Raw genomic sequence first — 57,671 nt, 5'->3', positions numbered from 1 at the left:
CTCGTGGTCACGTTGCGGCTGCTGAAAATCGGCTGCGGGATGTTGAAGGCGTAGATCAGCGGATCGCCGCTTTCCAGGAGCCCCGTGATGGGGTTGACCCGGTTCTGGGGCAGCGTGATGCGCGACCCGTACTGGATCCAGTCCACCAGCTCGGCCACCTCGGGCACGAGGGTCAGGTCGATCGTCCACCCGTCCGGCCCGACCGTCGGGGTGACGTTCAGGATCACGCCGACTTCGCGGGTCTGGAAGGCGCCCGGGGTCACCACCGGCGGCGTCACCAGGTCGCCCTGGCTCTGCACCGTGGGCTGGGTCACCTCGAACTCCGTCGGGTAAATGATCTCCTTCACGACCTGGATCTGCGCGTTCGCGCCGCTGCGCGTGGTGATGCGCGGGGCCGACAGCAGGTCCGAGTGCCCGCTCTGCGAGAGCGCCTGCAGGATCACCGTCAACTCGGGGTTCGTCAGCACGCTGGCCGCCGTCAGGATGCCGCCCATGGCGGTCTGCTGGTCGGCGCGGATCGTCGTGGGGCTGACCGGGCTGACGGCGAGGGTGGTGTTGTCGAACGCGAAGAAGCGGTTCCCCTTGGTGAAGCCGGCCTCGTCGGCGTTGATCTGGAAGCGCTCGGTGCCGGCCAGGGCGGCATTCGCCGTATTCTGGGCGATTTCCCAGTCGTCCGTCAGGATCCACTGCAGGCCCAGTTCCTCCAGGTCATCCTGGTTGACCTCGACAAAACGCGCCTCGATCTCGACCTGGGTCGGGATCACGTTCAACTGGGAGAGGATACGCTCGAAGGTGTCCAGGTTTTCCGCCGTGTTCGCCACGATCAACTGGCTGATGGTGGGGTTGTACGTGATGGACGTTCCCGCGGGGAACGGCACGCCGGCCTTTTCGAAGAACTCCTTCACGTCGCCGCGCTTCATCGACTGCGTGCCGCCGCCCATGGCGATGAAGTCGCCGGTGCGCTCGGCCGGCTCCGTCTCTTGTTTTTCCACGATCACGTCGAGGATGGAGGGCTGCACCGGATACAGGCGGGTGATCACGCGGCCCACCGCCACGTTGGCGGGCGTGATGATGACCACGTTGTCCTCGATGCGGTACTTCAGGTTGGCCACGTCGGTGATGTACTTGATGGCGTCGAGCAGGGACACGCGGCGCAGGCTCAACGTGATCGTGCGGACGCCGGGCGTCGGCGCGGCCACGGGGGCGGCCATGGCCGGCTCCGCGAAGAAATCGTCGAATTCATCCCCGCCGCCCATCGGGGCGACCGGGGCGGCCATCGGCACCGGGGCGGGCGCGGCGCTCTCCGCGCCGGGGACATTGAGGTTCAGCAGGATGTTGACGCCGAAGCCCTCGGGGTCGTTGGCTCGGGCCATTTCATCCAGGTTGCGGACCACGTCATGGATGTTCCCGTCGCGCACTTCAAACGAGGGGATGATGATCTTGGTGAGCTTTTCCTGCAACTTCTGGGTCGCGGTCTTGTCGACCGTCGTTTCCCCGCCCAGCAGGCGCTCCGGGGTCTCGGCCTCGTCGCGGACGGGCGGGTTCCACGCGTCGCGCACCTGCTGCATCATGTCGGCGATGGTGGCGTTGCGCTCGGTCGTGCGCCGCTTGTAACGGCGCTCGTCGATGCGGCGCAGGTAGCGCATGGCCTCGACGTTGTACTCGTCCTGCAGCAGCACCTGCTCGTACAGCCGCTCGGCCGCATTGTAGTCTTCGAGGTCGAAGAACTGACGCCCCTCCACGAGCAGTTCGGAGACGGTCTTCTGCTTCTTGAGGGTCTCGGGCCGGTCCGCCGGGGGCTTCGGCCGGGCGGCGATATCCTCCGCCTTGGCGATCCGCTTGAGCAGGGCATCGGCCGGCCGGTGCTCCGGCACCGCGCGCAAGGCCTTCTCCACGTTTTCGCGGGCGGACTTGAGATCGTCCTTCTGAAGCTGGCTGCTGGCCACCTGGTAATACGATTCCGCCAGCCCCCACTTGGCGCGCTCGATCAGCGCGACGTTCTGGGGCCGCTCGGGCAGGTTTTTCACGGCCTCTTCGAAGGCGGCGGCGGCCGCCACGTAGTCCTGCCCCTGCAGGGCCGCGTAGCCGGCGTCCAGTTTCTTCTCGCCGTCGACCTGCATCGCCTGGCGCTTCACTTCCTCCTGCATGGCGATCTGGCGCGCTTCCTTGGCGCTGACCTTTTTCTTGGCCGGCTTCTCCGGTTCGGCTTCGGCGGCTTCCTCGGGAGCGGCCTCTTCGGCCGCGGCTTCCAGGGCGGCGGGCGCCTCCATAACAGGCTCGACGGCGGGTTCGGCGAAGAGGGACTCTTCCGCCGGCGCGGCCGCGGGGGTTTCTTCCCAGATGCTGGCCGGCGCTTCTTCCACCACTTCCGCCGGGGGCTCTTCCACGACCGGGGCCTCGATGACCGCGGGCTCTTCCAGAACGGACGGTTCTTCGGCCACGGCGGGCTCTTCCAGGACCGCGGGCTCTTCCGCGACGACAGGCTCCTCGACGGGCGCGGCCTCCAGCAGCGGCTCCTCCGCCGGCGCGGCTTCCAGGCTTTCCTCGGCGACCGCGGGCTCTTCCATCGGGGCCGCTTCTTCCAGCAACGCGGGCGCGGGCTCCTCCATCAGCGGCTCGGCCGGCGCCTCCGCGGCAGCCTCCTCCATCACGGGGGCCTCGATCGCGACGTCCTCGGCGACCGCTTCGACGGGTTCCAGCGCCGCGGGCGCGGCTTCTTCCGTCACGGCCTCTTCCAACACCGCCTCCACCGGGGCGGCTTCTTCCATCGGCGCTTCGGCCGCGGGCGCTTCAACGGCCGGCACTTCGGCCGCGGGCGCGGCCGTTTCGGCCGGGGCGGATTCGATATCCTTGAGCAAGTCCTCCAGCGAGCCGGCCTCCTGCGCCGCCGCCGGTGTGACCATCATCCCGCCGCACACCCCCGCCAGTATCAACGCCGTGATGCCGAGTCTCATGGAGTACTCCTCCTTGCGTCGTTTCCGATTATCGCTTTTCAATGGTACTGTTTCCAAATGCCGGGCGCTGCCCGCGCTAAAAAAATCATTCACCGCCCAGGGGATTCGCGGCCCCGGGCAAGCCCGAGCCGCCCGGGGCTCCACCGGCCGCCATGTCCGCGGCGGTCAACATCGGGACCACGGTGTCCTTGTCCGTCTTCACGTCGCGTATTACAACGCTATTCCGTTTGATGTCAACGACTTTGTACTCCTGCCCCTTGAGTGTGATCATGTCCCCGACCCGCGCCCGCATGGGCGTCCGGTCCAGGAGGAACACCAACTGGGCGATCAGTTCCTCCTGCTGCACGGCCTGGCCCTTGATCAGGTTGATCTTCTTCTCGCCCTGCTGCATGACCAGCGTCGGGCCTGCGGAGGCGCCGGGGAGATACTCGATCGCCGTGAAGCCTTCCACCGCTTCGCCGATCTTGACAAAATACGTCCGCTCCAGCGTCCGCAGGTTCAACTGGAACTGGAACACGCCGTCGGAGATTTCGTTGACGCCCTGGAACCGCAGGAAGAATGGCTCGGTGACCACCTTCCGGAGGCGGAGCTTGGCCGGGAGTTCCGGGAAATCCTTGGAGTCGGTGGGATCCGTCTGCGCCAGGAACTCCTCGAGATTCAAGAATCCGTCCCCGTCCAGGTCGCCCTGGGCGTCCGCCTTGTCGGAGGGATTCAGGCCGTACTTGGTTTCCCACCAGTCCTTGATGCCGTCCGCGTCGAGATCGATCTTCAGGGGATCAATGGCCTGGGGCTGCTCCTTCCCGCAGAAAGGGCACTGCGCGGCGTTGAACGCGATGGGCTTGGAACATTTCACGCAACTGACGCGCACCTCGCTGACCATCAGGCGCTGGTTGCGGGTTTCCGCCTGGAACGGCCTCGCGAGCTGCTCCAGGCTGGGCTTGAAGGCCTCGAGGTCCGCGGGTTTGGCCGGCCGCGGGGCGGTCGGCGCCTGGTCCCACTGGCCCAGCGCCAGCTGCCGGCGGATGCTTCCGATCTGGAAGATCAGGATCACGGCGGAGAAGAGCAGCGCCAGCAGCATGACGACGACCAGCACCTTGTCGTACATCTGGCTCAACCAGCTTGATTTCTGGCGCGGATCGGTGCTCACGATGAAGCCTCCCCGTCCTGCGGCGAATGGAAGCGGTACACCTCCACCTCGACGATCACCTTGACGGGCTCCCGGCCGGCCGAGACGCGTTTCTCCCGCGCCAGCGGCGCGGCGGGCGCCGTTCCCGGCGCGGCCGTGGCCGGAAGCGGGGCCGTCACTTTCGGCACGCCCGTTTCGTTCTCCAACTGCAGCCGGGTCACCACGAGGAACCGCTTGCTGGAAGCGACCCGGTTGAGGAAATCCTCCACGGCGGCATCGCGGCCGCGGAAGGTTACCGTGTACCGCTGCCGGCTGAAGAGGCCCGAGGCGTCCTTGTAGGTATCCGCCGTCGCGGCCGCCGTCGCCGCCGGCGCCCCGCCGCCGTACCGCGCCATGCGCGGATCCACGAAGGTCTCCGTCGCGACCGTCGGGCGGGCCGAGGCTTCAAACACCGCCCGCTCGATGGACGAGATCTCGCCGATCTTCGAGGCGTAGAGCAGGCCGCACAGGAACTCGACTTCCTTCATCTGGGCCACCAGCCTCGGCACGTCCACCGCATCGGGCAGCGTGCCGGCCGCGTAGCGGTCGAACCCGAAGGAAAACCCCGGGGGCAGCGCCACCTTCACCTTGGCCGCCGCGCCGAACAGGCGCCGGCGCGTCTGGTCTAACAGCAGGTTGAACTCGGCCGGCTCCATCTCCGCGATCTCGGGTTGGCCCTCCTGCAGGGATTTCATCAGCGTGCCGAAGAAATCCTGGAGCACCGCCAGGTTGGTCCGGACCACGGCCACGTTCTCCTCGGAGGGGAACGGGTCGCGGCCGTTCAGGATGGTCAGGCGCTGCTGGGCCGACTGCAGTTCCCGGTTCACCTTCTGGTAGGAAGAGTTGAACCTAAACAGGAGGACCAGCAGGATGACGAGCAGCACCCCGGCGATCGCGCCGCCCACGATCAACGTCATGTTCTTCTTGAGGTTCATACGTTCAACGGGGTTTTAAGCACGAGCAGGATCTTGAACTGGCGGACGAAATCGTCCTGGCCCGGCGAGGGCGCCCAGATGATCTCGGTGTCGGGCCCGAACAGGGGCATCTGCCGCAGCTTGTCGCGGAACTCGCGGATCGTGCCGCCGGCGCCCGCCTTGTCCTCGTAGGCCAGGCCCGAAATCTCCAGCGTCCTGACCGGCCCCGAATCCTTCCGCGCGGCCGACTCGTCCGGCGGCGGGAGGTTGGGATCGGCCGGCGCCGCGGACGCGTCGGACGCCGGCTTGAGGGAGATCAGCCAGACGCCCTCCGGCAGGCTGCCGTGGACCTGGTCCACGACCTCCAGCCACTGCGTGCGCTTGGCGGACAGCCCGAGCAGGCTGCCGATGGTCTTCTGCACGCCGGCCACCTGGGTCTCGCTTTCGCGGAGCCGGCCCTCGACCTGCTCCAGGGCTTGGACCCGGGCCTTCACCTTGACCATCCGCTCCTCGGCCAGGCCGCTCATCTTGACGAAGTAGGCGCACCAGACGCCCAGGGTGAGCAGCAGGGCGACGGCGGCCGCGAGGAAGAGCGGCTGCTTGCGGCGGAAGGCCTTCTCGGCCTGGATCTTCGGGGGCAGCAGGTTGATCTCGATCGGGCAGGTCAGGAAGCGGCGGAGGGCCAGGCCGACCACCTGCCCCATCTGGCCCGCGTAGCGCGCGATCTCGTCGGTCTCGATGCCCTCGCTGACGGCGACGTTGAGGAAGGGGTTCAGGTAATCCACGTTCACCTTCATCTTGTCCTTGAGGAACGAGTCGGTGTACGGGATGGCCGCGGTGCCGCCGGAGAGCAGGATGAGGGACGGCTGCTGCCCGCTCTGCTGGCTGCGGTAGAAATTGACCGAGCGGTTGATCTCGGCGTGGAGGCGGGTCATGACGCTGCGCACGCTCTTGGAGACCTTGTCCACGACCTCGCTCTTGGGCCCCTCGTAGGCGCCGCCGAAGGCGACGAAGGCGTGGGCCTTCTTCAGGGCCTCGGCGTCGGCAAAGGACATGCCGAACTCCGTCATGATCTGCTGGGTGATCGCGTTGCCGGCGACGGGGATGCTGCGGCTGAAGACGCGGCCCTTCTCGATGAAGATCAGGTCCGTCGAGCGCGCGCCCATGTCCACGACGAGCGTGCACTCGGGGAGGTCGTTGTAGTTGTAGCGGACGGCGTTGTAGAGCGCCATCGGCGCCACGTCCACCAGGTCCGTCACCAGGCCGGCCTGCTCGACGCAGCCGGTGAGTTCCTCGATGATGTCCGCCTTGATCGCGGCCAGCATCACGTCCAGTTCGCCCGTCGCGCCGCCGATGAGCTGGTAGTCCCAGACCACCTCCTCGATCGGGAACGGGACGTTCTGCTGCGCCTCGTAGAGGATGATCTGGTAGACCTTGTCGCGGTCGACGGGGGGCAGCTTGACGAAGCGGGAGAACACCGCCTGGCCGGACACGGAAAGGAGCACGCGGCCGGGCCGGATGCCCCGGTCCTGCATGATTTCGCGCAGGGTGGTGCTGATGTAGGCCGACCGCTCGCCTTCCGCCTGGGGATCGAGGTCGAGGGACGCGACCCCGAAGTTCACCAGCTCGACGCCGCCGGATTTCAGGGCGGCGAACGCGGCCATCTTCAGGCTGCTGGCGCCGATGTCCAGGGCCAGTATGTGATCGCCTTTGAACATGGGTCAGCGTCCGCCGGGCGCCCCGGTCTTGATGGCTTCGTACGTGTCGAAATCGATCATGGCGAACGGCGTCTGCATGCGGTTCAGGATGAAGCCGTCCACCGGCGCCAGCTGTTCCCACCAGCGCTGCTGGGAGGATGGCTGGCTCTCCATGGCGACCAGCTGCCCCCGGAAGGTCACCAGGACCGCCACCGCCTCCACGTCGCCGTACCGGGCCAGCGTGCTCGGGTGGAGGTACATGTCGCTCATGTGCTTGCCCTTCTGGATCGTGACGTAGGTCACGTCGCCGCGGAACAGGACGGGCCCCTTCTGCGGCCCGACCTTGTCGCGGACGAGGACGTAGTAGGTGAAGGTCAGCTCATCCATCCACTCGGGCTCGGTCTCGTACTGGGTCAGGATCTGGAACCATTCGCGCGTGCGGGCCATGGTCTGGCCTTTGAGCAGCTGGTACTGGGGGGTGATGGCCTTGCTGCCCTTCATGGCCCGGATCTTGACGGGCCGGGAAGCGGTCGCGGGTTGCTGCGCCGCGACCTCGCTCGCCACGCCTGCCGCCAGCAGGATCATCACCACGATCAGGCCGCATGACCATTTTCTCATCCTGGCTCCTCCCGCTGTAATACCCGATCCGAAAAAAACCCGCGCGGCGCGAACCATCCCCGTGGAACAGCCCCGCGAAATACACGCCGCCGACCGGAGCGGCTGCTTGCCGCCTGTACGTCTCCGAACACCCCGCAGCTTCAGTGGAATATATGAAAAGCCCGAAGATAGAGTCAACAAAGGAATGCGCGGCCGGACCGCTTTTTTTGCGCCCGACGCCCTCGCGGCCTCATGGCGCCGGCGGGCTGCAGCGGGGACAGGGCACCCGGCCGGTCCCGCGGCATGTCGGGCACGGGTTGAAATGCGTGTCGGCGAGGTACCCCGCCCCCTGGCAGAAGGGGCAGCGCGACTTGCCCGTGCCGATCCGGGGCGCGTATTGGCCCGTCCCCTTGCACTGGGGACAGGGCTTCCGCGCCGCTTCGGAAACGGAACCCCGCCCGCCGCAGCCCGGACAGGCTACCTGGCGGGTATTCTGGCAGAAGGCGCAGTGCCGGGTGGCCGCGTGCCGCTCGGCCAGGACGGTATCGAAACGCCACGGCGGCGGCATCAGCAGCATCCACAGGCGCTCCCACCAGTGCTCCGGCCAGACCACCTGCAGGCGGACCACCTCCTCCCGCAGCCGGTCGTCAAAGCGCAGCAGGGTCCCGGGCTCGAGGAGGTAGAAGGGAAACGAGGCCACCCTCCCCTTGACCGACTGCAGCACCACCCCGTCCGGCCCCACCCCGACGAGGACGCCGGTCGCCGCCTGCCCACTGGCCCGACGCAGCGTCACTGTCTCGCCGATGGCGCATTTCGGATACTGGTCATTGACGGCCGTCACGGCCTGCCCGATGCGCTCGCGCTGGAACTTCTTCCACGCTCCCGGGTACCAGCGCCACCCCAGGAACGCCGCGACGCCCAAGCCTGCCGCCAAAAGGAGCCCCGCGAGCGGCAGGAGCCTCCCCGCCCAACGCCGGGAAGAATGACCGCGGACCGTCCGCAACCGCGTGCCCGTAGCCCGGTTGAAGCCGCACTGCAGGCAGACGGTCACGTGCGAAGGCATGATCGCCCCGCACGACGGGCAGGGTTCGCCGGGGTCGTTGAGATGACTTCCGGAAGGACGCAAACGCAGACCTGAAGACGGTTCCTGTTCCGACGTCATTGGATCGCCCCGAAAGACGCTTTACTTCCTACACCGCCCGCAAGGGCGCGCGCTCCAACGGATTGCACTGCCGGTGTCCCTGGCATAGAGGCCCATCTCCTCGACCGTAACGGTCCCATAGTCCGGGTGATAAAGGCAAAATCCCATCCCGCCGCAGTCCTTGCAAACAGGGCCGGATGATTCGATCGAACGGAACCCGCTCCCGCGGCATACGGGACACATGTAGGAACTATCCGCCCCCCTTCGCCGGCCTTCCTTCCGCAACATCAATCGGCCTTCTCCCTTGCAGGCATAGCAGGTCAGCCTTGCCGGAGCCGACGGGCTCGATGCCACCGAAGACTTGGCCGGCGCGGAGGCCCCGGGTGAAGAAGAAGGCCTGGATGGGGACTCCGGTTGGGGCTGGGACCCCGCAGGGGTGACGGCCGCCTTGTGCTCTTGCCAAAGATAATAGGCCCCCCCGCCCAGCGCCGCCACCAACACCACCTCGGTGATACGCATCCCCCCCCTCCTTCGCTCCCGCTTCCGGCGCGGGAGCCGGCCCCGTCAGATCCGGGATCCCGCCGGGATCACCGCATTTTTCGGGATGACGATGATGCCGTCGCGGATCGTATAGCGGTCGGTCACGCCGTCCGGCTTGCCGTCCGGCGTGATGTAGGCGCCGTCGCCGATGCGCGCGTTCTTATCCACGATCGCATTGCGGATAAAGCAGTCGCGGCCGATGCCGATGGGCGGCCGGCCCGGCTCGGGCTCCTTCTCGTAGTAGTCCGCACCCATGATCACCGAGTGCTCGATCACGCTGCCCTGCCCCACGATCGCGCGGATGCCGACGATCGAGTGCAGGATGCGGTGCCCCGAGATGATGCAGCCCTCCGAGAGCAGGCACCGGTTCAGGTCGCAGCAGTTGATCTTGGACGGCGGCAGGTAGCGCATGCGCGTGTGGATGGGCGCCTTGGCGTCGTAGAAGTTGAACTCCGGCACCACCTCGGTCAGCGCGACGTTGGCCTCCCAGAAGGAACGGATCGTCCCGATGTCCTTCCAGTAGCCCTCGAAAATGAAACTGAACACCTTGTGCTTCTCGATGCACGAGGGGATCACGTGCTTGCCGAAGTCCGTGAGGTCGTTGTCCAGCAGCTTGTGCAGCACCGCCGTGTTGAACACGTAGATGCCCATGCTGGCGAGGTAGCGCTCTTCGCGGTACATCGGCGCGCGCAGGACGTCGAGCTCGGGGGAATTCCCGGGCTTCTCCACGAACCGGACGATGCGCTTCCGGTCGTCCACCTGCATGATACCCAACGAGCCGGCCTCGCCGCGGGGCACGGGCTTGGTGGCGATGGTCACCTCCGCGCCCGTCTCGATATGCTGCTTGAGGACTTCGGCGAAATTCATCCGGAAGAGCTGGTCGCCGGAAAGCACGACGATGTAGTCCGGGTTCTCGTCCATGAAGTAGCGGAAGTTCTGGCGGACGGCGTCCGCGGTGCCCTGGTACCACTCCTCGGAGCCGGGCGTCTGCTGGGCCGCCAGGATCTGGACGTAGCCCTGCGAGAATTGGTCGAACCGGTACGTCGTTTGCACGTGCCGGTGCAGGGACACGCTGTTGAACTGGGTCAGCAGGAAGATGTGCCGGATGCCGCTGTTGATGCAGTTGCTGATGGGGATGTCCACCAGCCGGTACTTGCCGGCGATGGGCACCGCTGGCTTGGCCCGGTCGCGGGTGAGCGGCTGCAGCCGGCTCCCCTCGCCCCCGCCCATGATGACACCGACGACGTTCATGATGGCTCACTGTCCTGCTTCATGACTCACTATACCCCGGCCGCCGCGGTAAAGGCAAGGAGGGGGAAGAAGGAGTCAGGGGGCGATCTCAACGTTCAACAACCAACATTCAACGTTCAATTGTTGAGCGTTGGGCGTTGATTGTTGAGCGTTGAAACCCAACCAGGACAACGGGCTCTCGCTGTCGCGGCCCCTCGCTTGCCGTCTCTCGTCCTCTCCGCTATAGTGCGGGCCTGTTTGACAACCAACGGCGGGGGAGATCAATTCATGAAACTCGGCATCATCGGCGGGACGGGCTTGTACGACCTGGTCGGGCTCCGGGATGTGGAGCACCGGGCCGTCGAGACCCCTTTCGGCAAGCCCTCGGAGCCGTACATCCACGGCAAGCTGGGCGCCGTGGACGTCTACTTCCTCCCCCGTCACGGGCACGGGCACCACATCATGCCGTCGGAACTGAACCACCGGGCCAACATCTTCGGGTTCAAGACCCTGGGCGTGGAGCGCGTCATCGGGATCAGCGCCGTCGGCAGCCTGCGCGAGGACCTGCGCCCCCGGGACGTCTGCCTGCCGGACCAGTACTTCGACCGGACCAAGCACGCCGCCGAGCACACGTTCTTCGGGAAGGGCCTGGTCGCCCACGTCGCCTTCGCCGAGCCCGTCTGCCCGGACCTGCGGCACCACCTGCACGCCGTCGCGCAGGAGATCGTTTCCGGCGACGCGCGGCACCAGGGCCAGCGCGTCCAGAACGGCGGCACCTACGTCAACATGGAGGGCCCCGCGTTTTCCACGAAGGCCGAGTCGCTCTACTACCGGCGGTTCGGGTTCGACGTGATCGGCATGACCAGCCTGGCGGAGGCCAAGCTGTGCCGCGAGGCGGAACTCTGCTACGCCTCGGCCTGCATGGTGACGGACTACGACTGCTGGCACGAGTCCGAGGAGACCGTGTCGCTGGAGATGATCATCAGCAACCTCAAGGCCAACGCGGGGTTCGCCGGGGAGTTGATCCGGCGCCTCGCGGCCCGCCTGACGGACCAGCGGCCCTGCTCCTGCGGCCGCGCGCTGGAAAACGCCATCCTGACGAGCCCGGACAAGATTCCGCCCGCCCGGCGCAAGGAACTGGAGCCGATCGTCGGGAAGTATCTGAAGTAACCACGGCCGGGACGGCCGCGTCACTTGCCAAAACAGAACGCCCCCCGCCGGGAGGCGAGGGGCGCGCGCTTAACGTGACCGGCCGCTACAGGGAGGTCGAAGTCGACGTGGCCGTGCTATCCGTGGTTCCCTCCGTGCCGCCGCCCTCCGTGCCGCCCGGCGCGCCGCTCGGGGTCACCTCGGTGATCACCCCTGCCGTGCCAGCGGAAAGTGCGTCCACACCGGAAGATACGCCCGCCTCCTCCACCCAGGTCCCCTGCATGCGGTACTGGGTATTGGCCTCGGTGATGTAGTACTTGGTGTACTCGACCGTCTCGTTCTTCTGATTGTAATCCTGCACCTGGTCGCGGCTGCGCGTGCGGCCGTTGGAGCGGTTGTCGGTGATGCTCTGGCTCACGAGGTTGCTGCTCCCGGAGGGCGTGACCGTGTACGTCTGCTCCGAGCGATAGACCTCGTTGCCGAACTCGTCGTAGGCCACGATGGTCAGCTTGGTCGTGATATTGGTGCCGTCCGTGGTGATCGTGGTCGAGTTGGTGGTCCAGGAGAAATTCTCCGTGTACGAAACCGAACTGGTCGCGCTGTCCCGCTGCACATCGCTCTGGGTGATGGTCGTGGTCTCGGTTTCCGTCTGGCCCTGGACATCGTCCACGGCCACGCCGTGGATGATGCCGGCGAAGTTGACGTTCCGGGCCGCCACGTTGTCATGGCCGGAGAAATTGATCTGCGCCTGCGCCAGGAGGGCCCCCGCCGGGTACACGCCGCTCGACGAAGGCGGCGCGATCACGCCGGGCGAGCCGATCGTGCCGGAGTATTCCGAACCGTTGTTGTCGAGCACCTTGACGGCATTGCCCGCGTGCTGGACCACCAGCCGGGTGATCGTGCTGCCGGACGTGCCGGCCACGGCCCGCCCGCCCGAAAGATTGCCGTAATACACGCCGGAGAAATTAATGGAGATCCCGGCGCCCTTCGAGGTGTTGAACGAATCCGTGCTGGTCGACCATTCGCAGCCGAGGAGAATAGCCGAGACCGCGGCCAAACCAGCGACGGCACTCCAGATCCACATTTTTTTCATCTTATTCTCCTTGCCCGAGTCACATGCGATGATTCTTTGCTGCTTCTTACGCCATTCGCTCCAAATTGTCATGCTTTATTTTACCCTGCCCCCGCTCCTGGAGGGCGAGCGTCCCCGCGAGCCGTCCCCGAGCGTCCCCGCGAGCCGCGCTTGAAGCCCGAAACGCGGCTCGCCGGAGGCTCGCCCTCCAGAACCCCTACTCCTTCCACACCCGGTAGAACCGGCGGCCGTTCGCCGGCGGGGCGCTGACGTCGGTGTACGTCATCGGGTCGCTCCCCGCGACGACCCCCGTCGCCAGATCCGCCCACGGCGGGTTGTTGACCATCTCGTCGGCGTACTGGATCGTGTAGGATGCGCCGATGTCCGCCTCCCACGACAGGCTGCGGCCCGGCACGACGGCCACGCCGTCCAGGTCGAACGGCACGGGGACGCCGTTGGTCAGGTGCTCGGTCGGCGACCAGCCGCCCGCCCCGACGTCGATCGGGCCCTCGGTCTCCCCGTTGCTGTAGATGAAGTACTGGCCCTGGGGCAGGAACCCGAACTGGAACAGGCTGTTGGCGTCCGTCTCCGTGGTCGCCAGCGCCGCGCCGATGTCGTTGGCGCCCAGCAATTCCACGTCGAAGCCCGGGTGGTTGCTGTACGTGCCCTGGATCTGGCCGCCCTGGGCGATGGCCACGTCGTCGATGTACCAGCCGCCCGCCACCCCGCCGGCATCGGACACCAGCGTGAACCGCAGGTAGACGTTCGCCTCGTTGGCCGCGATGTCGAGCGGAGCCACCACGCGCCGCCACTCGCCCGTCGTGTTGTACGCGAAGTTGCGCTCGGGCACCACGCTGATCGGCGGCTTGTTGGTCGCCGAGACCCGGTTGGCGATGTCCGCCGGCGTGCCGGGCCGGATGAGCTCGACCTTGACCCGGTCGTTCGCGTCCGCCAGGTCCAGCCACTCGTGGAAGACCAGGTGGAAACTGTTCATGTTGTTCGTGTCCGTCGAGGTCAGCTCCGACGGCGGGATCGTCAGGCTGAAGATCGGCGAATACAGTTCCATCACCGCGTCGTTGACGTACGCGCCGGACAGCGTGGTGCCGAACGCCCAGCGCCCGCTATAGGCATAGCGTGGCGCGGCCTTCACGCCGGCCAGGTCCTGGCGCGGCACGCCGAGTTCCCACTTGTTCCGGGCATCGAAGGGATCCCCGATGCCGTGCCGGCTGTACCACTGGGTGGTGAACTCGGGAATGCGTGTCTCGACGCCCGAGCCCAACTTGGTCTCGTAGAATATGATGGTGTCCGGGTGCGACCAGGACTCCCACGGGTAACCGCGCGAGGCGGCATACAAGCCCTCGTCATGGCGCAGGGACTCCATGTCCGCGATCGCCGCGCGTGGCGTGAGCATGCTCAACGGGACCGGGCCAAACCGCTGCAGGGCATAGGGTATGGTCTCGAGCTGGTTCGTCGGCGAGACCAGCTTGTTCACCCGCGGGTCGCGCCCGGCGGTCGGACCGCCCAGGGCGAACTCGATGCCGTCGTCCACGAGGTCCATGTCCGTGTCCTTGCCCGTCGGGATCGTGCCTGTCCGGCCGCCGAACAGGAAGGCCGACATCTTCGCGGCCTTGGTGGGCGTCTCGTCGTCATCCTCTCCCTCGCTATCGTCGCCAAGGCCCCCGTGGAAGCTGGCCGTCCCGGCGCGGTCCGGCAGCTTGCGGGCGTTCTGGGCGAACGCCATCGAGGCGAACGCGCGGGGCGGCGGCGCCGCGGACAGCTCGCCGACGGGATTGCAGAGCGTCCAGCGGTTCCCGTCGTAGACCCAGGTATCGTTGAAGAAGGTCTTCCCGTCCGTGCCGCCGAAAAGGACGATCTTTCGTTTGTTGGAGGAGGCCTTGTAGGCGTCGCCCTGCCCGCGGTCGTAGTCCCAGTCGCCCCAGTAGATCATGCACGCGCCGGCGCGCGGCTGTGGGCGGTCGCTGGAGGTGAAGCTGGTGACCTGCACCCACTCGGCCGGGATGGTGTTCGTGGCGGTCTCGGTCACCTCGCCTTGCTCGTTGGTCGTCGTGACGACCTGCTCGTCGGACGCGTAGTAAAGCCAGAGGTCGTTCAGCGGCCGATGGTTCGCGTCGAACCCGCCGAACATCACCACGCGCTCGTTCTTGGCGTCGTAAACCATGGAGTGGCCCCAGCGCGCGGGCGGGTTCTCGGCGCACGTCTGCTGACGCCACGTCACGCTGCCGGCGCCGCCGCCGATCTGCGCCTCGTGCGTGTCACCACGCACCCGGTTGCCGTCGATGCCGCCGAACATGACGGCGCGCTTGCGCACGAAGTCGTAGGCCATCGCCGCGGACTTCCGGTTGTCCGCCTTCTCGCCGCACCCGATGTACGTGACGGTGGTGGGCAGCTTCCAGTACGCGTTGATCTTGTAGGACGGCCGGTAATGCACGGTCAGCTTGGTCTTGCTCTTGCTGAACTCCGCGTAGTCCGCGTTGCCCGCCAGCACAAACCCGAAGGCCTCGGCGGTCCAGCCGCCGGCCGAGATCAGCTCCTGGACCTGAACCGTCACGTCCACCCGGTTCGTGGTTCCCGGCGCATTGGTGGTATACACGGTAAAGGCCGTCGGCGTGGTATTGAACCAATCGCCCACCGTGATGCGCTTCTCGGGCCAGTTCTCGCCGTTGTCGCCGTTGTAGTCGTCGGGCGAGAATCCTTCCGAGATCAGAAACTCGCCGATGACCGTCAAGGGAAGGTCCACCGCCGGGCTCTTGCTGACCACGAACTCCAGTTCGGCGAAGAGGATCTGGTCGCAATTCGGCGTCAGGGCCGTGTCGGAGAAGTGGATGGCGCTGTACCCGTCATAGATGATGGACTTGTCCGCGTCGGGCGTGCCGCTCTGGTCGTCCACCAGGTAGCCCACCGGCAGGACGCGCTCGAACTCGCGCGCCTCGCGCTCCCAGGTCAGGACCACGTTGAACTCGTCGATCTGGGACGGCGTCTGGACCTGGGCCACCGAAACGTCCGGCGCGACAGTGTCCACCACGGGGTCCATGCTGTCGCCGGATTTGTAGAACCGGGGCGTGGACTTGTACTGGTTCTTGTCGTCCCAGCCGCCGAAGATGAACGTCCAGTCGAAACTCCGGTGCCCGTCCCACGGGCGGTTCTTCGGCAGGCCGAAGCCCTCCCCGTCGCAATCGTACGGCATGTCGGTACAGGGGCAGGTCTTCGGCTTGGTGTTCTTGGTCTCGAAGATCGGCACGGCACAGAGTTCGGACATGCCGTCCACCTGGAGGATCGGCGAGGCATTCAGCGGCGCGGGGCTCCGCACCCACATGTTGGACCGGACAAGGAATTCCCATACGTCGCGATGCTTGGCGACGCCGTCACGGCCGCCGATGACTACGAGCTTGCGGTTATCCATCAGGATGGTGCCGGTATCGTTCTTGGGATTCTTGGTCTCGTACACCGGGATGTACGTCATCGCCGCTCCCCACCGCGCCGGCGGGATGTAGGTATCCTCGGAGACATTGATCTTCTTCCAGTACGGGAAGTCCGAGGTGCCGGGCCACAGCAATTGCCAGAGGTCGTTCAACGCCTCGTCGTAGTGGTTGGTCACCTGGGGCACCAGCTCCCATTCGACCGCGTAATGGTCGAACAGGTCCGCCTCGCCTCGCCCCTTCCATTTACCGTCGGCGGCATTCATGCCCAGCACGCCCGGCTTGGTCAGGGGCTCGCCCAGGCCGTAGTTCGGGAACAGCCACGCCTCACCGGTAACCCAGCTGATCGTCCCCAGCGTGTCGTCCGCCACCAGGCCGCCCAAGGCGATGTCCACCTCGCCGCCACCCAACAGCGCCATGATCGCGGCATTCTCCTCGCCCAGCAGGTCATTGGGCACGGCCAGGTGCCCGACGATGTTCGTGTAGATCGGGTGCCGGACCGCCAGCGGGTTCGTCGCGCAATCCTGCAGCGCGCCCGCCCACGTCCCCGCGAACGGGATCACGGCGAACTCGCTCTTGCGCAGTGTGGACTCCACCTCGCCCCACTTGGTGGTGACGGCCACGCCGTCGAGCAGCCAGTCGCCGTCGGTGTCCTGCTTCAGCGGGTGCGCGCGCAGGGCGCGGTCTTCCTCGCCGTCGCCCAGTCCGTCGTTGTCGGTGTCCGGGTTGTGCGGATCGGTGCTCACGCCATGGACCTGGTACGGGTCGGCGCCGGCGTCGAAACGGAACCGGATGTTGTACTCGCGCAGGTTCCACAGACCGTCGCTGTCGGGATCCCCGCCGGTGGCCAGGACCGAGTAGCGCGTCACGCTCTCGCCTTCCACGCGGGTTCCGACCGGGTCCATCGGGTGCAAGCCGTACCAGACCTCCCAGCCGTCCGGCATGCCGTCGCCGTCGCTGTCGGGATTGAACGGATCGGACCAGTAGTCCCACAGGGCGTCGTCCGGCATGTTGCCGATGAGGCCATCGCGGACGAGGTACTCCTCGTAGTTCGTCAGGCCGTCGTGGTCGTAATCGTCATCGCCATCCGTCGGGTCGAGCGGGTTCAGCCTCTGGCTCGGATCGCGCAGGTTGCCCAGGGCATCCAGGACTTCGAATCCATCGGGCATGCCGTCGCCGTCCGTGTCCCAGGCGGTGGGACTGGTGCCGAGCTGGGCCTCCAGGCCGTCAAGCAGGCTGTCGTAATCCGTGTCCGGGTTCGTCGGGTCGGACCCGTAGACGAAGACCTCCTTGCCGTCGTTCAAGCCGTCCGCGTCGGTGTCCGCCAGGAACGGATTGCTGCCGACGAGGTACTCGATGTAGTTCGGCAGGTCGTCGTCGTCCGGGTCGAGCCAGGCGTCAGACGGGTCGTTCGGGTCGAGCCCGTAGAAGTACTCCCAGCCGTCCGGCAACCCGTCGTTGTCCGTGTCGCTGCGGCCCGGGTTGGTCCAATCGTTGGTGTTGGCCAGGGCGTCGGGCCCGAGAAACTCGAGGTAGTTGTTCAGCCCGTCCCAGTCGGGGTCGTCGTCGTTGCCGCCGTACTCGATCGGGTCGAGGATGCGGGTGACCTCGCCCACGGCGTTGGTCATCCAGCGGTACTTCCACTTGAACCCGTCCCACATGCCGTCGCCGCTGGTATCCTGCACGTCCGGCCGGGTGTCCGCGAAGATCGGCGTGCCGGAGGGATGCCCCTCGATCACGGCGCGGTGGACGCCGGCGGTCGGGATGCCGCCGAACACGGTGACCGCGTTGGTCTTGGTCGGCACGAGCGGCGCGGTATGCGCGATGGTCTTCGGCTCGAACCGGTCGCCCTCGATGCTGACCGCGTTGGTCCCGGACCCGAAGGCGCTGATGCCGTCCAGGTACCGGCCCACGAAGAGGGCCTCCACGGTTTCCGTGTTCTGCACGGCATTGGTGTAGAGCACGGACCAGGCGTAGGTCAGGAACCCGTTGGACGAGGCCCAGCCCTTGTACCCCACTTCCTCGCCGTCGGGCATGGCGTCCGCGTCGGTGTCCCGGTTGAAGATGTTCAGCCGGATGCCGAACAGCCGGAACAGGTCGTACTCGAGCCGGTTGATCAGCGTGTCGCCGTCCGGATCGTCCTCGCCGGTGAAGAGGAAGATGTTCGTGTACCCCTGGATTTCGGAATAGTCGCCCACGTTGTCGGCATCCTGGTCCGCCTGGTACAGCGCGAACTGCGTGTAGTTGGTATAGCCGGCCTCCAGGTCGATGACGCGCGCCGCGGAGCGCCGGAACCCGTCCATGAGCACGGACACGCGGTGCGGGCCCGGCCGCAGGGAGGTCAGGACCGTCGGCGTGACGTTGGTCCCGCCGGCCGCCACGTCCCCGATCTGCGCCACCCGCCCGTTGACCACGACCTGCGCGCCGCTGACCACGTTGCCGAACGCGTCGCGGGCGTCCACCATCAGGGCGCCGGGCGTGTCGGTCAGCTCCTCCTCCGTGAAGCTGACGTTCAGCCGGTTGCCGATCGGCGCGGTGATGAGTTGCGGCGCGAAGCCCTTGTAGCCGTTGGTCGGCGCGAGTTGCACCAGGTGCGTCCCGGCCTGGACATACAGGCGCGCCGGCGTGTTGCTGCCGGTGTTGAGGCCGTTCAGCCAGACGGGATAGCTCATGCCGTCCAGCGAGGCCACGTAGAGATAGCCCTGCGCGGCGTTGGTCCGCAGGTCCACCTGGACCACCTCGCCCTCGCGCGTCTCGACGGCGGGCTGCGCCATCCGCCACAGGCCCGCGCCCATGCCGACGCGGTGCTCGCCCGGCGACGCCGCGGCGAACAGCTCGGCCTTCACGGCGTTGGTCAGCCAGTCGGGATAGAGCTTCGGCCGCGGGAAGACGTTCGTCGTGCTGTAGGCCACCAGGGCCGGGGCCGAGGTGGAGCCGTTCCACAGCGTCGCGGCCGTGTAGTCCACGATCACCGGCAGCCCGGCGGCCGAGGCCGTGTGCGAAACGCCCAGGAAGCTCTGGTTTTCCCCGCGCTCGAGCTCGAAGTGGGCCTCCTGGACCGCGCCGTTCGTGCGCACGTCGATGTACCCGCCCGCGCCGACCTGGTCGAGGTTGTACACGCCCGGATTCAACCCGCTGCCGAAGCTGTACGGCGCGGTGAACAGGGCGCCGTTCCAGAACTCGGCCCGGTGGCTGGGCTCATCCGCCTTGAGGTAGTAGCGGCCCAGCGGGATCCCGGCGATCATGTAGCTGCCGTCCTCCGCCGTCGCCGCCTCGCCGAAGATCTTCGGCGCCGGGATGGTCGGGTGGCCCTGCACGACGTTCGTCACGCCGCCGCGCCCCAGCGCGCGGACGGTCGCGCCGACGATCGGCCGGCCGTTGATGTCGCGCACCCAGCCGAAGATCGTCGCGCCCTGGTAGATCATCACGTCGTCCACGTACCAGCCGTTGAAGTCGTTGTTGATCGCGTTCTGGGCCGTGAACAGGAAGCGGACCTGGACGTTGCTCTGGCCCGCGAAGGCCCCGAGATTCGCCACGCGGCGGAACCACCCGCCGCTCTCGCCGGAACGCGCCCCGGCCACCACGGTCCAGTTCGTGTTGCCGCCGCCGCGCGCCTGGACGGTGATGAAGTCCTTGATCGGCTCGGTGTCGTAGAACTCCCGCCACGCCACGTACAGGTTGCCCGTCCCCAGGGCGTCCACGCGCGGGCTGTCCAGGGCGCAGATCAGCGGCTGGCCCCGGCTGTAGGTCGCCGCCGGGTTCGTCGCGGACGGGTCGTACGCCAGGCGGTACGAGTTCGACGGCGTGTGGTCGTCCATCGACCGGATGCCCGCGTTCGTGCCGGGCTCGGCCGTGGACAGGTGCCAGAGGTCGAGCGGCAGGTAGGCGTTCGGCGCGCTGTGCGCCCAGTTCGTGCGCGAGGAGGTCTCGAACGTCTCCGCGAGGTAGATGTTCAGGTTGGTCCACGCGTCGGCCGGCGTGTCGTACCCGAGTTGGAAGATGTCGCCGTCGCTCACGCCGTTGGCGTTGGAGTCCGCGCTGCGCGGATCAGTGCCGATCGCGAGTTCGAACCCGTCGTCCAGGCCGTCCCCGTCGCTGTCCGCCTTCGTCGGGTCGGTCTGGTGCGTCAGCACCTCGGCGCCGTCCGTCAGGCCGTCCCCGTCGCTGTCCACGTGCCGCGGGTGCGTGCCGAGGACGTACTCCTCGAGGTTGGTCAGGCCGTCGCCGTCCGCGTCGAGGGCCGCGTCCGCCGGGTTGAACGGGTCGAACCCGTGCAGGATCTCCCAGTGGTCCGGCATGCCGTCGCTGTCGGAGTCGAGGTCCAGGCAGTCCACGCCGGGCTGCGTCGGGCCGGCGGACCGGGTGACGGTGTTGCTGTCCATGAACCCGCTGTCGTCCATGGCGCGGACGCCGAAGCAGTAGGTCTTGTAGTTGGTGAGATTCGTCACGGTGAACGCGGTGGTATTGGTGACCACGGCGATCAGGTTGCCGAACACCTCGCCCGCCGGGCACATGGGCGTTTCCCAGCAGTCCCACGCGTTCGTGCCGCGGTAGATGTGGTAGTAGATGTTGGTGGAGAAATTGTCCGCCCCGGCGTTCCAGCCGAGGGCCACGTTGTTGTTGGTCCCCCCCTCGGCGGTCAGCAGGCCGCCGAAGATCGGCGGCGCGGTGTCCGCGACGAGCTTGAAGCCCAGCACTTCGCTCTCGCCGCTGCCCGTGTTCTCGTACACGACGATCGGCACGCCCTTGCTGTCGGTGACCGACACCGGCGTGAAGGACACGCCGCCGACCAGCGCCACGCCCGGCGGCTCGCCGGCGCCCGCGACGCCGACCCAGCCCCCGCCCTGCGCCCGCTTGACATAGACCGAATTCAGCAGGTTCGTCCCGCCCGCCCACGTGACGAACACCGTGCCCGCGGGCGAGACCGCGATGGACGGCCGCCGCGGGATGCCGCTGGTCGCCGCGCTGATGCCGGGGAAGGTCGTCGAGCCGCTGATCGCGCTCCAGCTCCCGCCCGAGTAGCGGGACGCGTACACCTGCTGCGAGAGGTACGGCAGCGGGTCCGACCCGTAGGTCTCGACCCAGGTCAGGTAGATCGAGCCGCCGGTCCCGGCGGCCAGCTTCGGGTACTGCACGAAGGTGTTGCCCTGGTTCGGCAGCGTCGACCACGACGAGCCGTTCCACCGCCGCGTGACGATCCGCTGCAGCGTCGTGTCCGCCCACGAGACCACCGGCATCCCGGAACTGTCGACGACCATGTCCAGGTCGTCCACCAGCCGGTAGTTGCCGTCGTAGGCGATGCCGTTGGTGTGCGAATACGCCAGGCCGATCCAGTTCGTCCCGCTCCACTTCGCGACGAACACGCGCTGGCCCGTGCTGACCGAATGCGTCCGCTTCCACGCCACCACCGGCCGCCCGTCAGACATCACCGCCACGACCGGCTTCGTGGCGTCAAATTCGCTCTCCCCGCTCACTCCGAAGTCGTTGGCGGAACTGCCCAGTTCAATCCACGAACTGCCATTGTACTGGCGGAAGTAAATACGACTCTTGTTGAAAGGTGCCAAGGCCTGTTCCGCCCAGGCGACAAAGATGTTGGTTCCCGAAGCCGCGACGGAAGGCTGCTCGGAAGCCGCCAACGTCTTGCTGACGCCGCCGCCGCTGGCCGAAGACCCTACCTCGAACCATTGGCCATCCATGTGCTTCCACTTGCCAATATCCGAAATATCTCCCACCTCTCCGATCCACCGCTTCGTATACACCTGGCGCAATCCATTCGCCGTCGTGGAATAGGCAATCACGGGGCGATCATCCCCGCTCATGGCCACGTCGGGACTGTCGCCGGGATTACGGCTTTCCATGCCGATACCCTTCATGATGGACAGCGCAAAGTCCTGCGGACCTTGCGGCACGGCATACCCATAAACCTGAATGGTATAGGTGCCCGGCGTCGGCGTGGGGATCACAATCGTTTCGACATTGTTGTACTCGTCACCCATTTCCGGATCGATGGCCTCAAACCGCCGCGAATGGGCGCCGTCCAGTTCGAAATTGCCTGCGATGTAGCCGCCGCCGCCCGGGGCCTGGACATAGAGATCCAAGTCGTTAACCAGTTGTACGCCAAGGCCCGGCGTACCCGCCGGGTCGGTCCACGCCAGGGCCACCTTCAGGCCGCCCTCGCCCGCGTTGATCTTGACCTGGCGGGTGAAGAACTGGCCGGCCGACAGCGGCGTCGTCTGGTCCTGATCCAGCAGGATGATCTCGTCTGTGGGTTGAATGCGTGGCCCGTTCACCGAACGCACGACGTCGAGCAGGCCCCACCCCTGGTCCACGAGTTCGACAAGGCCGACGTCGTACGCGTTCTTGTAAACGATCGAATTCAGCATCCGCGCTCCGCCGACCATCATGGCCTTCATCATCGCGGGGCTCGGGGCCTTGCCGAAGGTATTCGTGTAGTACTCAAACATCAGCGCACCACCGCCCGCGGTCAGAGGCGTAGCCATCGAGGTGCCGCTGAAGAACGCGAAGTTCGTTCCCGAGTCAATGTTGCCATAGCGGTAGTCGCGGTGGACCGTGCCTTCTAGTTCAATGAAGTCCGGCATCGTTTCGCGAGACTGCACGGATAGCACGTAGGCACCGGGCGCCATGATGTCAGGCTTGATACGACGATCGAATCCTTCTGCATAAAGAACCGGTCCCCGAGAACTAAAACCAGCAACCTGCCAATCCGTATCCGTTTCCTTGTCGGACTCGTAGTTAAGCAGGTTGTTAGCTAGGCGCTTCTGCTCCACGGCGCCGACGGTGATGACGTTCTTGGCGTTGCCGGGTTGGCCGATGGTCTCCGCCTCGCCGCCCGTTCCATCGTTATTGCCCCCGCCGTCGTTGCCCGCCGCGAAAAAGACGATGTACTCCTGGTTGCCCGCCGTGCCGGGCACGGCGTCCCGGACCAGTTCGTCCCACAGCATAGACATTGATCCATAGTAGTTGACTGAGTTGCCCCAACTGTTGTTCGAGAGCCGGGCGCCCTTGTTGTAGGAAATCTCGGCCTGCTCCTCGTCCGTGAAGCTGTTGAAGTCCTCGATCATCACCACGCGCGCGCCGGGCGCGGCGCCGGCGAAGTAATTCGTGCTGTAAGGTCCCTCGCCCGTCCCGGAGCCCGCCGCCTTCAGCACGGTCTCGGAGAGCGCCCCGTTGCCCAGGATGCTGCCCGCGACGTGCGTGCCGTGGCCGTTGTTGTCGCCCGGGAAGCCGTCCGACGTGACGCTCGGCCGCTGGTCGTAGTACACGATGCGGGTGTTCAGGTTCGTGCTCGTGGCCTGCGTGGGGTCCACGGCGAAGCCGGGGTTGATGAAGTCGATGCCGGAGTCCGTGATCCCGACGATCACGCCCGCGCCCGTCAGCGTCGGGTGCAGGGCCTTGAGGGACTTGGCGCGGATCCGCTCGGTGCCCAGGTCGTTCATCGGCTTGCGCACCGGGGAGGCCTCGACCCACTGCACGGCGTCGAGCTGCACCAGGTCGGTCAGCTTGTCCGCGTCGCCGCGCACGGTCAGGACCTCGCGCCCGCCCGCCGACTGCTCGCGCACGATCTCCAGGCCGGCGGCCTCGATCGCCTTCGCGTCCTCCACGCCCCGGAAGAGCACGACGTTGAACTCGCCCTCGTGGAACTTCGGGTTCGCCAGGGCCTGCTCCTCGCCGTGAACGAGATAATCCAGCACCTCGCCGCTCATCTTGAAATAGGGATGGTACGGCTCGACGTGCGTCACGCCGGGCAGGGCCTTCACCGCGGCCATCGCCGCCGCGTCCGCGTGGACCGCGAAGGCCGAGCGCGGGACGTAGTGGCTGACCAGCGCGCCGGCTTCTTCGAGGGCCTCGCGCTGCGCGTCGGAAGCGGGCCCGTCGAACTGCACGATGTGGTATTCCGTGTCCGCCGGGGCGCGGAACGCCTCCGGCACCTCGAGCCCGCGGCCGGCCGCGGCCGCCTCGGTGTCGATCAGGGCGTTCTGGAGCAGGATCGCCGCGGCACCGCGCCGCATGAGTTCATCCGGCGACCGGCCGGCGTTGGTCAGCATGCCCCGGGGCAGCGCGGCCCGCGCGGGTTTCTCCGCCTCCGCGGCCGGCGCCGCGGGGGCCGCCTCTTCCTGCGCCGTCACGGTCGCGGCCGCGAGGCGGTAGCCGTCCCCGTCCTTCTCGTACACGAGCGCGCGGCTGGCGGAGAGCGCCTTCAGCGCGTCCTCGAGACTGACGCCTTCGAGCGCGAGGGTGACGGGCGCGTCAAGCGCCGGGTCGACCTGGAGGCGGACGCCGCTCTGCGCGCCAAGTTCCCGGAGGATGTCGCGCAGCGGGGTATTTTCGGCGGACAACCACACCCGGCCGTCCTCGACCCGGAGCTGCAGGATGGAGAAGACCTGTTCCGGGCGCGGGCCGGGGGATTCGAGGGCCGTCACCAGGCCGGCGGCGCAGAACAGCACGACCGGCACCAGGCGCCACGTCAACCAGCGATCCCGGGAACGACGAGCTTCTTGTTTTTTCATAACGGTCATCTCCGGCGCCCGGGCGCCGAGCCCCCGGGCGATCCATTGTTCACGCCGTGTTTACTGCGTTTCCAAAAGCGACAACTGCCCAACCAGCGCCTGCTCGCGCTGCTTGAGTTCCACCACCCGCGCCGACTGCGCCCTCCGCTCCGCCTCGGCGGCCTGCGACGCGGGGAGTTCGTCCAGCTTCTCGTTCATCCGCTGCCGGGCCTGCGCGAAACGGGTCTCGAGGTCCGCGATCTCCGCCTGCAGCGCGGCGCATTCGGGGTCGCCGGCCGCCCGCTCCTTCTGGAGCGCGAGGAATTCCGCCTGGGACTTTTCCGCCGCTATCCGGGCGGTCTCCAGTTCCGACCGCATGCGCTCGCGATCGGCGCGCAGGCCTTCCAACTTCGCGGCGTCGGGCGGGTCCGCGCGCTCGGCCAGGCGAATCTCGTTGTCCACCAGGGCGGCCATCCGGCCGCCCTCCGCGAGCTTCGCGTAGGCCGCGTCGCGGGCGCGGAACAGGTCGCGGAGTTCGGGGAACAGCAGGGCGAAGCGGTCGCGCAGGGCGGCGCGTTTTTCCACGAGGCTTTTTTCGAGGGCCTTGGCCTGCCCCCGGAGCTCGGCAACCTCGGGGACGTCGTATTCCGCGCGGTCCCGCTGCGACCAGCGGCCGGAGCCGCCCAGGGGATCGGAGGCCTGCAGCCCGGCCAGTTCGCGGCGCACGGCATCGAGTTCGGCCCGCAACGCGGCGGGATCGTCGGCCGCGATGGAGGGCCCTCCGACCAGCAGCCCGGCCAGGACCGCAAGAAAACACACCTTGAGATTGCTGTGTCTTACGAAGCCCATCTCATCAGACTGTTGGCGGCCTGTACCGTTCGGCCGCGTTTTCCCCGCTTCTTAAATGATGAGATTACCCAATACGACCCGCCCTGACAAACAATTTAAGAGGGAATGTGTCGGGGACGAAATGTGTGAAAGTGAGAAGTTGAAAAGATGTTACACCGGGCGCCGCGCCAGGGCTCCGGCGGCCCGGCCCCCGACCGCCGGGCACCCCGGAACGGACCAGCCGGCCGGGAATTCCCGGCACTGCGCCGGGCGGGAAACGTACACCCGGCAGGCGTCGTTTTCCAGGAACACGCAGGCGCCCTCCGGCGTCTCGGCCAGGCTCAACTGGCCCCGGTTGGAGGCCAGCACGGTGTGCCGGTCGATGAAATCCCGCTCGGGAATGCCCAGATGGGACGCCAGTTGCGCCACATCCGCGTCCGTCAGCAGCACGTGCCCCGGCCAGCGGCAACAGGCGCCGCAGTGGAGGCAGGAGAAGGATTGGGGGTGTTCAGTGTTCAGTGTTCAGTGTTCAGTGTTCGGTTGGGCCGCCGGCCCCAGGGGCCGGATGGAAACAGCAATGAGACCTCAACGTCCAACAACCAACATCCAACTTCCAACGTCCAATGGAAGCCGTTCCACGCCTTGGAAGTTGGGTGTTGGACGTTGGGCGTTGGACGTTGAAAACAAATATGTGACACGCACTTTTCACGGATGGTGTCTCAGATCAGCAAAGCCTCCGGCGGCGGCCGGAACGCTCACGGATGAAACTTTGATGACTGCGCAAGGCCCGTGCGGTGCTTGCCGGACATAGAAAGTGGAGCATGTCATCCCGAGCGCAGCGAGGGATCTCTGCGCTGCCCAACAAGTCGGAGATCCCTCACTTCGTTCGGGATGACACTCACCCCTCATAATCACCAAGCCGGCATTGAAGTTTCAGGCAGTGTTCGGGAAGAAATTCAGTACGGCCTTGATCGCCTTTTTAGCCGCTTGATGAGCATGAAAACACAGGGAAAGATACAGCCCTTCCTCCGGAAGCGGAACGCGGGCCAAGGCCAGGTCCGCTTTCGCATGCCGAAGCCAGTCTGCCGCGGAACCCGGAACGGGGACATCAGGCGGCATAGAGTTGTTTCCCCTCTTCCAGGATGGTTTTGTAGATCAACCCGATATTCGTACGATGCCTCTGCAGATCGGACGGTGTCGCGACGAGGATATCCACGGCGAAGGGCAGTCCGAACATTTCCAGGTGGAGTTTCTGCGCTGTCGCGCGCCGTGGCGTACCATCGGGCATGACCACGAGTACATCCACGTCGCCCCTGACGCCCCCGCCTTCCCGAGCGGAGGATCCGAAAAGAATGATCTGCAAGGGGTGTACCGCTCCCACGATCCGGCTCACCAGTTCATTCCAACCCTGGTCTGACATGCCTTGCCCACCCCTACTGCGCCATGGAGCGGGTGCCGCCGAGGCCGAACTTGATGGGCTCGTTGACGTCGAGCAGTTCGCACGAGACCTGGACATTGGCCAGCCAGGCGAGGGCGCGGGCCTTCTTGAAGACGACGTAGCTGTCGTCGCGCACGAGGAAGGTGATCATCTCCTCGTCCTTGTGCACCTCGTTCAGGATCTTGCCGAACCAGTCCTGCGCGGTCTCGCGGGAGACGGATTCCAGCCTGTACCCGCTGACCCCGGGCAGCGACGTGAGCGCGAACTGGCTCATCAGGGCGAAGGCCAGGTCCACCTGGTGCGCCTCGGTCTTGACCGTCGCCGTCTCGAGCAACTGGGCGAACGCCGACTGGTCGCCCTTCGCCTTCTCGGCCAGCGCGCCCATCTCGTCGTAGACCATGCGCGTGATGTCCTCGATCGGCACGAGAAAGAGCTCGTTGTTCCGGCACTCGATGAAGATCGGCCGCTTGTCCGTGGGCTGCTCCATGGGCGTGGGGACGAGGACCTTGATCTGCGAGGCGTCGATGCCGGTCAGGAGAATCATCAGGATGATGATGCCCAGCATGCACGTCATGATATCCAGGAACGAGTCCAGGTTGACGGAGTTGCCTCGTTCTTTTTTCGCCATGGCCGGTTACTCCTGGGGTGCCACGGGCGCGGCGGCCGCCGGTTCGGCCGGCGGTTCGGCCGGCGGCGTTCCGCCCTCCTCCGGCGCCGCGCCCGGTTCCGCGCCTTCCGCGGAGGGTGCGACGGGTTCCCCGCCCGGTTCGCCTTCCGGCGGGGTTTCCCCTTCCGCCTCGCCCGACGCCGCCTGGCCGGCCGCCACCTCGACGGTGCGGCCCTCCTCGTACAGCTCGAATCCCAGGTCGACCTCGCGGTCGTGGATGGCGGTGCGCAGCCGGCGCAGGACGCGCGCCGAACGGGGCCGGGCGAGCAGCACGATGTAGCGCTCGTCCTTTTTCGCGGCCACGGTGTTCAGCATGCGTTCGAAGGCGTTCCCGGAGCGCTCCAGGTCGACGACCGGGACGATCTTCCCCTCGGGATAGATGACGATCTGGTCGCCGTAGACGTCCACGTACACGGGGTCCTTGAACTTGTTGCCGAACTTCGGCACCAGCATCAGGCCCTGGTCCTCATCCGCCTCGGTTTTCTCGGCGTAGAGCGCGCCCTTGATCACGGCGCTGATCTGCACGTTTTCGGGGTTGCTGATGATCGTGAGCACGTTGCTGATGAGCAGGATCATGAGCACGCCGATGAGCATGAGAATCACGCACATGAACGACGAGAAGTCCATGGCCGCGCCTCTGGATCTCCTACCCATTTCCCATGCTCCCTTGGTTTCTCTGCGTCGTCACGGCGTCGCCGCGGGCGCCGGGACCGGCGCACCGGCTTCCCCGCCCCCGACCGGCGCGGGGACCGGCTCCGCCCCGGGTTCGCCGGCCGGAACCTCGCCGCCTTCCGTCGCGGCGCCGACTTCCGTCGCGCGCCACTCCATCTGCTTGCGCTCTATCAGCCGCGCCAAGTCCTCGCTGACCCCCTGGAACGCCCCGGACTGCATCTCGCCCAGGCCGACATAGGACCCCACCGGCCACCGGCCGATGTTCAGCCACCCCACGCCGATCTTCTCCTTCGGATCGAACCCCGCGACAACCAGGTTCTTGACCTCCGACCCGTCGTTGACGACCTCGCGGAAGGAGGTCTTGTAGACCCGCCGGTCGCCCTTGATCCCGTTCACCACCAGGGTGCCGACCTCCTCGTCCACGCCGCTCATCATCGAAAGGTAGTAATCGTCGTAGAGGCCCATGCCGAGGAACACGAGGTTCAGTTCCATGCCGTCGTCGCGCTTCTGCATGCTGCACGTGACCAGCGGCACGCTGATGGCCCCGCCCTTCCCGAGGCGCGTCCAGCCCTCGCCCTGCACCCGCTGGTCCATCGCCATGCCCGAGAGCAGTTCGCGGGTCTGCTCGACCTTGCCGCTCTTGCGCGTGGCGGCGAAGTAGCTCATGCTGGGCGTCGCGTATTCCCCGCCGAGCACCATGCGGCCGGGGAAGAGCAGCACGAAGTTGACCTCCGTGACCGGGTCCTTGTCCTCGCCCTCCAGGTTCTCGGCCTGCATCACCTTCACCTTGCCGGCGACCAGCGGGAGCTTGCTCGCGAAGTCGCGCAGGGACACCGAGACGGCCATGCCGCCGCCGGCCTCGCCCTCGTCCTCCCCGCCGGCCGAACCCTTGGTGGTCTGCTGGTCCAGGCCGACGCCGGCCTGGCTGAAGAAGCTGCGGAGGAACTGCGGCGACGACCGGGGCGTGAAGCCCGTCGCCATTTCGTAGCCCTCGAGGCTGCGCTGGATCAGGTACTCGCCCGGCGGGAGGGGCGTCTTAGGCGAGCACTCGGCCAGGAGGCCGGCCTGGGGATCGGTCACGAGCAGGTTCCCGGTCTCCGGCACGAGGCAGATCGCGCCGAGGGAATCGAGCCCTTCGACCAGCTGCTTCAGGGCGCCGCTGGTCGGGTCGAGGGAGAGCAGCCGGGCGTCCTTGCCCTTCGTGCTGGCGCGCTGCGCGAGCACGATGGCCCCGTTGCCGAGCAGTCCCACGGCCTCGATCTCGGACTGCGGGGTCAGGTTGCCCGCGGTGCCGATGGGCAGGTGCCGGACGGCGTCCCACCACACGATGCCGCCCTCGGGCCGCTCGCCGATGACGACCACGTCCTGCTTCCGGGAGAGGCTCACGCCGCTGAAATTCATGAACGGCCCGTAATCCACCACCCACCAGTCGCCCTCGAGATCCCGGACCAGCACCACGCCGAAGGTCAGCCCGCCGCGCGCCGCGCTGTCGTTTCCCGCCACGAACAGGCGCCCGTCGTCCGCGGCCTTGAGATCCTCCCACACGTACGGCTTCTCCAGCCACGGCACGCCGACGACCTGGGCCTTCTTGTATTGGCCCGCGTCGTCGGGAATGAACTCGAGGACCCGGCCCCACGGCACCTGTTCGACCACGAACAGGTGGCCGTTGGTGGAAAACGAGAGGGCCCCGGGGCTTTGCAACTGCCCCCGCTCGACCGCCTCCCGCGGGCGGTTCTTGCTGATGACCCACTTGGGATAATTGGTCTCCACCGTCCAGCCGGACTCGATGGCCGGGGCCGGGGTGTTGTTGCGCAGGACGACGACGCGGTTGGCGCCCCGCTCGGCCACGTAGATGTCGCGGCTCGAGGGATGCAGGGCCACGCCCTCCGGGTTCTTGAGGCCGCGGGCCCTGACCTGCATGTTGAAGTCGCTCTTGGCGGTGTCCACCACCTGCGCTTCGCCGACCCGCGGCCAGAGGCAGCCCGCCGCAGCCAGGGCCGCCGCGATCCGCCGCCCGCGCGCTGTAAGGCCTAGCGACATCGCCGCGGCCTCACGCGCCGGTCTCCTCGCGCAGCGTGATCACGCGCGGACGGCTCAAGCGGCTGACCAGCGCGTCGGTCGTGGTCAGGTGCTTGCGCAGATCCTCGAGCGCCGTGCGGAACTCCGCCGAGGCGGCGATCCCCGCGAGGCTCTTCTCCATGGCCTGCTGGATCTTGAAAAGGTCCTGGATGCCCGAGGCCAGCTGCCGGACCTCGCTCATGCGCGTGACCAGCTCCCGCGCGGCCTGGACGGATTGCTCGGAGCTCTCGCGCGTGGCGCTCGTGAGCGCGTCCGCGCTGCGCGTGTACTCGCCCGCCGCCTTGACCACGGCGTCGTTGACGCCGGCGAACACGCCCTTCATCCGGCCCGCCTCCTCCTCCGCCAGCTTCCGGCGGCTTTCGAGGACGGCGTCCTCCTGGGCGCGCAGGTCCGCGGTGACCTTGCGCAGGGCGGTCTCCATCGCGTCGCCCACGGTGCCGAAGCTGCTGGACAAGTGCTCGCTCAAGCCCCGCAGCGTGGAGACGTAGTTCTGGCTCAAGCCGTCGAACTTCTGCTCCACGCTGGCGGCGGCCTTCTCGATGGACCGGGTGAACACCTCGTCGTAGCGGTCCGGGTCGGGGATGTACCGGCGGAAGGCGGCCTCGATGGAGTCCTCGAGGTTCTCGATCACGATCGGCTTGCTCTCGGGCGAGGGCAGGCGCGAGATGAGCACCTCGTCCAGGTAGATGTCGATTTCGACGAAGAGGTTTTCCTCGCGGCGCTGCAGCGAGGAGAGCGGGAACATCAGCAGGGTCACCAGGATCAGGGCGAGGAAGGTGGTGTCGAAGGCGACGCCGAGGCCGATGGTCACGTTCGCGATGGCGCCCTTGATGGCGCTCAATTCGGCGCTGCTCTTCAGAAAGTCCGCGAACCCGGACACGGCGGACCCGAGGCCCTGCACCGTCCCGATGAACCCCAGGATGGGAATGGCCCAGATCAGCACGCGCGAGAGGGCGTAGGAGGAGTCGGAGGACGACGTGTCGCGGTCGGACTCCGAGGCCGCCCAGCCGGAGATACGGCCAACGTCCTTGGTCGCCAGCCACAGGGCCAGGATGCGGTCCATGCGGCTCAACGCGATGCTCTCGGTGAAGAGCGGGTTGGCGACGATGCGCTTGCGGAGCTCCTGCACGTGCACGTCGTCGTTGAGGTCGATGCTGGAGTCCACGGGGCTTTCAATGAAGGTGCGCGTCTGCTTTTTCAGGATGCGCGACTTCAGGAAGATCTGGGCCGCCACCATGAAGCCCATGAACAGCTCGATGTACTGAATGGGGCCGCGCTGGTTGATGAGCTGGTAGATGTAATCCAGCGCCGCGCTCCGGCCCTTCAGGGGGAACACGGCAAACGCCACCGCGACGGTGCCGATGAGCCCCACCAGCACCTGGATCACCACGTTGGCGTCGGTTCCGGGGCGCCCGCCCTTGGCCACCTGGAGTTCGGGCTCGGTCAACTCGGTTACGCCGACTTCCGTTTCTTCCGCCATTGCGCACCTCGACTGGAGAGAAGTTTCTCGGCTCTTTTCGGGGGCTCCGCGCGTCCACGCGGAACCCGACTAATTAGATTGTCTATCATCCTCCAAGCGGCTATTCAAGTCAATGGGCGAAATGGCCCGGGGGCGGAAAACTGTATCTTTAGCGAAGGATTGGATCTGGAGTGTGGCACGGCCGTCCCGGCCGTGAAAAGCACGGGCGAGACGCCCGTGTCACATTTCACCGGATCGTACAGGAAAGTCACGCGCGCTAAAGATGCAGGACGAAAAAAACGGTGATGAAAAAAGCGCGGCAGCGGCCGGCCGACGTGGTGTTCTACGAGGCCTTTGCGGAGGAGGCGGCCGCGCTGCGGGCGCTCCTGCCCCGGGGGGTGCGGGCCGTGCTGACCGGCCGCACGATCCAGGAGCGCGGCGACGCGGAGCCCCCCGCCGCCCTGGTCAGCATCCGCACCCAGTCGATCCTCCCGCCGGCCTGGGCGCCCCGGCTCTCCGGCGTGCTCACGCGCAGCACCGGCTACGACCATCTCCGGCGCTACCGCGAACGGGCGGGCCGGCCCCTGCCCTGCGGCTACCTCCCCCGCTACTGCGCCCGCGCCGTCGCGGAACACGCGGCGATGCTCTGGCTGGCGCTCCTCCGCCGCCTCCCCCTCCAGCTCCGGCAGTTCGCCGCCTTCGACCGCGACGGGCTGACCGGCGGCGAATGCCTCGGCCGGACGCTGACCGTCGTGGGCGTCGGGAACATCGGCCGCGAGATCGCGCGGGTCGGGCGCGGCCTCGGCCTGCGCGTGCGGGGCGTGGACCTCGCGCGGCGCCATCCGGAGATCGACTACGTCCCGCCCGCCCGCGGGCTCGCGGAGGCGGACGTGATCGTCTGCGCGATGAACCTGACGGCACGGAACGCGGGCTACTTCAACCGCGCCGCCTGGCGGCGAGTCCGGCCCGGGGCCCTCTTCGTGAACATCGCGCGCGGCGAACTGGCCCCCACGGCGGACCTCGCCTGGGCGCTGGACACCGGCCGGCTCGCCGGGGCGGGCCTGGACGTGTTCGAGGACGAAAGCGAGGTGGCCGTCGCGTTCCGGACCGGCCGCGCCGGCCGCGCCGCCCGGGCCCTGCGCCGGCTGGCCCGCCGGCCGAACGTCCTGCTCACCCCGCACAACGCCTTCAACACCGCGGAGGCCGTCCGGCGCAAGGCCGAACAGGCGGCCGCCGAGGTCGCGCGCTTCCTGCGCACCGGCGCGTTCCGCTGGCCCGTGCCATAAAGGAGTCCAAACTCGATTTTCGAATATCGAAATCCAAAAAAAATCCCAAGGTTCAAGTGCTCTAATGTGTGTTTGACACCGGGAGACCGGGAGTCCAGAGTATGCCGCGTTTTGAACGAATTCCGTCTCGAACTGTCGGAAGGACACCAAGGAAAGGATGGCACGCGGATGAAGAAGCATAGCGACACGGCGTGGAGAACGGCCCGGTGGATACTGACGGCGGCGGTCCTCGTCGCCTTCCCGCTCACGGGCTGCGGGCAGAAGGAAGAGCCGGCGGCCGACGCCGAAGTGGATCTGTCGCAGCCGGGCGACCTGTTTTCCCAGCCCGTACGCAGCGCGGCCCCGGAACCCGCGGACGACGAGGCGATCGCCTCGATCGACGGCGACCAGCTCACCTGGGGCGAAGTCCGCGCCGAGGTGGACCGCGCCATGAAGATCGCCGCGCAGCGCCAGGTCCCGCCGGAGCAACTGGCCCAAATGCGGGGCCAGATCACCCGGCAGGCCGCCGAGGCGCTGATCGTCAAGCGCCTGCTGCTCCGCGAGGCGGACCGGCAGAAGGTGGAACTCACGCCCGAGGAGATCGACAAGGCGCGCGCCGAGTTCACGGGCCGCTTCCCGCCCGGCATGACGCTGGAAGACGCCCTGGACAAGCAGGGCATTTCCAAGGCGGAGTTCGACAAGGAATTCGCCACGGAGCTGCGGATCAACAAGCTCGTGGAGTCCGAGGTCGAAAAGCAGATCGCCGAGCCGACCGATGAGGAAGTCGCCAAGTTCTATGAGGACCACAAGGACCGCATGGACATGCCGGAGACCGTGGCCGCGAGCCATATCCTGATCGCCGTGGAGCCGGACGCGACGGAGGAGCAGAAGAAGGCGGCGCAGGCCAAGGCGGAGGAACTCCGCGCGAAGCTGATCGAAGGCGCCGACTTCGCGGCGCTGGCGACCGAGCACTCCGATTGCCCCAGCAAGGCGCGCGGCGGCGAGCTGCCGCCCTTCCGCCGGGGCGACATGGTCAAGCCCTTCGAGGATGCGGCGTTCGCCCAGAAGGTGGACGAGATCGGGCCGGTGGTGGAAACCCGGTTCGGCTACCACGTCATCAAGGTCACCAAGCACGACGAGGCCCACGCGATGACACTGGACGAGGTGCGTCCCGACCTGGTCCGCGGCATGAAGGCGCAGAAGCGCCAGCTGGCCGTCCGCGAGTACATCGACGGGATCAAGGCCAAGGCCGACATCCAGTTCCTCGGCGCGGCGAGCATGCCGCCGCCGATGTCGATGCCGATGATGCGTCCCCCGGTGGAAGAGACGGCCGAGCCCGAGACCGCTCCGGCGGAACCCGAGGCGGCGGCCGAGCCGGCCCCCGAGGAAGCGCCGGCGGCCCCGGCTGAAGAGTAGACGGTTTGCATACGGCGCCGGGATTCGCTCACGCGGATCCCGGCGTTTTTGTTTTTCCGGCGCAGGGAAGGCGGAGAACACCGCGCGCGGCGCGGGCTCCCTGACCTCGTTCACCGGCGGGACAAGCCCGCCGGGGTCCAAAGAGGGAGATCGCCCCCTGCCGGCTAAGCCCGCCGGGGTCCGCCGGAATTAAAACGGGTTCGTGGCCCAGCGGGAGGCGGCGCGCAGGACGATGCGCCGGGAGAGGTCCGTACCCTGCAAGGTCGGCTGGGGCAGGTACACGTCCGCCACGGCGGGTTCCCGGGGCATCGGCCGGGCGCGGACCTGGTCCAGGTTCATCAGGTGCCGGGTCTGGACGGGGCGCGCGTCCGGGGGAACAATCTTCCACGGGATCGGGTCCTGGCCCAGGTCGTGCCAGCCCATCTCCACTTCCTTGAGGCCGGCGACGAGGACGGTCTGCCCGCCGGCGGAGGGCGTCTCGAGGTAGGGCTCGAGGATATAGTCCACGCGCCGGCCGCCCTGCTTCTCGACCACCATGCGGCTCCGGCCCATGTCCTCGCGGTCGAGGTCGATCCAGTAGTCCGGCCCCATGCCCATGCCCAGGAAGTAGACGCGCAGCAGGCTGTTCTCGGACACGCCGGTCTCGGGCGCGTAGAAGCCGGCGGGGAACGCGACCAGCATTTCGGGCATCTCGTCCCACGGGATGTCTTCGCTCAACGGGCGGCCCGCCCGGTTCGGCATGAACTGGCTGCGGACGACCCGGCCGCTCCGGTGCCGCGCCCAGAACAGGCTCAAGCTGGGCGCCATGGTCTGCCGCGTCAGCATGCTCCGGTTGGGATGGAACAGGAGGAAGCTCAACTCCTCGACGGGGTCCGCCTCCTGATCCTCCGGGCCGACGAGGCGCGCCCGGACCTTGGCGGCGACCACGGGCACGCTGGAGGCGAACTCCGCGATCGTCAGCGGGATGCCCTCCGGCCGGGGCTCGCCGGGCCGGCGCGCCGTGTGCTCGTTGACGGGCCGGACCAGCCCCAACTGTTCGATGAACGTGCGGAAGAACTCCGGCCACTCGGGCGGCGGGATCGCGTTTTCCAGCTCGAACACCCGCATCATGCGGCCGATCCGGCTCTGCGGCGCCGGCGTCTCCTTCCGCGGCTCCAGCCGGTGCACCCGCATGACCTTGCCCTCGCCCGCCAGCGTGACGTAGAGATCCCCGGTGTCCGGGTGGGCGCACAAGCCGCCGATCTCCCCGAGTCCGCCGACCCACTCCCAGACGATGCCCGAGAGGCCGTCCACCTCCGCCAGGCTCCAGGTGCCGTCGGCGCGGTTCAGGCTGGCGACCGTGGTGCCGTCCGGCAGCAGGGCCAGGTGGCGCAGCCCTTCCATTTTCTCCAGGCTGCGGATCTCGACCTGGCGGCGCGCGTCGTACCAGCTCAAGTCCGCGCCCCGGCGCTCGCCCACGACCAGGGTGCGCCCCTCCGGGTCCACCGCGGCGTTGGAGAAATCCGAGAACGGGCCGTGGTCCACCAGCTTCCAGTTGCCGTCCGCCTCCCGCATCAGCACGGCGCCGAAGACCGTGACCACGCGGCGCTCGCGGTTCTGCGTGGTGACGAACAGCCGGCCGCGGCGGTCCGCGGCGACGCCCGTGCAGACCTGCGGCGTTTCCACCCACGGGGTCTCGATCACCGAGGCCAGGCGCAAGCCTTCGTAGAGCGGCTCGAACTTCAGCAGCCGCGCCGGGCCGTGGCTTTCGACCACGTACAGGCGGCCGTCGGCGTCGAAGGCGATGGCGGACGGGGCGTCCAGCGTGGAGGCTTTTCGCGGGCCGCGCTTTTTCTCGGCGAGGGCGAACGCCCCCTCCAGCACGGGGAGGACCTGCTTGTCGCGGATCAGGGATACGCGGTGGGCGCCCCGCTCGGCCACGTAGACTTCGCCGTGCCGGGGATCCGTCGCCATGCCGCCGGGTTCCTTCAACCCGCCGGCGACGACCTCGACCGCGAGCAGCTCGCGGGACGTCTCCAGGCGCAGCGCGGGCGCGGGTCCCGGCGGCAGCGCCAGCCCGGCCGCGGCCCAGAGCAGGCCCACGCCCCACCGGCGCCGGGCTGCCTTCCGACTTGGACTCGGCTCATGCATGGTCATTTATCGGCCGAGGAACAGCCATTCGTCAGGCCGCGAGGCGGTGAACGCCACGACCCACGAATCCAGCCCCGACCCTTCCTCCGAGAACTCCAACCTATAATGTACACGCCTTCCGCCGGTTTCGTATACGACGAGATAGCTGTCGAACGGCTGCCCCGGGTTGAGCACCACCGAGTAGTCCGGCGTCCGGCCCAGCCCCATGAAGTTGATGTTGGCGATGCCCAGCGAGGACACCCCGACCCCCCCGGGCATCGGCACGGCCAGGGCCGCCGTGCCGATCCGCTCGGTCTTCGGCCGGTCCAGGCTGATCCCCATCGTCTCCGCCCGCAGGACGCTCGTGGCCGTCACGCGTCCCGATTTCGAACGGCTGGCGAACAGCGCCAGCGCCGTCTGCGGGCCGGTCTCGCCCATGACCATCTGGTTCGGCTTGAAGACGACGAACTGCACGCGCTCCAACGGATCCTCGACCGGTTCCTGGTCTTCCGCGGGCACCGCGCGCGCGTCCGCCGCGATCAGCGGCACGCGCTCGGTGAACTCGCGGAAGGAGATCGGCGGCAGGCCCGGCCGGCCGTAGTCGAGCCCGCCCAGGGCCAGGATGCGGGCCAGGTACGGGGGGCAGTACTCGGGGACATGGCGCGGGTTGAACAGCGGATGGTAGACCGCCATGTCCATGCGGTTCACCTCCGCCGGGAAGTCGGGCCGGGCCTTGAGCGACAGCACGCGGCCCTTCGATTGCTCCGTGAGCAGCAGGCGCTCCGCGAGCGGATCCCACTGCGCCGATTCGAGCGACCCGAACCCCTCCGCCGCCACCGTGTGGCGGTCCACCGCGGGGTCCACGATCAGCAGGGCGCCCGCCTCCGAGGCCACCGCCAGCCGGCCGTCCGGCAGCACGGCGATGCCTTCCGGGGCCTTGACCGCCGTGGCACTACAGCCGCCGATGGGCCGGCGCCCCTGCAGGTCCAGCCAGCCTACCTCGCCCGACACTTCGCACGTGTAGACGGCCTGCCGCCCGCCCCGCGTGAACTGCACGGAGGAGAAACTCGCGAACGGCCGGCGGTACGGCACCCACCATTGGCCGACGTTGTCGCGGTAGAGGATGGCGCCCATGAACGGCTTGGCGCCGCTGCCGGCCATGGCGAACTCGACGTCGGAGCCCGCCAGCAGGATGTCGTTCTGCGGGCCGACGGCCACGCCCTCCCACGCGAAGGCGCGCCACTCGCCCGGAAATTCGATCACCTCGCCCTCCGGGTACCGGCCGTCCGGACGGCCCGGGAAGCGGAGCAGCCGCCCGCCGGAAATATCCTCCGCCACGTACAGGTCGCCGGACGGCGAGAAGGCGATGCCCTCGGGGTTGCGCAGCGGCTCCGTCGGATCGGCCGTGCGGCGCCCGTCGCGGAGCCGGTAGAGCGGCGTGTCCCGATCCACGACGCGGAGCGGCTGCCCGTCGCGCAGCACGAGCACGCGGGCCGCGTCCTCCTCGGAAAAGAAAATCTCTCCGGTCAACGGGTGCACGGCCAGCCCGTCGGGGCCCTGCAGACCCTCGGCCAGCACCTCCTGTTCCATCGCCTGGAACTCGGCGAGCGGCGGCGCGGCGTACGGCCCCGCGCCGGGCCCCGGCGGAGGAATCGGCATCCCCACCGGCAGCGCAAGATCGTCCGCGTGCGCCGCGGCGGCCAGCAGGAAACACCACCCCGCAAGGCACCCCGCCCGACCGCGCCGCTTTGGGACTGGCGTCATCGCAGAAAAGAATACCGCTTTCGGGCTTGAGCGTAAAAGGCCGTTGAGCCAGATTCGCGCGGTGAACGAAACACAACCCGAGATACCGGCCTCGCCGCCGCACGAGCGCTTCATGCGCGCGGCGCTTCGGCAGGCGCGCCGGGCCGCCGACCTCGAGGAGGTGCCCGTGGGCGCCGTGATCGCGCGCGACGGGCAGTTGATCGCCCAGGCGCACAACCAGGTCGAGTTGCTCAAGGATCCGACCGCCCACGCGGAGATCCTCGCGATCACGCAGGCGGCCGCCGCGCTGCAGGACTGGCGGCTCGCCGGCACGGTCCTCTACGTGACCAAGGAGCCCTGCCCCATGTGCGCGGGGGCGATCGTCCTGGCGCGCATCCCGCGGGTCGTGTGGGGCGTGGCCGACCCCGCCCGGGGCGGCGCGGTCTCGCTCTTCCAGATATTCCAGAACCCCCGGCTGAATCACCGCGTGGAGTACGAAGGCGGGGTGCTCGAGGAGGAGTGCCGCGCCCTGCTGCAGGATTTTTTCAGGAAGCACCGGGAAGCGGCCCGAGCTGCCGGACCACCGGCGGAGGGAGCCGGCGCAGCGGGGGCGGATTCAACTCCGCGCCGCCCAACCACCCCGTGAGTTCCTCCTGCCCCCCGCGCCAGAGGATCAGCAGGTCGGCCGGCTGTTCCAGCAGGTATTCCGCCAGGCCCTCGCGCCGCCAGCGGCCGTCGGGCCGCAGGGCGGGCAGGAGGGCCGGCGTGAACTCGCCGCCGAGATCGGCCACGGGCACGGCGTGCGTGAAGGCCAGCCAGCCCGGCGCGTCGGTGAGAATCCGGCCGGCGCGCACCCGGCCGGAGACCAGCGTGTCGGAGATGAACTGCCGGGCCTGGACCCGGTCCGCCCGTTCCACGGCGGTCCGGGCCGCGAACCGCCCCATGCCCACGAGCGCCCACAGCAGGAGCAGCCCGCCGACGGCGGTCCACCATATGTCGAAGCCCGTCGCCTCGGGCAGTCCCGCCTTCCACTTGCGGTAGAGGTTCTCCACCGCGAAGGGCAGCCGGAATATTCCGAACGCGGCGGCCAGCAGGAACAGCGGCCCCATGGCGCCCAGGACGACGGGCGCCGAATCCGCGCCCATATAAGGATAGAGCAACGCCAGGCCCGCCGGCAGCAGGACCAGCAGCAACGGCACGAGCAGGAACGGGTATTCCTCCCCGCGCCGCAGGGTCAGCACGACCAGCAGGCCCGCGCCGAACCAGGCGAACAGCCGACCCGCGAACCCCTGCAGCAGCGGAACGCCCGACGCGGAGCCGAACAGCGCGGGCAGCGTGCGGAGCGAAAAGACGATCTGCCGCTCCGCCGCCTCGCCGAGCGGCCGGTCCGCCCATGCGTTCAGGGTCATGGGCGCGCCCGCCGCCTGCGGCCACGCCACGCCCAGCCAGTGCAGGTTCCAGGCAAAGAGCGGCAGCAGCAGCACCGCCAGCAGCAGCAGCCCGGTGAGCCCCTTGACCATCGCCGCGGCGCGCCGGCCCTTCCCGGGCCCGTCCGGCGTGATCCGCAGCGCCGCCTGCGCCCAGAAGACGATCCAGAGCAGCACGAATTCCAGCCGGATCCACGCCAGCAACCCGACGAGGAGCGCGCAGCCGAACGACAGCACGGGCCGCCGGTCGCGCAGGCCCTCGACGTGCAGGAGGCAGGCCGCCGTCGCCAGGAGCGTGGCCAGGGGCAGCGACGTCCCGGACAGCGCGTTCGTCAGGAGGCCGGGCGCCGCGATCAGCAGCACGGCGGCATAGAGGATGAACGGCGGGAACGGGAACAGCAGCCGGGCCAGCCGGAGAATAAGCAGCAGGGTCCCGATCGCGCAGACCGTGGCCAGCAGCAGGGCGGCGACGCGGACGCTGCCGACGAGCCAGCCCGCGGCCGCGAGGGCCAGCCGCCAGAGCGTGTCGCGCACCGCCGGGCACGGCGCGCCCGGCTGCAGACCGTAGGTGCCGTCGAGCACCAGCGTGCGGGCGACGGCCATGTCGGCGTAGGCGCGGTCGGACACGAAGACCGAGCCGCCCGCCGCCCGCCGCTCCGCGAGGAGCGCGGCCAGCACGCCGATCATCATGACCAGCGGCAGCAGCCACCGGAGCAGCCGGTGAATGGACCACCGGTGCAACTGGTTCAATCCCGGCACGCGATGCTCGTCTCCTTTTCCCGGCGGCGCGCCGCCGCGATCAGGGCCCCGCCTTCGGAATGATCTGGTCCGGCACGACCACCGGGTACTGGACCCCGCGCGCCCAGTATTCGCGGCCGCGAATCAACAGCCGGCGCCCTTCGAAACTCCGCAACTGGTCGTCGTTCCCTTGCACGTAGCACAGCGTCGCCAGGCCATCGCCGACGGCCACGAGCCGGAAGCGCGCGGGCCCGCGCAGCAACTGGCGCGCGCGCTTGAGAACGCCGTCCTGCTGCACCGCGCGGCCCTGCCCCTCGAACGGGATCAGATCAAGCCCCGCGGGCGGCGGACGCACCACCGGCTCGCGGCCCGTCTGCACGCGCACGACGCGCTGGCTCACCACGGTCCCCGCCGCGGGCGGCGGCCGCGGGCGGGAGGCGGACGGCACCACGGGCGGGGGCGGCGGAATGGAACTCGGCGCGGCCGGTTCTTCGACCGACGCCGCGGAGGGTGGAACCGCCGGCGGGGGCGCCGGCCTCGGCGCGCCCGCGGGCTCGACGTAACCGCGGCTGACCCACAGCGAGGCCGCGGGCGGCGGCGCGATCTTCAGCCAGTCCGTGAATTCGCCCCGGACGGTGACCGCGGCGCCGCGCGGAAGATTGGCGACGACCGTGTAGTTGATGCCGGGGCCGGCGCGTACCTTCAGTTCCGTGGCCGCCACCTTGCCGCCCTGGACGAAATCCTTGTGCACCCACAGGTCCACCGACTCCGGAGGCGCGATCTCCACCCAGTCCTCGCGGGTCGAGCGCGCCTCCAGCAGTTCGCCGTCGGCCACCTGCCCGACGACCTCGGCCTTGAGGTCGGCGCGGGCGCGCAGGTTGACCCGCTGCCCGACCACGCGGACGGTCTCGGCGCGCGCCGCGCCCGACGCCAGGACTCCCGCGATCACCATGCACAAAAGGCGCTTCATAACTTTACTCTCCGTGTCCCCGCGATCCCGTCCATCCCGCCGCACTCTAGCCGAGACCGCCCCGCGAATCAATCGCGCAGGCCGCCTGAATCTTCAGCATGCAAGGCCGTTCAACCTGATCGGATGAAAGGCGACACGGGCGGCCTGCCCGCCGGCGGGCGGGTCTCGCCCGTTCCGTTCACGGCCGAGACGGCCGTGTCACGCTCCTGCGGTCAAGATTCAGGCGCAGGCCGCGCAAACCGTACTTGTCAGACGGGAGGGCCGGTATAAGAATGTCCGCGTGATCGATCCGGACACCAGCGCCTCGCCGACCGGCCCGTGGATCAGCGGCTGGGAATGGAGCCCGCCCGCGGCCGCCCGCGGAGAGCGGCCCGGCCCCCGCTTCCACGCCATGAACCAACCGGGTTCCGTCGGACCGGATTCGGAGCCTCCGGGTTGGAGCCTGCACCTGGAATGCCCGGAGGAAATCGGGCCTGCCTCGTCGGTGCTGTACGCCTGCGGATTCCTTCTTCGCTTCGCCAGGGATCCGGCGGCCGCGGCGGCGGTCTACGTGGCCGAACCGGGCCTGCTGTGCGGGCGCCTGGGGCCGCGCCTCGCCCCCACCCTGTTCTGCGCCGCGTCGGAAATCCGCACCGCCGGCCCGATGACCTGGCTCGAGGCGAACGGGCAGCACGTGGCGCTCATCCAGGAACCGGCCGGCCCTGGCACGCGCTTCTGCCTGGCGGTGGAAACGCAGGCCGGACACGCGGAGGCCGCGGAGCGCGCCCGGCGCGGGCTCGAGTTGAAATTCGAGGACCTGTTCGCCGCGGAGCGCGCGAGCCGCGCGCCGTTCTGGGCCGACCGGAATCCCCGCGGGCTCGATCCCGCGATCGGCCATGTCGCGGTCGAGTTTCTCTTCGCCCGGCTGCGCCCGCCGCAGGGCGCGCTGCCGTTCCGATGGATGGCGCAGGATCCCGCCGGCCCGCCGCAGTTCAGCCTCCGCCACCTGTACCCGATGGTCCTCGCCTGGTCCGCGGTGGACCCCGCGGTGGCGGAGGACCTGGTGAAATGCGCGTTGTCCTGCCAGCAGCCGGACGGCCGGATCCCGGCGTGGGTCTCGCCCGAATCCTCCGGCGAGAACGCGCCGGCGGCGCTGCCGCTGGTCGCGCAGGCGGCGGAGCAGGCCTGGCGTGCGCGCCGCGAACCGGGTTTCCCGGATTTCGCCGCGCCCCGCCTCCGCCGCTATCTGCGCTGGGCCTGCCGGCACTACGATCCCGCGCAGACCGGCCCGCCGTGCTGGCAGTCGGCGGACGAGGCCCTGGTCCCGGACACGTTCGACGCGGGGCTGGCCTCGCCGGACCTCGCCGCCTTTCTCCTCTGCGAGATCGAGGCCTATCTCCATCTCGCCCGCGCCTGCGTCACCACGGCGGGGGACGAGGCCACCTGGCAGGCGGAAATCCAGCGCTTGAAAGACGCCCTGCAAAACACGCTGTGGGACGAGCGTCGGGGCGTCTTCACCAGCCGGTATATCAAGGGGGCCGTCATCGAGCGCCCGACGCTGTCCGCCCTGCTGCCGATCCGGGTCCCCGGCCTGCGCGCCGAGCAGCGGCTAGCCATTCTCCAGGCGCTCCGGGATCCGGCCGCGTTCGGCGGGCCGGCCGGCGCACCGGCCTGGGCGCACTGGGAAGGCGACCCCGAGCCGCCGCCGGTCCAGGCCTTGTACCAGGTCCTGCTGCTCGAGGCCCTGCGGCGCGCGGGCGCCGAGGACGAGCGGCGGGCTCTGGCGCGGACGCTGTCCGCGACGGTGGCCGACCTGTACGGCGAGTCCGGCCGCTTGCCGGACCGGCTGGATGAGCCGGACGGGGCTCCGCGGCACGCCACCCCGGCCGCCGTGGCGCTGGCCGTCCTGTTGAGCGCGCCCCGGGCGGAGGAGTCCGCCGCCGCCCAGCCCGTGTCCCCGTTCGTCGCCCTGCTCGATCGTTACCGTTCCGTGATCCTCTCGGGCGCGGTCGGCCTGCTGGCGCTGGGCCTCACGACCGTCGCCGTGCTCTTCCTCTCGAAGACCGCGCCGCCCGAGGGCACGCTATCGGCCTGGACGGGCCTGGCGACGCGCTATCACCAGGAAGGCCGGTACGACGAGGCGCAGGAGCTGTACGAAAAGATTCTCGCCAGCGGTCGCCGTCTGCCCACCGTGGAACTGCTGCTGGCCAACACCCTGCTCAAGCGCGGCGAACTGGAAGAGGCCGAGAACCGCTACCGGCGGCTGGTCGCCGCGCCCGACGCGCACCCGATCGCCTCCCTGAACTTCGCGGTCGCCCTCTACCTGCGCGGGCACACCAACGAGGCCTTCCTCGCCTTCCAGGCGTTCGCGGAAAAGTACGACGAGCGGCACCCGCAACTGGTATCCCGGGCGAGGGCCGCCATGCAACTCCTCGCCCCGGGCTCCGACCCCGCGTCGGCGACCGGCCTGCCGGCCGGCCCCGGGGAGTAAGAAGGAACGGGGGTGGCGGCCTGACTCCAGCCGGCCCCGGCCCCTGCCGCCTTGCGCGGCAGGGGAGGAAGCTCATCGGCCGACGCACTCCAGCCACCGGACGTATTCACCCGCGGCACAAGGCCGCGGGGGTCCTCCAAACCGATAAAAGAAAGAAGGGCGTTGCGCGCCAAGGAGGTCGGGGTGAGGAACCCCATAGGTGAACGCACATCCGCCCTTCAAAATCAATATACTTAGACTCTCGCCGATTTCAAGTGTTCAAAGAAAAAAAACTGCGCCCGCATTTGACGGGCCGGGATTTCATGCCCTATTATCAGGGCCTCGAACATCCTTGCGGATATATATTATGACCAAGAGCAAATTCTGTATAGGGCTTTTTCCCATGCTGGCCGTTTGGGCCACCCTGGGCGCAGGTTGCGCCCGCCAGGACATCCGGACCCTGGAGATCAAGGTCCCCCAGATGGGCTCCCCGGAATGCGCCCGGATCGTCGAGGACGCGTTCAAAAAGGTGGACGGCATCGAGCAGGTGGAGATCGACGTGGACCAGCGGCGCATCTTCGTCCGGTACGACGGGCTCAAGATGGGCATCGTCAACATCGAGTACCACCTGACCGCCGCGGGGTTTGACGCGAATGACAAGCCGGGCCGGCCGGACGCCCGGGCGAAACTGCCGCCCGAATGCCGCTGAACACCCCCATGAAAATACGCCTCGTCCCCGCGCCCCTCGTCCGCCAGGCCGCCGACGGCTGGCTGCTCTTCGCGTTCCAGGACGAGCTGCTCTCCGTCCCGGGCGGCGACCCGGTCGCTCGGCGGCTCGACCGCATGATCCGGGACTGGCGCGCCCGCCACCATTTCACCGGGCGGCTGAACCAGGTCGTCGTGATCTCTTCCTGGGAATCGCTGCCCGCGCGCGCGATCGTGCTGGCGGGGCTCGGGAAGAAAAAGGACTTTAACATCGCCCGCTTCCGGCAGGCGGCGGCCGCCGCGGCGCGCACGCTCCGCAAGCACCGCCTCTCGACCCTGGCCTTCTCGCTCCGCGCGCCGGGCCTGCCGCTCGCGCCGGAACTCCTGGCCGGGCACCTCGCGGCCGCGCTGCCCTACGGCCACTACGCGTTCACCCGCTACCTCTCGGACGACGAAGACGGGCCCGAGCGCCGGATGCCCGACCTGGTCTTCACCGACGCCCCGCGCTCGCCCGGCCTGGCGCGGCGGCTCGCGGATGAGGTCGCGGCCGGCGAGGCGCTGCGGGAGGTGCGCGATCTCGCCAACCTCCCGGCCAACGAGGCCCCGCCCGCCGCCCTCGCCGACGCGGCCCGCGCGCTCGGACGCAAGTACAAGGTCTCCTGCCGCGCCCTCGACAAGGCCGCGCTCCAGCGCAAGGGCTGCCGCGCCCTCCTCGCCGTCGGCCGCGGCAGCCGGCACGAACCCCGCCTGATCATCCTCCGCTACGGCGGCACGAATTCCAAACTCAAGCCCGTCGTCCTCGTCGGCAAGACCGTCACCTTCGACACGGGCGGCATCTCCATCAAGTCCGGCAAGGGCATGGAGTGGATGAAGTACGACAAGTGCGGCGGCATGGCCGTGCTCGCCGCCGTCCTCATGGCCGCGCGGCTCCGCCTGCCGCGGCCCGTCATCGGCCTGCTGCCCGCGGCCGAGAACATGCCCGGCGGCGACGCCACCCGACCCGGCGACATCGTCCGCGCCTACTCGGGCAAGACCATCGAGATCCTCAACACGGACGCCGAGGGGCGCCTCCTGCTGGCCGACGCGCTCTCGCTGGCGGCCGAGTACAAACCCGCCGCCATCGTGGACCTCGCCACGCTGACCGGCGCGTCCATCGTCGCGCTGGGCTACGTCCTTTCCGCCGTCATGGGCAACAACGGGAACCTGGTCGACCGGTTGATCGAAGCCGGCGAGGCGTCGGGCGAGCGGCTCTGGCCCCTCCCCCTGCTGCCGGAATACGACGAGGACATCAAGGGTGCCTTCTCCGACCTGAAGAACATCGGCGACCGCGGCGCGGGCACGATCATCGGCGGCACGTTCCTCCGGCACTTCGTCCCCGAGTCCATCCCGTGGGCGCACCTGGACATCGCGAATACCGCGTACGAGGAGAGCGCGAAACCTTATGCCCCGGCCGGCCCGACCATGTTCGGCGCGCGCCTGCTCGTGGAGTGGCTGCGGAACCTGTAAGGACAATGGAGGCGGGGCGCCCCCGCCCCGCATACCACGGAGATCCCGATATGCCAGTCCTCACCACCCTCGACCTCCCCGGCATCCCGAAGCTCCGCAGCGGCAAGGTGCGCGAGGTCTTCGACCTCGACGACCGGCTGCTCATGGTCGCCACGGACCGGATCTCCGCCTTCGACTGCATCCTGCCGACCGGCATCCCGCAGAAGGGCGAGGTGCTCAACCGGCTCTCCGCGTGGTGGTTCGAGCGCACCGCCGCCATCGTGCCGAACCACGTGATCGCCCTCGAGCCCCGCGCATTCCCGGAATCGCTGCGGGCCTTCGAGGATCTCCTGCGCGGCCGCTCCATGCTGGTCCGGAAGGCCAAGCCGCTTCCCGTCGAGTGCGTCGTCCGCGGCTACCTGATCGGGTCCGGCTGGAAGGACTACCAGGCCACGGGCGCCGTCTGCGGCCTGCCCCTGCGCCCCGGCTACCGGCTGGCCGACCGGCTCGACGCGCCGATCTTCACGCCCGCCCGCAAGGCCGACACCGGCCACGACGAGAACATTCCATTCGAGGAGGTCGGCCGGATGATCGGCCCCGATCTCGCCGCGCGGCTGCGCTCTGTGTCGCTGGCCCTCTACGCCCATGCCGCGGAGCACGCGCGGACACGGGGGATCATCATCGCCGACACCAAGTTCGAGTTCGGGCTCGACGGCGGCAAACTGATCCTGATCGACGAGCTCTTCACGCCGGACAGCTCCCGGTTCTGGCCGGCGGACTCCTACGCCCCCGGCATCTCGCCGCCGTCCTTCGACAAGCAGTACGTCCGCGACTACCTCGAAACGCTCGCGTGGGACAAGACCCCCCCCGCCCCGCCCCTGCCAGATGACGTCGTGCGGAAGACGCGCGAGAAATACCTCGAGGCCTACCGCCGGATCACCGGGCGGGCAGACCTGTGACGTCTTGGGTGCCTTCATTTCCAACTTGAGTCCTCGGGCAGAACGCCGTTAACTGATGTGGGGAGGTGCTTTCAGCCGGACATGCGGGAGGCGTCCATGAAAGCCATAACACGCTCGATTATTGTGGCCTTTGTGATGGGCCTGTCGGCCGGTTTTTCTCCCGCCGCGACTTGGCACGTCGCCACGAACGGCTCCGACGCTGCCGAGGGCACCAACTGGGCCACGGCCGTAGCCACGATCCAAACCGCGATTGACCTGGCCGGCGCCGGAGACACCGTACTGGTCAGCAACGGCCTCTACGACACCGGCGGACGCGTGGTGCATGGAGCCATGACCAACCGTGTCGTTATAGACAAACCGATCACCGTGCAAAGCGTCAACGGCCCGGCAGCGACCGTGATCAAGGGGGCATGGGACCCGCTGACGACCAACGGCAGCGCGGCCATTCGTTGCGTTTATATAGGAACAAACGCGTTACTTTCGGGATTCACACTAACCAATGGCGCAACCCTCTCGGACTCCATATATCGAAATTACGCTGGGGGTGGCGCCTGGTCTGTCCCCGCCGGGGTTTTAAGCAACTGCGTGATATCTGGTAATAGGTCCCTCTGGTGGGGAGGCGGCGTATGGGGCGGGGAACTCCATCACTGCACCCTCTCGGCCAATGCGAGCAGGGAGGGGGGTGGTTCCTATTCCAGTAAGCTCAGTACCTGTACACTGAATACAAATTATGCAGAAGACTACGGCGGCGGAGCCTCCCGGTGCGCATTGAGCAACTGCGGGTTGGCCGGCAATTCAGCACCTTCGCAGGGAGGAGGCGGCGCGCGACTTTGTGAGTTGTATAACTGCTCGATCTACAGCAACAGAACTCTGTGGTGGGGCGGAGGCGCCTACCAGAGCACGTTGACGGCTTGTACCATGACCGGCAACAGGGCCGCTTGGGGCGGAGGCGCCTGTTCCTGCGCATTGAGCGACTGTACCCTGTCCAGCAATTCGGCCTATCAAGGCGGTGGCGCCGTTTCCGGGTTGCTCTACCAGTGCACGCTATCCGGCAATTCGGCCATAGACAGGGGCGGGGGCGTAGATAACTGTATCTTGAGCAACTGTACGCTTTCCGGCAACACGTCGAGCAACCTGGGTGGCGGATCATGCTATGGCGCGCTGGTCGATTGCGTGCTTTCGAGCAATTCGGCGGCCGCTGACGGCGGAGGCTCGTGCTTTGGAATGCTGATCAATTGTTTGCTGACAGGCAACACGGCCCGCATCGCCGGCGGGGGAGCTTTTTCCTGTGTGTTAAGCAACTGCGCTTTGGTGGGCAACGTGGCATCCAACGGGGGGGGCAACGGTTACGGCACACTGAATAACTGCGTGTTGACCCGCAACCAGGCGCATCATGGCGGTGGGGCCTACCTCGGGACGATGTATGGTTGCGCCCTCCTAAGCAATACCGCGTATAACGGCGGCGGCGCCTGTTACGGAACACAATACAACTGCACTGTGTCATTCAACCGGGCGCAAAACCAAGGGGGCGGTGCATGGTATGGCTTGTTGAACAGTTGTACCCTGGCGCTGAACCAGGCGGCCAGCGAGGGGGGCGGGGCGTATCAGTGTTCGTTAAGCAATTGCACGCTGGAGGGTAATGCGGCCTTCTGCGGTGGGGGGGCGAGTCGAGCCGTGCTGAACGACTGCACGCTTTCGGATAACTCCGCCACCAATTGCGGCGGAGGGGCGGCCCACGGCACGTTGACCAATTGCCTGTTGACCGGCAACGCGGCGGCGACCAACTACGGCGGCGGGGCGTTCGTCTGCGCGCTGTACGACTGCGTGCTGGTCAGCAACTCGGCCTTCATCGGCGGCGGGTCGGCCTCGGGTGTCCTGAATCGCTGCACGCTTTCCGGCAACTCGGCCGGCGACGGCGGGGGCGGCTCGGCGTACGACACGGCGAGCCAATGCCTGTTGACCAGCAACTCGGCCCTCTCCGGCGGCGGCTCATTCAGGGGCGGGTTGAGCAACTGCAAGTTTGTCGGCAATCATGCGTCGGGCGCCGGAGGTGGGGCTTTCTTAAGCATACTGACCAATTGCACGGTGACCGGCAATTCAGCCAGCAGCCAAGCGGGGGGCGTTTTGGGAGGAGGCGTGGTGGCTCCGGTGAGAAACGGCATCGTCTATTTTAACACGGCGCCTGCCGACGCGAACTGGCTGAACACGGAGTTCTATTACAGTTGCACGATCCCCGCGCCCTCGGATCCGTGGAGCACGGGTAATATCACCGATGACCCTCGCTTTATGAATGCCGCGGCGGGCAACTACCACCTGCAGTCCGATTCGCCCTGCATCAACAGGGGCAACAACAGTTACGGGATTGGACCTGTGGACTTGGACGGCAAGCCGCGCCTTGTCGGCGGCACGGTGGACATGGGCGCCTACGAGTACCAGGGCTATTGGGGCTGGGCTTCCGCCATCACGAACGAGCTGACTAATTACAACGACTGCGCGACCGGCGACGGGTACCCGAACCTCGTGAAGTACGTCACCGGCAGCAGCGCGACGAACTCGGACGCTCTCGCCCGGCTCTCGGGATATGTGAGCAACGGCATGGGCGTGCTCGTCTTCAACCGCGACACGGCCGTGGACGACGCAACACTGATCGTGCAGGGTTCGGTCTCGATTTCCAACGACAGCCTGTGGGTGGGCCTGGCCACCAACATCAACGGCTCCTGGGGCGGAACGCCCAACGTGATCGAACTCGGCGCGGGCAATCCCGTCGTGTGCCACGTCCAAGACCCTTCGCCCTCCCCCACGAACCGGTTCCTGCGCCTGGCCGTGACCCGGCCATGAGGCCGGCGGCAGCGCCGCCCGCAAGCCGGCTGCGTGAAGCAAGAGTTGACATCCATAATGGATGCATTATGGTTTTTGTATGAGCACGATCACGTTGAAGGATGTTCCGGCCGCCGTGCATCGCACGTTGAAATCCCGCGCCCGGGCGAACGGAAGAAGCCTTAACCGGGAGATCATCATGACCCTGGCCGGCATGGTCCATGGCGTTCCGGTGGATGCCGCGGCCATCGGAAGGCATGCGCGGGCCGTGCGGGAGGCGATGAACGTCTACCTGACGCAGGAGGACCTGGCGGACTTCAAAAACGCGGGCCGCCGGTGATCGTGGTGGACGTCAACGCGCTGGCGTACCTCTGGATCCCCGGCGAGATGACCGACTTCGCGGAAAAAGCGCTGGCGCGGGACCCTCGCTGGGCCGCCCCCCTCCTCTGGCGATCCGAGTTCCGCAGCATACTGGCCGGATACTTGCGCCGCGGCGCCCTGGACCGGGCGACGGCCGATCGGTGCCTCCACGGGGCCGAGTCGCAGCTCGCCGGTCGCGAGTATGTGATTCCCTCGGAATTGGTCATGAGGAAAGTGGCGGAATCCCGATGCTCCGCTTATGATTGCGAATACGCGGCCCTGGCGGAAGACCTGAACGTGAAGCTGGTGACGTCCGACCGGCAGCTCCTGGCGGAGTTCCCTGCGCTGACGGCCAGCCTCAAGGCCTTTGCCGGCGGGAAATAAAAACCATGCAGCCCCTCGTGGACCAGTTCCTGGACTACCTCTCGCTCGAGCGCGGGTTGAGCGAGAATACGCGGCTGGCCTACGGCGCGGACCTGCACGCCTTCCTGGACTACCTCCAGCAGAAGCGCGTCAGCTCGGTCAATGACGTGAGGCGGCCGCAGGTCCTCGACTTTCTCATGGACCAGAAGGATCGCGGGCTTCAGGCCAACTCGATCGCGCGCCGGATGGTCGCGGTGAAGGTGTTCTTCCGCTACCTCCAGCAGGAGGGCCTGCTGCGGCAGAACGTGACGGAGAGCATGGAGACGCCGCGGCTCTGGAAGATCCTGCCCGACACGTTGAGCGTGAAGGAGGTCGAGCGCCTGCTCGAGTCCGCGCGCAGCCGCGGCCGGCACCGGCTGCGCGACGGCGCGATCCTGGAGACGCTGTACGGCACCGGCCTGCGCATCTCGGAGCTGGCCCGCCTGACGCTCGACGATCTGCACTTCGACGACGGCTACCTGCGCTGCCTCGGCAAGGGCCGCAAGGAGCGCGTCGTGCCGCTGGGCGGCGCGGCGGCCGCCTCGCTGCGCGCGTACCTCTCCGAGGCGCGGCCCGTGCTCGCGAAGCGCATCCCGGACGGGCGGGCCCTGTTCCTCACCGTCCGCGGCGGGCCGTTCAGCCGCAAGACCCTGTGGGTGCTCATCCGGGGCGCGGCCCGGCACGCGGGCATCGCGAAGCACGTCACCCCCCACACCCTTCGCCACTCGTTCGCGAGCCACCTGCTGGCCAACGGCGCGCCGCTGCGGGTGATCCAGGAGATGCTCGGCCACTCGGACATCGCCACGACGCAGATTTACACGCATGTTGACAGCTCGCGGCTCAAGCACGTACATTCCCGCTTTCATCCGAGGGCATGAACCTTCTTCGCAATCCATACCGGAAGCTGGAAAAGGCGCTGGGGTACCGCTTCCGCAAAAAGAGACATCTCGAGGAGGCCCTCACGCACCGCTCGTGGCGGTACGAGGCCCCCACGTCCAACACGGTGGACAACCAGCGGCTGGAATTCCTCGGCGACTCGGCCTTGAGCCTCGTGGCCTCGACCCAGCTCTACCACGCCCACCGGGACCACCAGGAAGGCGACCTCACGCGGCTCCGGAGCGTCCTGTGCAACGGCAAGACGCTGGCGGAAATCGGCGAACGGATCGGGCTCGGTGCGTTCCTGCGGCTGGGCCGCGGCGAGGAGCAGTCCGGCGGCCGCGCCCGCGCCTCGACGCTGGGTGACGCGCTGGAGGCGGTCCTCGGCGCCGCGTACCTGGACGGCGGACTGAAGGCCGTGGAACGGATCTACAAGCACCTGTTCACCGCCCTGGCTTCCGGCAAGGAAAGCGCGGCGGCACAGGATAATCCCAAGGGCGCGTTGCAGGAGTATTGCCAGCAAAGGTGGAAGGTCGGGCCGGTCTACCGGCTGCTGGAGGTCACGGGCCCCGGCCATGCGCGGCGGTTCAACGTCGAGGTCCGGATCGGTGACCGCGTCGCCGCCGCGGCCCACGGCCCGAGCAAGCGCGAGGCGGAATCCCGCGCCGCGCTCAAGGCGTTGCAGGGGTTGGAAAATCCGGCTGCGGATTCCTGATCCCATTGTTGAAAGTTGGACGTTGGAAGTTGGTTGTTGGACGTTTCTTCTCCCCGAGACTCAACTTCCAACGCTCAACGTCCAACGCCCAACACGAATCAGGCCAGTTCTTCCCGCGCGTGCCGGTCCGGCGCAAGGTAGATCATCGGCAGGCTGACCAGCGTCACGGCGTACTTGACGATCATGTTGAAAATAAAAATCTGCCACACGGCGACCCACGGCAGCGCCCACCCGAACGCCCCGACGGAAAACAGGACGCTGTCCACCGGGACGCTGACGCTGTTGCTGGTCAGCACGCGCAGCCACTGGAACCGCCGCGTCACGCGCGTGACGAAGAGGTGGTAGATCTCCGTGTCCAGGAGTTCGCTGACCACCTCGGCGAGGATGGACGCGATCACGATGCGCCAGACCGGCGCGAGGATCGCGCGGAACTCGGCGTCCAGCCCCCACCCCGGATCGCCCGGCACCCGCGCCACCCACAGCAGGTAGGCGGCCATCAGCAGGTTGATCAGCCCGGCGGCCACGATCAGCAGGCGGGCGTGGCGGCGGCCGATCAGCTTGTGGACCACGTCGCGCAGGGTAAAGGTGACGGGATAGACGAACGTTCCCATATCCACGGCCAGCCCCGCGACGATCCCGATCTTCAGGCTGGCGATGTCCGCGAGCATCTGCGCGGCGATGTAGGCCGCGACGGCGACGACCACCGCCGCCGTAACCGGCGGCAGGTTCTGGCTGGGCGAATCCATTGGGAACAGCGATCCGGCCGAAGGGATACCACAGGAACCGGCGGGGGGGAAGCCCCGGAGTCAGGCCAGCACGATCGGCAGCGGGTCCGGAAAGGAGACGCGCAGTTCATCCAACTCCTCCGCGCGCCCGTAGCCGTCGAGTTCGCTGAACCGCTCGAGCAGAATCTCCTCGAACAGCCCGCGCCGGATCGCCTGGACGTGCAGGTGCGGATGCCAGTTGCCGTTGTGCGGCGGGCCGCCGACCTCGGCCAACACGGCGCCGGCGGGCACGTGTGTCCCCGGCCGGCACCGGACGTTCTGGAGGTGGGCGTAGATCAGCAGCACGTCGCCGCCGGGCATTTTCGGGCGAAGGATGATGCGCTTTCCCCAGCCGCCGTCCCGGTCCGGGTCGTCGTCCACCACCACGATGCCGGCCGGGAAACCGGCCACGAATTCCGTGCCCCGGGGCACGTTGAAATCGACGCCGAGATGGATGAACGCGCCGCTCTTTTCCAGGTAGCTTCCGCGCCAGAGGCGGCGCCGGTCCTCGAGGTAGCCGCCGTAGGACCAGTCGGCGCCTTCCCGGCGATGAACCTCGGCGATCATTTGCCCGCAAACCGCGGGGTCCAGCAGCGGGTTCGGGGCGTCCGGGGCGGCGGGCCGGCGGGCGAGCCAGTGCGCCGCCTCGTCGTCGAGGTTGATCCGCGCCACGGGTTGTCCGGCCAGCGAGGGGAAGAGCATGGGCCGCCTACAGGTCCGCGTTGGGATCGAGTCCCCGGATGTACGCCAGGAGCTCCCGGGCGACGTCGGAATACGCGACGATCTTGCCGTAATCCAGGGCCACGTTGTTGAGGTATTGCAGGATCAGGGCGTCGCCGATGCGCGAGCACGGCAGGATGCCGGCGAAAAAGAATCCCATCTTCTCGAACTCCGCGGCGAGCGACGCGGTCGCCGGATCCTCCAGGTTCAGGAACAGGTTGACGCAGGCGACCTGCTGGACGCAGAACTGCCGCAGGGCCTTGCGCACGGCGGTCGCCGTGTCCGCCCCGTACCGCCGGACGAAGATCTCCGCGCAGCCCTCGGCCGCGTTCACGCCCGTCAGAAGTTCCGCTTCCCCGGCGGGCGGCGGGGCGGCGGGACCCGGCGCCGCGTACTCGTGGCCCGCCGCGCCGATGTTCCGGTACAGCTTCTCGATCATGGCCCGGTGGCGCTCCGGCGGGTACAGGCGCCGCTTCTCCGGCGCGCCCGCGTACTTGAAGCCGAGGATGACGCTGATGCGCTGCGCGCCGGCCTCCGGGATGCCCCGGAACTTCCACGACGAGGGGCTGGTCGCCAGCAGGATCCCGCAGTCGTTGACCTGGTAGCGCGCCATCGCTTTCTGCGTGAAAACGTGGTTCGAGACCGCGTACGCGTAGATGCCGCGCAGTTCCCTCGTCTTGGGGCAGGTGAACAGGTATTCGATCAGCCGGTTGAGGGCGCCCTGCCCGCGGTATTCCACGTTGACGAACACGAAGGTCAGCTCGGCGATCCGGTCCTCGGGGTACTGGTAGACCAGCGCGGCGTGCCCCATGAACACCTTCTCCTTCGTCACGGCGACCGCGGAGATCATCTCGCCGGACCGGTTCATGGCGACGAGGCGCTCGGGGTAGTAGATGTGCTCGTCGAAGAAGCTGTACCCGTGCGACTTGAAGGCGCAGCGGGAGACCTGGATCGCCTCGCGGGGATCGAGCCCGCGCACGTCGTAATCGATTTTTTCGACGATGACCTCGGGCTCCGCCGCCGCGACCTGCCGTTCCTGCTGCTCGGACTCGAGGGCGGCCTTGTCCTTGCGGTACTTGACCAGGTGCGTCTCCTTGCCCTCGGTTCCGAGGTTGTGGAACGACACCTCGTCCATCAGGTGCTGCATCAGGAAGGTCCCCAGACCCCGGGTCGAGGACTCTTCGAGGGACGCGCCGGCCCGATAGGCCTCGACCTGCGCCGGATCGAAGGGCATGCCCTTCTCCCGGATGACGATCTTCATGCCCGCGGGCAGCTTTTCGCACTCGATCTCGAAGCTACGGCTTTCCTCGGCGTCGTAGGCGTACTTCATCACGTTGGTCACGGCCTCCTCGACGCCGACCTCGATCGGCATGAGTTCCGCCTCGAAAAAACCGAATCGGCGGGCCGCCTCGGTGACAAAAGCCTGCGCGTTCGGCAGGTAGGAAAGGTCGTTCGGCAGGGTCAGCTTCAGCGAGTCCTTCGAAGTCATGCTCCCACCTCCCGGGTTCCGGCCATCAAAAAGGGAAGGTGGCCAGAGACGGGATCGAACCGTCGACACACGGATTTTCAGTCTAACCTGGCCGCCATCAATATGTTACACATTTACCGTCACGACCCTCATTCAGGCCGAAGCATCAGCAGAACAGAAAACCATCATATTTCCTAGGCATTTCGAGTGTTTGCACCTTCAAGCAAGCTCCCGCCCCTCTTTATAAGGAGTAGCAAACCGCTTTCATTCAGCCACCTTCTTCTTGACCAAATCATGCACGAAAATGCAGGGGAATGCAAACGGCATCAAAATCTTGGCCCCGCAGACCGGCCCCGTGAAAGAATGGAAGGATAGTTGTGTGCGTCAAGTTCAGCAAATTGGTGGGATAGGTATTCCCCGTTGTTGAAGACTCTCCCTTCGTTGGGTTCCCCTCCCGCCGCACTGTGACACGCACTCCCTTTCGCCTTCACCTGGGTTTCAAAGTACGGGTGCGCCCAGAGAAACGAAGTCGACCAATTCCGTCGGCGGAAGAGCCTCCCCGCACGCCACGCTCCCCTGGAAAGACCCGGGGTGGTGCGCCCACCACGAGTCGAATGCGGAACCTTCAGCGCCGGAGGCTGCACATAAGATCCATTTGCTCCCGGCCATCCAGCCTTATTCGTAGCAAAGGCCATAATCACGGAGGAGCGCAAAGAGGGAAACGCAAGACAATGGAAGTGCCGATTCCTGGTTGGCTCGCCAGTTCCACGCACCCTCCGTGCTCCTGCACGATACGCTTCACAATGCCCAACCCCAAACCGCACCCCTCCGCCTTGCCACGGGTGAATTGGGGCTCAAAGGCATGCGGCCATATTTCGGCGCTCATCCCCCGCCCGTTGTCCATGACGCGCACAACGGCCAGATCCTGATCTCTCTGGAGATTCATGGTGACCTCTCCTGTGCATCCCAAAAAGGCATCCACCGCATTGATCAGAAGGTTCTGCATAGCTCGAGCCAACTGAATCCTGACGCCTTTCACACAGACCTCTTCCGAGGCCAGAACGATCCATACGTCCACGCCTTTGTATTTGGCCCAAGCTGAAAAGGTATCCGCCAGCTCCAGGAGTATCCGGTTCAAAGAAACTCGCCCCATGGCCTTGCTGTTTGTTTGCGCCCCTTGGCTCAAGGCCTCCGTCATTTCCGTGCAGCGATTCAAGCTCTGCTCTATTCTTTGCAGGTTCTCGTTGATTGCCGGCTCGTGTGTCGCCGAGACCACTCCTTGTGTGCCTAATTGCCGGCCCAGGAGATAGAGAAATCCCTTGGCCATGGTTAACGGATGGCGGATGTCACGAGCCCATTCCGACATGCATTGGACCGGGTCGACGGGCCCATCCGGTACCGTTTCCTTCTTTTCGCCCCTTAACGTGCTCTGGGATGCTTTGTTCATGCTATTGTCGATGGACGGTCCAATTGCCCGGCCGGAGGGGGCGTCAGCTCTCCTCCTCGCGCCCCGGCACACCTCCGCAGGCGCGCGTTGCCAAGTAGTGATTATCCTCCACGGCAAAGCGCTGCTGTGTGCAATCCGCCACGCGCCATCGAAAACCATCATGAAACTCCGCCCAGTGGTGGCGCCTCACCATCTCATGACGGCTGCAACTTCCCTTCAGGTACCCCCCCATCACCCGCGCCGGGATGCCCGCCGCCCGGCACAAGGCCGTCATCAGGCCAGCGCTTCCCCATCCCGTATCCGGCCTCCCGTCCGTCTTGTTTTCCACCACTCCGATCATATAGGCATACAGCGCCCTAGCCGTGCCTTGGGGAGGAGAGCCTTTCAAGCGCCGGACCGTCTCCGCCACGATCGAATGCCGGGCCCCCATGCCGGGATCCTCCGCCGGATAGCGATCCCTGTCCATGTCCGACAACGGTTGCGCTTTCGCGGGCGCTGTCCACCGAGCTTTCACGCTGACAATTTTCTTGCCGCAGGGGGGAATCCCGGAAAGGCTGAACATCACTTTCTGGTTGCCGCGGGAGTCGCGGCGGATCTCCGCTTCGGGATATGGATTTAACTCCACACGGCCATGGGTCGCCGACTCGGCGACGGGCGCATCCACGGGAAAGTCCACCCCAGGCAAGGGCCCGGAGTCCGTGTTCTCTAAAATACAAACCATTTCGATTTCCCATGATTCCGGATCCGCAGCCGAATCCGGTGGCGTCCCGTACTTCAGCAAGAGCGTGCTTTGCAAGGCCTCGGGCTTCGCTCCCTGCGTGCCGCCCCCGTAGACCACCATCGCCCCGCATTCCGTCGCCATCATCGTGCCTCGTCTCCTCCCCGTCCGCTTCCTCACCCGGCATCACAGCCGACCCGCCTGTGCCTATTTCGGACACCCGCCGCACCCCGGCCGCACCTTGGCCCCACCGCTTCCCGCACTCTGCGCTGTCATAACCTGCCCCTGCCGGATCGCCCCCATCATACGGCGGTGCGCCTCCCACGCCGTCCAGCCCCCTTCCAGATAGAAGACGAAGGCATTGATGTTCCCCGCCCAGTTCGCGATCGCCGCGTAATCCTCCCCCCGATCCGTCGCCACCAGCACGGCACCCACCTGCGGACGCGCCTTGATCGCCGCGTTCACCGCCGCGGCGAAGTCCTCCGGCTTTGACGGATCCAACGGGATGACCGTGCCCCCCTCCCAATGGTTCGTCGCCGCGCTGTCGGTCGACACCACCAGCCAGTCCGTCG

At 67.4% G+C, this 57,671-nt stretch carries 40 protein-coding genes (1 of these 40 running past the window's edge); 13 read left to right on the top strand and 27 right to left on the bottom strand.

Annotated elements, in window-relative coordinates; all coding sequences use genetic code 11:
• From KA248_07480 to KA248_07450, 7 genes are all read right to left on the bottom strand, one after another.
• Positions 1-2,954, bottom strand: the 5' portion of a protein-coding gene (locus KA248_07480; GenBank protein ID MBP7829743.1) for a hypothetical protein. Its footprint begins 277 nt before the window's first position; 2,954 of the gene's 3,231 nt are visible here — the first part of the coding sequence; it begins with the start codon at positions 2,952-2,954; the stop codon falls past the left edge of the window.
• 85 nt (positions 2,955-3,039) lie between these two features.
• Positions 3,040-4,101, bottom strand: coding sequence for a hypothetical protein (locus KA248_07475; GenBank protein ID MBP7829742.1), 1,062 nt, complete (start codon positions 4,099-4,101; stop codon positions 3,040-3,042).
• Entirely contained in the window at positions 4,098-5,054 is a 957-nt protein-coding gene (locus KA248_07470; GenBank protein ID MBP7829741.1) for an Amuc_1100 family pilus-like protein, read from the bottom strand. Before KA248_07470 ends, KA248_07475 begins: the two co-directional genes overlap by 4 nt.
• A complete protein-coding gene (gene pilM, locus KA248_07465; protein MBP7829740.1) occupies positions 5,051-6,751 on the bottom strand; it encodes a type IV pilus assembly protein PilM in 1,701 nt (566 codons plus the stop codon). Before pilM ends, KA248_07470 begins: the two co-directional genes overlap by 4 nt.
• Before the next feature lie 3 nt (positions 6,752-6,754).
• Positions 6,755-7,348 carry a hypothetical protein gene (locus KA248_07460; protein ID MBP7829739.1) on the bottom strand — a complete coding sequence of 198 codons (594 nt, stop codon included), beginning with the start codon at positions 7,346-7,348 and terminating at the stop codon, positions 6,755-6,757.
• 229 nt (positions 7,349-7,577) lie between these two features.
• Positions 7,578-8,390, bottom strand: coding sequence for a hypothetical protein (locus KA248_07455; protein MBP7829738.1), 813 nt, complete (start codon positions 8,388-8,390; stop codon positions 7,578-7,580).
• A gap of 642 nt (positions 8,391-9,032) precedes the next feature.
• Complete coding sequence (locus tag KA248_07450) at positions 9,033-10,259, bottom strand: glucose-1-phosphate adenylyltransferase (protein MBP7829737.1); 1,227 nt, start codon at positions 10,257-10,259, stop codon at positions 9,033-9,035.
• A gap of 267 nt (positions 10,260-10,526) precedes the next feature.
• Here KA248_07450 and mtnP point away from each other — a divergent pair, with 267 nt between their 5' ends.
• A complete protein-coding gene (mtnP, locus tag KA248_07445; protein ID MBP7829736.1) occupies positions 10,527-11,408 on the top strand; it encodes an S-methyl-5'-thioadenosine phosphorylase in 882 nt (293 codons plus the stop codon).
• An 85-nt stretch (positions 11,409-11,493) separates the two neighbouring features.
• On the opposite strand, the gene KA248_07440 is transcribed toward mtnP, so the two are convergent.
• The 10 genes from KA248_07440 to KA248_07395 all read right to left on the bottom strand — a co-directional run bounded on the left by KA248_07440 (position 11,494) and on the right by KA248_07395 (position 31,567).
• Positions 11,494-12,480: a hypothetical protein gene (locus tag KA248_07440; protein ID MBP7829735.1), complete on the bottom strand. Its 987-nt coding sequence runs from the start codon at positions 12,478-12,480 to the stop codon at positions 11,494-11,496.
• Between the two features lie 196 nt (positions 12,481-12,676).
• Positions 12,677-24,424, bottom strand: a complete 11,748-nt coding sequence (locus tag KA248_07435) for a S8 family serine peptidase (protein MBP7829734.1) — start codon at positions 24,422-24,424, stop codon at positions 12,677-12,679.
• A gap of 60 nt (positions 24,425-24,484) precedes the next feature.
• The gene (locus KA248_07430; protein MBP7829733.1) at positions 24,485-25,252 is read right to left on the bottom strand and encodes a hypothetical protein; all 768 of its coding nucleotides are present in this window, start codon (positions 25,250-25,252) and stop codon (positions 24,485-24,487) included.
• Positions 25,253-25,402: 150 nt separating this feature from the next.
• Positions 25,403-25,681 (bottom strand): YkgJ family cysteine cluster protein, encoded by a 279-nt coding sequence (locus KA248_07425; GenBank protein MBP7829732.1) that lies wholly within the window; start codon positions 25,679-25,681, stop codon positions 25,403-25,405.
• A 483-nt stretch (positions 25,682-26,164) separates the two neighbouring features.
• Positions 26,165-26,350, bottom strand: coding sequence for a HEPN domain-containing protein (locus KA248_07420; GenBank protein MBP7829731.1), 186 nt, complete (start codon positions 26,348-26,350; stop codon positions 26,165-26,167).
• The gene (locus tag KA248_07415) at positions 26,340-26,651 is read right to left on the bottom strand and encodes a nucleotidyltransferase domain-containing protein (protein MBP7829730.1); all 312 of its coding nucleotides are present in this window, start codon (positions 26,649-26,651) and stop codon (positions 26,340-26,342) included. The genes KA248_07420 and KA248_07415 overlap by 11 nt, the downstream gene beginning before the upstream one ends.
• A 13-nt stretch (positions 26,652-26,664) precedes the next feature.
• On the bottom strand, positions 26,665-27,297 hold the full coding sequence (locus tag KA248_07410) for a hypothetical protein (protein MBP7829729.1): 633 nt from the start codon (positions 27,295-27,297) through the stop codon (positions 26,665-26,667).
• Between the two features lie 6 nt (positions 27,298-27,303).
• On the bottom strand, positions 27,304-27,963 hold the full coding sequence (locus KA248_07405) for a hypothetical protein (protein MBP7829728.1): 660 nt from the start codon (positions 27,961-27,963) through the stop codon (positions 27,304-27,306).
• Positions 27,964-28,020: 57 nt separating this feature from the next.
• Entirely contained in the window at positions 28,021-30,048 is a 2,028-nt protein-coding gene (locus tag KA248_07400; GenBank protein ID MBP7829727.1) for a hypothetical protein, read from the bottom strand.
• A gap of 10 nt (positions 30,049-30,058) precedes the next feature.
• Positions 30,059-31,567, bottom strand: coding sequence for a MotA/TolQ/ExbB proton channel family protein (locus tag KA248_07395; protein MBP7829726.1), 1,509 nt, complete (start codon positions 31,565-31,567; stop codon positions 30,059-30,061).
• 284 nt (positions 31,568-31,851) lie between these two features.
• Here KA248_07395 and KA248_07390 point away from each other — a divergent pair, with 284 nt between their 5' ends.
• Positions 31,852-32,832 carry a hydroxyacid dehydrogenase gene (locus tag KA248_07390; protein MBP7829725.1) on the top strand — a complete coding sequence of 327 codons (981 nt, stop codon included), beginning with the start codon at positions 31,852-31,854 and terminating at the stop codon, positions 32,830-32,832.
• 168 nt (positions 32,833-33,000) lie between these two features.
• Positions 33,001-34,227 carry a peptidylprolyl isomerase gene (locus tag KA248_07385; GenBank protein ID MBP7829724.1) on the top strand — a complete coding sequence of 409 codons (1,227 nt, stop codon included), beginning with the start codon at positions 33,001-33,003 and terminating at the stop codon, positions 34,225-34,227.
• Between the two features lie 189 nt (positions 34,228-34,416).
• On the opposite strand, the gene KA248_07380 is transcribed toward KA248_07385, so the two are convergent.
• Both KA248_07380 and KA248_07375 read right to left on the bottom strand, forming a co-directional pair.
• The gene (locus KA248_07380) at positions 34,417-36,363 is read right to left on the bottom strand and encodes a hypothetical protein (GenBank protein MBP7829723.1); all 1,947 of its coding nucleotides are present in this window, start codon (positions 36,361-36,363) and stop codon (positions 34,417-34,419) included.
• Entirely contained in the window at positions 36,364-38,100 is a 1,737-nt protein-coding gene (locus KA248_07375; protein MBP7829722.1) for a hypothetical protein, read from the bottom strand.
• A gap of 112 nt (positions 38,101-38,212) precedes the next feature.
• On the opposite strand from KA248_07375, the gene tadA reads away from it, so the two are divergent.
• Complete coding sequence (gene tadA, locus KA248_07370; protein ID MBP7829721.1) at positions 38,213-38,725, top strand: tRNA adenosine(34) deaminase TadA; 513 nt, start codon at positions 38,213-38,215, stop codon at positions 38,723-38,725.
• Here tadA and KA248_07365 read toward each other — a convergent pair.
• Together KA248_07365 and KA248_07360 are read right to left on the bottom strand one after the other, a co-directional pair.
• The gene (locus tag KA248_07365) at positions 38,625-40,265 is read right to left on the bottom strand and encodes a hypothetical protein (GenBank protein ID MBP7829720.1); all 1,641 of its coding nucleotides are present in this window, start codon (positions 40,263-40,265) and stop codon (positions 38,625-38,627) included. The genes tadA and KA248_07365 overlap by 101 nt on opposite strands.
• Positions 40,266-40,305: 40 nt before the next feature.
• On the bottom strand, positions 40,306-41,214 hold the full coding sequence (locus tag KA248_07360) for an SH3 domain-containing protein (protein ID MBP7829719.1): 909 nt from the start codon (positions 41,212-41,214) through the stop codon (positions 40,306-40,308).
• A 280-nt stretch (positions 41,215-41,494) separates the two neighbouring features.
• On the opposite strand from KA248_07360, the gene KA248_07355 reads away from it, so the two are divergent.
• From KA248_07355 to rnc, 9 genes are all read left to right on the top strand, one after another.
• The gene (locus KA248_07355; protein MBP7829718.1) at positions 41,495-43,684 is read left to right on the top strand and encodes a tetratricopeptide repeat protein; all 2,190 of its coding nucleotides are present in this window, start codon (positions 41,495-41,497) and stop codon (positions 43,682-43,684) included.
• A gap of 346 nt (positions 43,685-44,030) precedes the next feature.
• The gene (locus KA248_07350) at positions 44,031-44,372 is read left to right on the top strand and encodes a heavy-metal-associated domain-containing protein (protein MBP7829717.1); all 342 of its coding nucleotides are present in this window, start codon (positions 44,031-44,033) and stop codon (positions 44,370-44,372) included.
• An 8-nt stretch (positions 44,373-44,380) separates the two neighbouring features.
• Positions 44,381-45,874, top strand: a complete 1,494-nt coding sequence (locus KA248_07345) for a leucyl aminopeptidase (protein ID MBP7829716.1) — start codon at positions 44,381-44,383, stop codon at positions 45,872-45,874.
• 50 nt (positions 45,875-45,924) lie between these two features.
• Entirely contained in the window at positions 45,925-46,812 is an 888-nt protein-coding gene (locus KA248_07340; protein ID MBP7829715.1) for a phosphoribosylaminoimidazolesuccinocarboxamide synthase, read from the top strand.
• 1,548 nt (positions 46,813-48,360) lie between these two features.
• Positions 48,361-49,650, top strand: a complete 1,290-nt coding sequence (locus KA248_07335) for a hypothetical protein (protein ID MBP7829714.1) — start codon at positions 48,361-48,363, stop codon at positions 49,648-49,650.
• 79 nt (positions 49,651-49,729) lie between these two features.
• The gene (locus KA248_07330; protein MBP7829713.1) at positions 49,730-49,969 is read left to right on the top strand and encodes an Arc family DNA-binding protein; all 240 of its coding nucleotides are present in this window, start codon (positions 49,730-49,732) and stop codon (positions 49,967-49,969) included.
• Positions 49,966-50,373, top strand: a complete 408-nt coding sequence (locus KA248_07325; GenBank protein ID MBP7829712.1) for a type II toxin-antitoxin system VapC family toxin — start codon at positions 49,966-49,968, stop codon at positions 50,371-50,373. The genes KA248_07330 and KA248_07325 overlap by 4 nt, the downstream gene beginning before the upstream one ends.
• Before the next feature lie 5 nt (positions 50,374-50,378).
• The gene (gene xerD / locus KA248_07320; protein ID MBP7829711.1) at positions 50,379-51,269 is read left to right on the top strand and encodes a site-specific tyrosine recombinase XerD; all 891 of its coding nucleotides are present in this window, start codon (positions 50,379-50,381) and stop codon (positions 51,267-51,269) included.
• Positions 51,266-51,982, top strand: coding sequence for a ribonuclease III (gene rnc, locus KA248_07315; protein ID MBP7829710.1), 717 nt, complete (start codon positions 51,266-51,268; stop codon positions 51,980-51,982). Before xerD ends, rnc begins: the two co-directional genes overlap by 4 nt.
• Positions 51,983-52,080: 98 nt before the next feature.
• On the opposite strand, the gene KA248_07310 is transcribed toward rnc, so the two are convergent.
• From KA248_07310 to KA248_07285, 6 genes are all read right to left on the bottom strand, one after another.
• Complete coding sequence (locus tag KA248_07310) at positions 52,081-52,728, bottom strand: queuosine precursor transporter (protein ID MBP7829709.1); 648 nt, start codon at positions 52,726-52,728, stop codon at positions 52,081-52,083.
• Between the two features lie 60 nt (positions 52,729-52,788).
• Entirely contained in the window at positions 52,789-53,448 is a 660-nt protein-coding gene (locus KA248_07305) for a peptidoglycan DD-metalloendopeptidase family protein (protein MBP7829708.1), read from the bottom strand.
• 7 nt (positions 53,449-53,455) lie between these two features.
• On the bottom strand, positions 53,456-54,955 hold the full coding sequence (locus tag KA248_07300) for an ATP-binding protein (protein ID MBP7829707.1): 1,500 nt from the start codon (positions 54,953-54,955) through the stop codon (positions 53,456-53,458).
• A gap of 676 nt (positions 54,956-55,631) precedes the next feature.
• Positions 55,632-56,381, bottom strand: coding sequence for a HAMP domain-containing histidine kinase (locus tag KA248_07295; GenBank protein MBP7829706.1), 750 nt, complete (start codon positions 56,379-56,381; stop codon positions 55,632-55,634).
• Positions 56,382-56,424: 43 nt separating this feature from the next.
• Entirely contained in the window at positions 56,425-57,246 is an 822-nt protein-coding gene (locus KA248_07290) for a hypothetical protein (protein MBP7829705.1), read from the bottom strand.
• A gap of 60 nt (positions 57,247-57,306) precedes the next feature.
• Positions 57,307-57,671: hypothetical protein (locus KA248_07285; protein MBP7829704.1), on the bottom strand; the 365-nt coding region annotated here is incomplete at its 5' end.

The sequence above is a fragment of the Kiritimatiellia bacterium genome (assembly GCA_018001225.1).
Taxonomy (GTDB): domain Bacteria; phylum Verrucomicrobiota; class Kiritimatiellia; order CAIQIC01; family JAGNIJ01; genus JAGNIJ01.
This window is presented reverse-complemented; position numbering and strand designations above follow the sequence as displayed.

Coding starts and splice junctions, on each gene's coding strand:
- KA248_07410 (MBP7829729.1), bottom strand. CDS start 27,297: ATGGCGAAAAAAGAACGAGGCAACTCCGTCAACCTGGACTCGTTCCTG.
- KA248_07400 (MBP7829727.1), bottom strand. CDS start 30,048: ATGTCGCTAGGCCTTACAGCGCGCGGGCGGCGGATCGCGGCGGCCCTG.
- KA248_07375 (MBP7829722.1), bottom strand. CDS start 38,100: ATGACGCCAGTCCCAAAGCGGCGCGGTCGGGCGGGGTGCCTTGCGGGG.
- tadA (MBP7829721.1), top strand. CDS start 38,213: ATGCGCGCGGCGCTTCGGCAGGCGCGCCGGGCCGCCGACCTCGAGGAG.
- mtnP (MBP7829736.1), top strand. CDS start 10,527: ATGAAACTCGGCATCATCGGCGGGACGGGCTTGTACGACCTGGTCGGG.
- xerD (MBP7829711.1), top strand. CDS start 50,379: ATGCAGCCCCTCGTGGACCAGTTCCTGGACTACCTCTCGCTCGAGCGC.
- KA248_07360 (MBP7829719.1), bottom strand. CDS start 41,214: ATGAAGCGCCTTTTGTGCATGGTGATCGCGGGAGTCCTGGCGTCGGGC.
- KA248_07385 (MBP7829724.1), top strand. CDS start 33,001: ATGAAGAAGCATAGCGACACGGCGTGGAGAACGGCCCGGTGGATACTG.
- KA248_07420 (MBP7829731.1), bottom strand. CDS start 26,350: ATGCCGCCTGATGTCCCCGTTCCGGGTTCCGCGGCAGACTGGCTTCGG.
- KA248_07450 (MBP7829737.1), bottom strand. CDS start 10,259: ATGAACGTCGTCGGTGTCATCATGGGCGGGGGCGAGGGGAGCCGGCTG.
- KA248_07350 (MBP7829717.1), top strand. CDS start 44,031: ATGACCAAGAGCAAATTCTGTATAGGGCTTTTTCCCATGCTGGCCGTT.
- KA248_07455 (MBP7829738.1), bottom strand. CDS start 8,390: ATGCCTTCGCACGTGACCGTCTGCCTGCAGTGCGGCTTCAACCGGGCT.
- pilM (MBP7829740.1), bottom strand. CDS start 6,751: ATGTTCAAAGGCGATCACATACTGGCCCTGGACATCGGCGCCAGCAGC.
- KA248_07295 (MBP7829706.1), bottom strand. CDS start 56,381: ATGAACAAAGCATCCCAGAGCACGTTAAGGGGCGAAAAGAAGGAAACG.
- KA248_07340 (MBP7829715.1), top strand. CDS start 45,925: ATGCCAGTCCTCACCACCCTCGACCTCCCCGGCATCCCGAAGCTCCGC.
- KA248_07305 (MBP7829708.1), bottom strand. CDS start 53,448: ATGCTCTTCCCCTCGCTGGCCGGACAACCCGTGGCGCGGATCAACCTC.
- KA248_07290 (MBP7829705.1), bottom strand. CDS start 57,246: ATGATGGCGACGGAATGCGGGGCGATGGTGGTCTACGGGGGCGGCACG.
- KA248_07430 (MBP7829733.1), bottom strand. CDS start 25,252: ATGGGCTTCGTAAGACACAGCAATCTCAAGGTGTGTTTTCTTGCGGTC.
- KA248_07380 (MBP7829723.1), bottom strand. CDS start 36,363: ATGACCATGCATGAGCCGAGTCCAAGTCGGAAGGCAGCCCGGCGCCGG.
- KA248_07415 (MBP7829730.1), bottom strand. CDS start 26,651: ATGTCAGACCAGGGTTGGAATGAACTGGTGAGCCGGATCGTGGGAGCG.
- KA248_07395 (MBP7829726.1), bottom strand. CDS start 31,567: ATGGCGGAAGAAACGGAAGTCGGCGTAACCGAGTTGACCGAGCCCGAA.
- KA248_07390 (MBP7829725.1), top strand. CDS start 31,852: ATGAAAAAAGCGCGGCAGCGGCCGGCCGACGTGGTGTTCTACGAGGCC.
- KA248_07440 (MBP7829735.1), bottom strand. CDS start 12,480: ATGAAAAAAATGTGGATCTGGAGTGCCGTCGCTGGTTTGGCCGCGGTC.
- KA248_07345 (MBP7829716.1), top strand. CDS start 44,381: ATGAAAATACGCCTCGTCCCCGCGCCCCTCGTCCGCCAGGCCGCCGAC.
- KA248_07330 (MBP7829713.1), top strand. CDS start 49,730: ATGAGCACGATCACGTTGAAGGATGTTCCGGCCGCCGTGCATCGCACG.
- KA248_07460 (MBP7829739.1), bottom strand. CDS start 7,348: ATGAGAAAATGGTCATGCGGCCTGATCGTGGTGATGATCCTGCTGGCG.
- KA248_07435 (MBP7829734.1), bottom strand. CDS start 24,424: ATGAAAAAACAAGAAGCTCGTCGTTCCCGGGATCGCTGGTTGACGTGG.
- rnc (MBP7829710.1), top strand. CDS start 51,266: ATGAACCTTCTTCGCAATCCATACCGGAAGCTGGAAAAGGCGCTGGGG.
- KA248_07310 (MBP7829709.1), bottom strand. CDS start 52,728: ATGGATTCGCCCAGCCAGAACCTGCCGCCGGTTACGGCGGCGGTGGTC.
- KA248_07405 (MBP7829728.1), bottom strand. CDS start 27,963: ATGGACTTCTCGTCGTTCATGTGCGTGATTCTCATGCTCATCGGCGTG.
- KA248_07470 (MBP7829741.1), bottom strand. CDS start 5,054: ATGAACCTCAAGAAGAACATGACGTTGATCGTGGGCGGCGCGATCGCC.
- KA248_07300 (MBP7829707.1), bottom strand. CDS start 54,955: ATGACTTCGAAGGACTCGCTGAAGCTGACCCTGCCGAACGACCTTTCC.